We start from the raw sequence: 57,091 nt of genomic DNA, 5'->3' as shown, positions 1-57,091 counted from the left end.
AACGGCTACACCATCTTCGGTGAGTGCGGGCCCGAGGAGCTCGTCCACAAGCTGGCCGGCGTCGAGGTCAAGGGCGAACGCCCGGTCACCCCGCCGGTCATCAAGAAGGTGACGATCACCCGGCAGTGATCGCGTCGAGGCGCCCCGCGCCGAGCCGGGCTCCCGCCGCCGCGCGGCGAGGAGCCGAGCTCGAAGGGGGCGCGCTCACGGGCAGTCGTTCTCTTCGCCGGGCGTCGGCGTGGACGCCACGGTGAAGCTGATGTCGAGCCACTCGCTCGTCTCGTCGTGCCCGCTGATGCCGTTGCCCTCGGTCAAGAGCTCGCCGAACTCGATATCGCTACAGCGGACCAGGCTCGCTCCGCTGCCGGCGGCAGCGGCCGGCCGCTGGCTGCCGCGCGCGGTGTCATCGGCATAGCCGGCCTTGCCGGTCTTGTACGCCATCGCCGAGTTCCCCAGCTCCTCGCCCCAGATGACGTAATCGATGTCCTTGAGCGGGCTGCGCTCCGTGCCGTCCCACTCGAAGAGGATCACCATCTCTCCGCCGTCGGTGAGCAGCGCGCCCGATTGCGCCCCGAGGGCGCCGTTCGTCGGCGCGATCATGGGCGGCACGTCGTCCCCCCCGCAGGGGATGGGCGTCTCGTCCAGGGCGAAGTCGGCGCACCGCTGGTACTCGAGCTCGAAGCCGTCATCGCTCGCCAGCACGAGGCGTCCGCCCGCAGGAATCATGGTCCCGGGGGGGAACTGGACGAGGAAGTCCGTCCCTGCGCTGCCGGTCGGCGCCCAGGCGGTACCCGTGGTGATGGCATAATAAACGCTGTTGTCCGAAAGGTAGTAGTTGGTGAGGTCGATCTCGGTCTCGGTCGGGTTCCAGATCTCGATGAACTCGGCCGCTCCGGGTCTGACGACGATCTCCGAGATCAGCACGTGGCCGGCCGGCTCACCGGGGACCGCGCCGCCGCCGCCGTCTCCTCCGCCAGCGCCGCCGGCGCCGCCCGCGCCGCCTTCCCCACCGGCGCCGGCCTCACCGCCGCCGCCGCCTTCGCCGGAGCTGCTCGCGGTGGTGCTGGAGGAGCTCGCTCCACCTCCTCCCGTCTCGTCGTCACCGCCGCACGCCATGAGGGGGGCGAGCGCCAGAGGGGGGGCTGCGAGGAGTGCGATGGTGAGCAGGTTGCGCGTGTGCATTGTTGAGAGATACATCAGAGTGCCGGCCAACAGGCAAGTGGGATTGCAGCCTGGGGGAAACGATCCACCGCTCGTCGTGGCGTCAGGACACTGCCATCGCTGTCAAATGCATGGCGGGCGCGCGAGGAATCGATAGCATGGCGACATGCGACGGCGCTCCTCGCTCCTCCTGACACTCCTCTGCGTACCGCTCCCTGGGCTCGCTCTCGCTGTCGGTTGCGGCCAGACAGTCATCGTGGACGATCCGTCCGCAGACGGCGGGGGCGGCGGCGAGGCCGGCGCTCCGCCGGTCTCGACCGGCGGCGGGGGCGGCTCCGACGCGGGGAGGGATCCGCTCGAAGAGTACGAAGACCCCGGCTGTCCTGACACCGAGCCGCCGGTCACCGATTTCGCGTGCGATCCGTACGACCAGTCGAGCGGCTTTTGCGCCCCGGGAGAGGGGTGCTTCATCTACGTGCAGTATCCGGACGAGCCGTGCGGGCAGGAGATCTACGGCGCGTACTGCGCGCCGGCCGGTCCGGGCCGGCAGGGCGATCCGTGCAGCGGCGGCAGCCAGTGCGGCGCCGGGTTCGCCTGCGTGGTGACCGGCTCGGGCACCCAGTGCGTCGAGCTCTGCGCGCTCAGCGGCGACGTCAACTGCGATCCCGGGTTCGTGTGCGAGCCGATCGACGTCGCGGGGATGGGCGGATGTCTGTGACGAGGTACGCCATGGGTCGGCGCGCGCGCCGGAAGGCGGCGCTGGCGACGGCCCTGCTCGGGACGGCCCTTGCCGGCGGCTCGCTCTCGGGGGGGTGCGGGGCGCGGACCGGGCTGAACATCCCGCCGCCCGCGCCGGAGTGCGAGGTGGACGCCGACTGCCCCGGCATCGAGGATCTCTGCAAGCCCGTGTTCTGCCAGCTCTTCGAGGCGGGGCAGCCCGACGGCGGCGCGGCGCCCTCGCCCGAGGGCGCGGCCCCGCGGCGCGGCGGGGAGTGCGTCGCGCTGGTGCCGGTGGATTGCGACGACGGCGACCCCTGCACCAAGGACACGTGCGAGAGCGCGAGCGGGGCGTGCGTCTACGGGCCGTCGACGCTCGACATCGACGGCGACGGCTTCCGCGCGGCGCTGCCCGGCACGATCCCCGGCGAGCCGCTCTCGTGCGGCGACGACTGCGACGACGCGAGCGCCGCGGCCTTCCCTGGGGGGATCGAGATCTGCGACGGCGTCGACAACGACTGCGACGGCACGGTCGACAACGGGGCCCGCTTCGTGCCGCTCGACACCGACGCGACCCGCATCTCGGGCGAAATCGCGCCGGCCGGCGCCGGCGGGCTCGCCTGGAGCGGGACGTCGTACGCGTCGCTCTACACCGGGACCACGCAGGGCTTCAACGTGTACCGCTCGATGATCAGCGTCGACGGGCAGCCGCTCGCGCCGGGCGAGGAGGTCATCACGCCGAAGAACGGCGACGCCTCCGGCGGGCCGATCGTGTGGGTCGGCGATCGGTACGGCGCCGCGTGGCAGGACCGGCGCGACGGCGACTACGAGGTGTACTTCTCCCTGCTCGACGAGGACGGCCAGAAGGTGGAGGGCGGCGATCGGCGGCTCTCGAAGGCGCCCGGCTTCTCCGTCAACGTGACGCTCACCTGGAACGACGCGGAGTTCATCCCCGTCTGGCAGGACGAGCGCAACGGCCTCTTCGATCTGTTCGCGCAGCGCATCGACATCGACGGCAACCTGATCGGCGACAACGTCCAGCTCACGGAGGCGTCGAACGGCCTCGGCAACGAGGCGCCCTCCGCGGCGGCCGGCCAGGGCGGCATCGGGGTCGCGTGGTCCACGGGCGACGCGGCCACGCACTTCATCCAGTTCCGGACGTTCACCGCCGAGCTCGATCCGCGCTCGGAGGTCGTCACGCTGACGACCGGCGAGACCGACGCGGTCTATCCGACGGTGGTCTGGAACCGCGATCGCTACGTCATCGCGTGGTACGACAAATCGGCGAGCCTCAAGGCCATCTATGCGGCGGCGGTCTCGGAGGACGGCCAGATCCTCACGCCGCCCACGCCCATCTCCGACCCTGGGCCCTTCCGCTCCAGGTACCCCTTCCTGCGCCCGCTCGGCGATCGGCTGCTCGCGATCTACTCGGACGACCGCGACCAGAACGACGGCTACGAGCTCTACGCGGTCACGGTCAACGCGGATCTCGTGCCGATCAGCGCGGAGCAGCGGCTCACCTTCGCGCCCCGCGACAGCATCGGCCCGGTCGCGACGTTCGGGCCGGAGGGCGACGTGGGCATCCTCTTCCGCGACGATCGCGAGGGCGGCGAGCACCACGTCTTCTTCACGCGCCTCGGCTGCATCGCGGGCGACTGACGGCGGCCTCGCGGCCGAGCGCGGCGCGCCGGCCCGGCGCCCCGCTGGGCCGCGCTCAGTCCCGGGTCGGCTGGCGGCGCAGCCGGAACGGGCCGGCGCGGTGGACCTTGCCCGGGAGCGGGCGGCCGATGACCTGCTCGGCGACGTTCCCCGCCTCGATCAGCTTGTCGAGATCGACGCCGGTCCGGACGCCCATCCCGTGCAGCATGAACACGAGGTCCTCCGTCGCCATGTTGCCCGCCGCGCCCGGCGCGTAGGGGCAGCCGCCGACCCCCGCCACCGACGCGTCGAAGTCGCGCACCCCGAGCTCCAGGCCGACCAGGATGTTCGCGAGCGCCGTGCCGCGCGTGTCGTGCAGGTGCAGCGCGAACCGCTCGGGCGGCATCGCGTCGAGGAAGCGGCGGACGATGTCGTGCGTCTGCCGCGGGGTGCCGACGCCGATCGTGTCGCCGAGGGAGACCTGGTAGCAGCCGAGGTCGATGAGCCGCTCCGCGATGCGAACGACCCGGGCAGGGTCGACGTCGCCCTCGTACGGGCAGCCCCACACGGTCGAGACGTAGGCGCGCACGGCGAGGCCCGCCTCGCGCGCCGGAGGGACGATCTCCGAGAACACCGAGAGCGTGTCGTCGATCGACTTGTTGATGTTGGCGCGGTTGTGCGCCTCGCTCGAGCTCAGGAAGACGGCGATCTCGCGCAGGCCCACAGCGAGCGCGCGCTCGAGGCCGCGCGCGTTCGGGCACAGGGCGCTGAAGGTCACGCCCCGCTCGGCCGGGAGCGTCCGCGCGAGCTCCTCGGCGTCGGCGAGCTGCGGGACCCACTTCGGCGAGACGAAGCTCGTGATCTCGATCTTGCGGAGACCGGCGGCGACGAGCGCCGCGATGAGCCGCCGCTTGCCGTCGATCGGGATCATCGCCGCCTCGTTCTGGAGCCCGTCCCGCGGGCTCACCTCGAAGATCGAGACCTCGTCCGCGACGCGGGCGAAGAGCGGCGCCGAGGCGGCGGCGCGATCCGCGCTCTCGTGAGCGGCGGTGCCCTCGGCCATCGGAGGACCCTCGGCGCCGGAGCGGGGCAGCGTCAACCGCTCACCATCCGTAGCTGCCGGTTCGGCGCGGCCGGCGTGAAGGAGATCGGGTAGCTCCCGGAGAAGCACGCGTGGCAGTAGCTGTCCGCCGACGGCCGCGCGCCCGCGGATTCCCCGGCCCGCGCCTCGAGGGACCGCACGCTCTCGACGAGGCCCTCCAGCGACAGGTACCCGACGCTGTCGGCCGTCAGGTAGCTGGAGATCTCGTCCACCGAGTGGCTCGACGCGATGAGCTCCGACCGCGTCGGCGTGTCGATCCCGTAGTAGCAGGGCCAGCGCGTGGGCGGGCTCGAGATGCGGACGTGCACCTCGCGCGCGCCGGCGTCGCGGATCATCTTGACGATCTTCCGGCTCGTCGTCCCGCGGACGATCGAGTCGTCGATGACGACGACCCGCTTGCCCTCGATCACCGCCCGGTTCGGGTTGAGCTTGAGCCGGACGCCGAAGTGCCGGATCGACTGCTGCGGCTCGATGAACGTGCGGCCGACGTAGTGGCTGCGGATGAGCCCCATCTCGAAGGGGGCGCGCGCGCGGTCGGCGAAGCCGATCGCCGCCGGCACGCCCGAGTCGGGCACGGGGATCACGACGAGATCGTCGCCGGGCTCGACCGGCTGCTCGGCGGCGAGGCGCCGGCCGAACGCCTTGCGGACCTCGTAGACGCTGACGCCCTGGAGGGTCGAGTCGGGCCGGGCGAAGTAGACGTGCTCGAAGATGCAGAGCTTGCGCTGCTCCTGCGCGAAGGGGAACTCGGAGCGCACGCCGTCGGCGCTGATGATCAGCATCTCGCCCGGCGCGACGTCGCGCACCTTGCGCGCGCCGATGAGGTCGAACGCCGTCGACTCGCTCGCGACCACGTGGGCGACGCCGCTCGCGCTCGCCATCTCGCCCAGGCAGAGCGGCCGGATCGCGCGCGGATCGCGCACGGCGATGAGCTCGCGCTCGGTCAAGAAGAGCAGCGAGTAGGCGCCCTCCACCTCCATGAGCGCCTCCGCGATGCGGTCGCGCAGCGCTTCCTTCTTGCTCATCGCGATGAGGTGGACGATCGACTCGGTGTCGCTCGCGGTCTGGTAGATCGAGCCGCGCGCCTCGAGCCGATCGCGCAGGGCCTCATGGTTCGTGAGGTTGCCGTTGTGCGCGACCGCCAGCGAGCCGCGCGCGTAGTCGACGCCCAGCGGCTGCGCGTTCTTCAGGTGCGAGCCGCCCGCGGTGGAGTAGCGGACGTGGCCGATGGCGCGCTCGCCGGGCAGCGTCGCGAGATCGGACGGAGCGAAGCCGGACTGCACCCGCCCCATGGCGCGGTGACCGAAGAGGCGCTCCCCGTCGCTGCTGACGATCCCCGCTGACTCCTGCCCTCGATGCTGGAGCGCGTGCAACCCGAGGTAGGTCATGTTGGCCGCCTCGGGGTGGCCAAAGATTCCGAACACACCGCACATGCCGCCTATCTAGTACGAAAACGGTGCATGACCCACCGTCATGGCGATCTCTCGTCAATGATGAGGCGGCCGAGCGCCGGCGCAGGCGGGGGGTGGACGCTGGTGCGAGATCGGAGCGCAGGCAGGGCTCGAGGCCGCTCCGGTTGAAAGGTAAGACGGCTAACGAACATCCGGCGGGCACGGCGATGGTGCTTCGCCGGATCCCGCCGTGCCCCGCTGCTGGACAAGCGCCTCGCGCGGCGTCCAGGCGGCTCCCGTCATTTCGGGATGTTCCAGAGTTTCTCGATGATCTTGGTCTCCATGGCGTCGCCGTGACACGTGCCGCACTCCATGTCCTCCTTGTTCGCCCGGGAAACCTTGTTTTGGTACTCCTCCTCCATGAACGCCTGGAGGGCCTTCTTGTCCTTGCGGTTCAGGACGTGCTCGTTCCCGGCGTGGCAGCTGTCGCAGAAGAGGGTCCCGCCGCTCTCGCTGCGGAGCGGCGCCACGAAGTTGCGCCACATCTCGCGGGCGACCTTCATGTTCCGCGTCTCTTTCTTGAAGTCACCCTCGACGTGGCAGCCCTCGCAGGTGTCGTAGCCGAGCGCCTTCTGGAGCAGCGGCATCACCTTCTTCTTCTGCCCCGCCGGGAGCTTCTCGAGCGCGGGGATCTTCTTGAGGTTGATCCCGATCTTCTTCAGATCCGCCTCGAACTTGGTCGCCTGGAGCGGCGTCGACTTGGCGGGAGCCGCGTGCTCCTCCTGGTGCTCTTGCGCCTCCGCGTCCTTCTCCGGCTTCGCGGGCTTCGCCCCCTCGGCGTCGGCGGTCGCCTTGCCCTCGTCCGGGCTCGACTCGCCGTCGAAGTCGTTCTTGTCGGCCGCCGTCTCGGGCGGCGGCGTGCTGGAGCCACAGGCTCCTGCGAAGGCGCCCATCCAGAGCGCGAGGGCGAGCGCTGCGTGCTTCATTCTGGCTGCCATGGTCCTCCAAGGAACGTTGAGTTCGAGCCGAACGCCGCCCCCCGTGCGGCAGGCCGCGCCGCGCTGGCGCGCGCGCCCACGGTCGCCGGGCGATCTGGCCGGCACTCTACTCGAATTTGCCTGAGACGGAGAGGAACGTGAGCTTGTTGTTCGTCTCGCGGAGCCGCTGGACGAGCATCCGGACGACGTTCCAGAGGACCTCGTACGCGAGCTCCTTGTGCAGGAAGAGCAGGTCCTCGAACGCGTCCTTCGACACGGTGAGCAACCGGCAGCGCTCGTGGACGCGCGCGTCGGCGGAGCGGGGGGCCTCGTCGAGCAGCGCCATCTCGCCGAACACGGCGCCCGGGCCGAGCACCGCGAGCGCCTCCTCGCCGATCCCGGCGATCTCGCGGCTGATCCGGACCTTGCCTTCGAGCAGGATGTAGAGCTTGTCGCCCGGATCCCCGTGCTGAAAGATCTTGGTGCCGAGGGCGTGCGTCTCTTCGCTCGCGACGCGCGAGATGAGCTCCAGCGCGGCCGGGGTGAGGCCCTTGAAGAGAGGGACCTTCGAGAGCTGCTCGATCCGTTCGGGGACGATCACAAGCCGCCGACGAGGATAACCGAGGCGAAGGGCGCGGAGCGAGTTTAATGGAGCCCGCGCGGCGAGAACCTAGCGCGTGAAGTTCACCGTGAAGGGCGGCGTCGTGGCGGTGATCGGGGAGCCCGCGCGATCTTTGCCGGGGGCGTACCGCCGGCTGAGCGCGCAGATGCGCGCGGCGCGACCGAAACCGTGTCCAGGATCACTGACGATCTTGACCGACAGCGGGCTGCCATCGGGCCGCACGGTGATCATGAGGGTGACCTTCGCCTGATCGATCTGGTCGACGTCGGCCTCCGGCGGGAACGCACAGTTGCTCCAGGAGGTGCTGCCGAGCAGTCCTGGCGGGGCGGAGCGGTCCGGCCCTGCGGGGGGCGGGGGCGGGACGGGGTCGCCCGTGCCCTTGCCGCCCACGACGCCCCCGACCTTCGCGTTCGGGTTGAACGTGGGGGTCTTCGCCGTACCTGCGCCGGCCACCTGGCCGTAGCCGACGCCCTGCCCGTCGCCGCTCGCGATCCCGCGATCGGTCATGTCGAGGACCTCGTCCGGATCCGGCTCTTTCGTCAGGACCTTCGCGGCCGCGGCGGCGGCGGGGGGCGGATCGTACGGGTCGTCCTTGGGCGGCGGGGTGTTCGCCTGGGGAGGCGGCGCGACCTTGGGGACGGGCTCGGGCTCGGGCGCCGGCGGCGGCGGCTCGGGCTCCGGCGGCTTGGGCTGCTCGACCTTCGGCGGCGGGACGTCGACCTCGTAGATCGCCCAGAGGTAGTCGTGGATGCCGGCGCGCATCTCCCCGACCACGTGCCGCATGTCGCGCAGCGACCCCGAGACGATGGCCCGAGCCGAGGCCGCGCCGTGGCTCGTGACCGCCAGCGTGACCCCGAGAAAGGCGCCCACGCGCGACGCGCGGTCGCCGAGGGCGAGCACCGCGGCGAGCGGATCCGCGCCGCGCCGCCGATCGCCGGCGCGGCCCGGCGCCCGCGAGGCGAGGGCGGGCGAGGGATCTTTGGCTCCCCCGGGCTCGGCGCCGCCGCGCTCGTCTCGGCGGCGGCCGTCGTGGACCGCCCCCGCGGCGCGATCGCTCGTGACCTGGCTCATAAGGTCTCGCTCGGCGCGCTCACGGCGCGGGGCTCGGGGTTGCGGGCGCGGGGGCCGCCGGGGCAGGCGCGGCAGGGGCCCCTGGCGCCGTACCCGGGGCCGCGCCGGGCTCGGGCGCGATCGGCGTCACGCCGAACGCGATCTTGGAGACGCCGGCCTGCTTCAGCAGATCGAGCGCGCGGATCACCCGGCCGTGCGGGACCGTCGTGTCGGCGCGGATCACGGCGCGGAGCTCCGGGTTCTTCGCCTGGGCCTCGCGCGCGATCGGCAGGATGGCGTCCTCGCTCGCGAGCTTCTTGCCGTCGGCGAGCGTGTCGCCGTTCGCGTGCAGCTCGAGACCGAAGATGAGCTGCACCTCCTGCCCCTGCGCCGCCTTCGGCAGATCGAGGGGGAGCGACTGCGAGACGATGATCTTGGCCGTCACCATGAAGATGATGAGGAGGACGAGGGTGATGTCGACGAGCGGCGTGACGTTGATGCCGCTGATCATCTCGTCATCGTCGTTGCGGCTCATGCCGGCCATCAGCGCTCCTCCTCGCCCGCGCCGCCCTTCTTGTGCTCTTCCTGCCGCGACGCCCTCGCGGCCTTGCCCCGCGGCTGCTCGACGGCGGCGGCGGGCGCGGCCCCGGCGAACGCCGGATCGATCTTGAGGTGCGCGAGCAGGACGCGCGTCAGCGCCTCGGTGTTGGCGAGCGTCGACTTGATCATGCGCTGGAAGAAGTTGTTCGCGGCGACCGCCGGGATGGCGACCGCGAGGCCGACCGCGGTCGCGACGAGCGCCTCGGCGATGCTCGACATGACCGCCTGCGGCGCCATGGCCTGCGACGTCGCCTGCGCCACGGGCGTCTTCGCCGCCTGGCCGAGCGCGTCGAAGGCGCCGACGACGCCGATGACGGTGCCGAACAGCCCGATGAACGGCGCGTTGTTGCCGAGCGTGCCCAGGTAGGCGAGGCGCCGCTCCAGCTTCATGCGCTGGAGCGCCGCGGCGCCTGCCATGGCCTCCTCAGCCGCCTCGGGCCCCTGGTGCGCCACCGCGAGGCCGGCCGCGACGACCGCCGCCTCGGCCGAGGGCGAGGCGTCCATCCGCCGCCGCGCCGCCTCGATGGAATCGTCGAGGGACGTCTTGAGATCCCGCGCGAGGACGGTGAGGTCGTCGCGGAGCGACCAGAAGAACCAGGCGCGCTCCAGGATGATGGCGACCGAGACGACGCTGAGGGCGATCATCAACCACATGACCCAGGCGGCCCCGAATCCGACCATGATGCGCTGCAGCCACTCGACGAGGTTCATCTTGTTCCTTGGTGCCTTTCCGATGGGGGTGGGTGGGAGCCGCGCTTCGAAGACCAGTTACGGATCGACGGCGGGCTGCCCTTCCTCGACTTCGTCCTCCTCCGGAGGAGGGGCGCTCGCCGCCCCCGGCCTGCCGATGGAGGGCCGGGGGGCGGAGGCGTCGACGAGCCGGAAGACTCGCCCAAGGACGGTCGTCGCGTAGCCGCCCTTCGGTAGCACAAACGAGACGACGATTCCGTGCCGTACATCGGGATCGTCCGCGGCTTCTGGCGTGGTGGCTCTCTCCGCCGCGCCCCCGGCGGTCGCCTCCATGGCGGACACCTCGAGGCCGTCCACCTCCAGGCGCAGCGGGCGCCGCGTGCCTTCTCCGGCGTGGGCGAACGCGTCGAGCTTGTGAGGGTCGCCGATCGCCGCCGTGAGCACCTCGCGCTCCAGCGCGCCCGGGGCGCCCTCGGGCCAGCGCATCTTCCGGCCGAACATCGGGCCCGTCGCCGAGATCGCGAGCGCCGCGGCGCGCGCCTCGGCGTCCGCGAGCTCCGGGCCCTCGAGCGGCACGAGGAACAGCCCGCCGCTGTCGCGCTTCTTGGCGAGATCGCCGGGGAGCACGGCGCTCCAGGTGCCGTCCGCCTCGCGGCGCGCGAGCACCTCGTTGAACCAGAGCGACTGGAGCGCCGAGAAGAGCAGCCGCTGCTCGCGTTTGTCGCGGGGCCCGCGCTCCCGGCCCGAGATCCACGCGAGCGCGCGCTCGGGGTTGTCGCCGTTCCTTCCGAACCGCTGGGGCCCGAACGCGTTCGGCACGCCGGCGCGGCCGATCTCGGCGAGGCGGCGCTCGGCGAGCGGGAGCGCCGCGGGGGCGATGCCCCGGAGCGCGATCCGGAACCGGTTGCCGAGGAGGTGCCCCGGCTTGAGCTTGTTGTCGTGGCGGGCGACCGCGAGGACCTCGATCCCGGGCAGCTCGGCCTTCTCGAGCAGGGGCGCCGGATCCTGCGCGAGGGGGAGCTGGAACGATGCGGTCTGCGTGGTGATCGCGTGCCGGTCCTTCATGCCGGCGAAGCCGGCGCTGCCCGGGTCGGCCCCGAGCGCGAGCGCGATGGCCCGGACCGCGTCGGGCGTGGTGCGCCCCGTCTTGCGGAAGGTCACGAACACGTGCTCGCCGCGGCCGCTCGGCGCGTAGGCGGGGAGCTCCTCGACGACGAAGTCGGCGGGGGAGCTCCGGAGCAGGGCCGCGGGAAGATCGCCGGGCGAGCCCGCGGGCGCGGGGAGGTCGCCGCGCGAGCCCGCGGCCGTGGCGCCCGCGTCGGGCGGGGCGGTGGCTGTCATGGGAGCGGCAGCGTGACCGAAATCGCCCGCTCGTCCAGCGCCAGCAGCGCGCACACGCAGCAGCGCGCACACGCGCGCCTTCGGGCCCGCCTCCGCGAGCTGCGGCAATTTGCCCGCCGCGCCGGGGATCGGCTATGGCCGGAAGCTCGCCCCGGGTCTGGGCCTCTCCGCGATGCGACCGCCTCTCCCGCCTCACCCCCTCGCGCGCCGGCCCGTCCTGTCGCTCGCGCGCTCGCCGCTCTTCGCCGCGGGCGTCGCGGCGCTCGGCCTCGCGGTCCTCGGGCTGCCGAGCCCCCGGCCGGCCGCCGCCGCGCGCGCCGCGTGCCCCGCGGGAATGGCCTCGGTGCGCGGGACGTTTTGCATCGATCGCTTCGAGGCGAGCACCGTCGAGCTGCTCTCCGGCGGCGGAAAGCGCCGGCACTCGCCGTTCGAGCCGGTCGGCAAGCTGAAGGTGAAGGCGGTGAGCCGGCGCGGCGTGAAGCCGCAGGCGTACATCAGCCGGGATCAGGCCGAGGCCGCCTGCCAGAACGCCGGCAAGCGGCTCTGCACGGACGACGAGTGGGTCACCGCGTGCAAGGGCAAGCGCGCGACGGTGTTCCCTTACGGACGCGAGCGGGAGCGCGGCGCCTGCAACGACAGCGGCGTCTCGTCGTTCAACCGCTACTTCGGCCAGGGGGGCGAGGCCCCGCAGTCGGCGTTCACGTGGGCCAACATGAACGACGACCGCCTGAACCAGCTCCCGGGCACGCTGGCGCCCGCGGGCGCGTTCCGCCGCTGCAGGAGCAGCTTCGGCGTCAACGACATGGTGGGCAACCTGCACGAGTGGACGAGCGCGCCGCGCGGGACCTTCCGCGGCGGCTACTACCTCGACAGCGCCAAGCACGGCGACGGCTGCGAGTACAAGACCACCGCGCACTCGCCCGGGTACCACGACTACTCGACCGGCTTCCGCTGCTGCAAGTGACGCGGCGCAGGCGCGCCCGCAGGCCGCGCGCTGCGCCCCGGGCTACTTGGGTATGGGGGGGCGTCCGCCGCCGGCGCCGCCGGACATCGGCCCCTGCACCGTCGTGCACCGCTCGTCGCCGGTGTCGACCGTGGTGACGTCGTAGCAGCAGAGCTCGCCGTCGAAATCCGCCTCGCTGTCGATGGACTCGATGGAGCTCACGCAGCCTGGGTTCTCGAAGAACACGCGCGCCTCGTCGCTCGACGGGCACGCCCCTTCGAGCTCCGTCCAGTGAAAGCAGGCCCGCTTGCCGCAGCCGGCGGAGCCGGCGACGAGGAGGGCGGGGGCGACGAGCGCGACGAACAGCGGGCGGGGGCGGGCGATGCTCATGGCGATCTCCTCATGCGGCGCCCGCGCACCGGCGCGGAGGCCTCGGCGATCAGAGCTCGTGCGGCATCAGGTCGCGCGGGCTCCTGAAGTACTGCAGCGGCGAGTAGGCGAGCAGGTTCGAGACGCGGGACGTGTAGATGCAGGCGTACTCCTCGACCTGATCGCCGAAGCTGGACGTCTCGTTCGCCTCCTTGAGCAGCGAGCCCCAGTAGGGGTGGAAGCGGCGGGCGATCTCGCGCTCCAGCTTGCCGACCTCCGCGTCGACGGCCCGGAGCTGGCCGCGGATGCGCTCGACCGCGCGCTTGGTGCGGCCCCGCTCGGCCTCGTAGAACGACGTCGCGTAGTCGATCTGGACGTGCTCGCCGTTCGCCTCCGCGAGCAGCGGCGCTCCGCCCCCGTTGGTCGCGCCGTTCCTCTTCTGCTGCTCCTCTTCAATCTTGCGGGTGAGGTCCTTGTAGCGCTGCTGGTAGAAGCGCAGCTGGTCCTCGAGCTCCTCGCGGCGCCCCTCGAGCAGGGCGCTCTCCATGTGCTCGCGGCGGCAGGACTCGTGGGCGGCGACCTCCGCTTCCATCTCCTGGATGATCATCGCCGTGCGCCACGCGCTCTCCTTCTTGGAGCGGAGGATGTCGCCGTAGATGTGATCGCCGACGTAGAGGACCCGATCGCCGGAGATGTTCAGGAACTTCTCGAAGTCGTTGAGGTTGCCGCCCTCGTAGATGGCGCCGCGCTCGAGCGGCGCCGTGGCGGGGCGGGGCTCGGCGCCGTCGCGGATGAGCAGCGGGCGGCGCTCCTGGAAGAACGCCGGCTTCTGCGCGGCGACGACGATGACGTCGAAGTAGTGCCGGAAGCTCGGGTACTCGGGCATCGCGTCCCCGAGCAGGTACGTCATCATCTTCTCGGTGAACGGCCAGCGCGAGTTCGTGAGCAAGAAGAGCTTCTTGCCCGCCGAGCGGAACTTGTGGAGCGTCTGCGCCAGGTTCGGGTCCCGCTCGACGAAGCGCGGCAGGTCGGACAGGACGACGTCGAGGATGGTGCCGTCCCGGTGCGCCTCGTCGATGCACTCGCGGATGTCGGTGAACAGCCGCGCGTAGTCGAGCGCGACGCCGCGCTCCTCGAGGGCGTCGACGATGCCGGCGTAGAGCGTGGCCTCGCTCAGCGCGTAGAGCGTGTCGATCCAGTGGTAGCGGGCGGTGTTCGGCCGGATCTTGCGGTGCTGGTAGAGCGACCGGAGCTCGTCCTTCGTGAGCTCACGGAGGCCGTGGTACCCGCGCTGGACCACCTTGAACCGGTCCATCTTGAGCACGTGGCCGAAGCGCTTGTCGATCAGCAGGCCGCGGATCGGGAAGTGGATCGGATAGCGGAGGCGCCGCAGGAGCTCCTCGGGGTAGCCTCGCGCGGCGAGCTTCGTGACGGTCCCCTGGATCGAGAGGTTGTCCATCTCGGTCTGGTTGTAGATCGCCAGGGTGTAGTCCATGTCGAAGCCGACCCAGTCGATCCCCGCCAGCTTGAGGTTGCGGTTGACGAAGACGCGCCGGGTCCGTGGGATGCGCGTGGGTTCGGTCTGGGGATAGAGCCCTCCGAGGGGGAGCTCGAGCTGCTCGAAGAACACAGTGGGTCGACTATGGTATCCCACCCGGGGGGGCGTACAAAGGGCGCCACGGCGACGAACGCGCGTCTCGCTCTGCGCGGGGGGCGTCGCGTGGTCTGGCGCGGCGCCGCGCGGCGTCGAGTCGGGCCACGCACGGCGGTTGCACGGCGTGTGCCCCCGAGCGACATGCCCCCCGGTCGTCCGCCCGGCGCCGCCCGTCGGGGCGATCGCGCGAGCGCGCAGGGAGCCGTCGACCCCGAGCTGCCTTCCGCCCTCGGCGCGCGTCTTCGCGACGCGCGCGCCGCGCACCCGGGTGCGCCGCGCCGAACAACTGCGCTATGGTGCCGCCCGCCCCGTCCCGTCCTGTGCGATCGAGGAGACGGCTCCTCATCCGCCACCGACGGGCTCCTTGCCCGATGCTTTTTGCAGCGCCCCAGACGATCTCCCGCAAGCCTCCCGTCCAGCGTCCCACCTCGTGGTGGCTCACCATGCTGCGCCGCCGCGCGGAGCGGATGTACGAGGAAGAGCTCGACCTCTCCCGGCCGATCCCGTGGGAGAGCGAGGGAGAGCGCCAGGCCGCGATCGCCTTCTTCAACGCCGCGTTCCGCGCCGAGGAGTCCGGCCTCATGCAGGCGCATGCCCTGGCCGACGAGGTGAGCGGCTGGGACCCCGAGCTCGGCGAGTGCCTGCGGCTCTACGGCGACGAGGAGGGGTGGCATCGCGAGCTGCTCACGAAGTTCCTCGCGCACATCGGCGGCGAGGTCCGGCCGATGGGCCGCGTCACCGGCACCTTTTATCGCCTGTACGGCCGCGCGAGGCGGGTGGAGACGATCGTGCTCACGAACCTCATGTTCGAGACCATCGGCTCGACGACCTACCGCCTCGCGCTGCGGGAAGCCCGGTACCCGGCGGTGCGCCAGATGCTGACGATCCTGACGCGCGACGAGTCGTTCCACGTCCCGCTCAACGTCCACTTCCTGCGCGAGGCCCTGAAGCGCAGCCCGCCCTCGATGCGGATCAGGCTGCGCGCCATCTACACGACCCTCTTCGCGGCGCTGCTCGGGTCGGCGGCCGCGAGCCGCCGGCGCGCGCTCGCCTTCGACAGGATCCCTTTCCAAGTGCTCGCCAGCGCCTACGCCGAGCACCTCGGGCGGCTCTTCGTCCACGAGAGCGACCTCGACTTCGCCCCGCCGGAGCTGCTCCTGCGCCTGTTCGGGCACAGCCGGCGCGCGCTCGCGTCGTCCGAGGACCCGTCGGCCGTCAGCGTGCTCTCGGCGGAAGCGGCGGTCGATCGCGAGCGCGTCGTCGTGACGGCGCTCGGGGACGCGCGCCGCCCCCACGCGCGTCGCGAGCCGCGGGAGACGCCGCCGAGCGCCCCCGCCGTGGCGCGGGACGCGGGGCGCCGGAGCTGACGGACGCTGACATCGCGCGCTGACATTGCGCAAATGGCGTGGATGACGTGGAGATGGCGCGGAGCGCTCATCGCGGCGCGCACGGCGAGCTTCTCTCCGGGGCATTGTAAGCAGTACACTTGAAGCTCCGGCGCCGTGGGGTCCGCGTGGGGCGGGCGGCTGAGGCGTGGCGGGGCGTCGATGGCAGGCAAAGAGCAGCGCCGGAGCGGTCCAGAGAGCAGCCCCGGCACGAGGAGCAGCGAGTCCGCGGAGCGCGCGCTCGCGCCGCAGGAGCCGGCCGCGCGGCCGAGGGCGCTCGCCCATGAAGAGGGGGAGGCGAGCGCGGTCGCGCAGATGCGGCACGAGATCCGGACGCTGCTCAGCGGGATCGTCGGGTTCAGCAGCCTCTTGCTCGACAGCGAGCTCGACCCGGAGCAGCGCTCCTGGGCGCGGCGCATCCGGAGCAGCGGCGACGCGGTGCTCTCGATGGTCGACGATCTCATCTCGCTCGGCCAGCCGGACGGCCGCGGGCCGCTCGTCGATCACGCCGACTTCGATCTGCGCCGGGCGATCGAGGACGCGGCGGAGCTGCTCGGCGATCGCGCGCATGACGGCGGGACCGAGCTCGTGCTCGACGTCGACCCGGACGTGCCGGCGGCGGTGCGCGGAGACGCCGCGCGGCTGCGGCAGATCCTGCAGAACGTCGTGGCGACCGCGATCGGCGCGGCGCCCCGAGGCGAGGTGCTGGTGCGCGCCGCGCTGGACGCGGCCCGCAACGACGAGGCGAAGGGCAGGCTCGACGCCGCGCCCGAGCGATCGCGCGCGCGGGTGCGCTTCGATGTGCGCCTCACGGGCGGAGCAGGGCGCGCGGACGGCGCGGCGGCGCCGGGCGCGTCGGGCGTGCCGGCCGGGGGAGCGCGGCCTGCGCCCGGGCGGGATCTCGGCATCGCGTCCGGGTTGGCCATCGCGAAGCGCCTGGTCGTCGCGATGGGCGGCGAGCTCTGCGAGCCCGCGGACATCGATGCGCGCCGGCATGGGATCTCGTTCGCGCTGCCGTTCGAGCGGCGCGCGCGCGGCGCGGAGCGCGCGCTCATCCCGCGCATCGACCTGCCCGGGAAGCGGGTGCTCGTGGTCGACGACAGCGGCTCGGTGCGCCAGGTGGTGCGAAAGCTGATCGAGGAGCTCGGGCTCGCTTGCCGCACCTCGGGCAGCGGCGCCGCCGCGCTGGCCGCGCTGCGCGAGGCGGCGGACGCCGGCGCCGACTACGACATGGTGCTGATCGACCTCGAGCTGGCCGATCTCGACGGGCTGAGGCTGCTCCAGCACATCAAGGCGGACCCCGCGATCGCGCCCGTTCGCGTCGGCCTCATGACCTACGCCGGCAGGGAGGCGCCCAGCCGCGCCGAGGTCGACGCCGTGCTCATCAAGCCGATCCGGCGCGCGCAGCTGCACTCGAGCCTGCGGCTGCTCGCAGGGCTGCCGCCGGAGCACATGTCCGCCGGGGCGCGCGCGCACCCGCCGAGGTCGCCGCGAGCGGCGGCCTCATCGAAGCCGCCGAGGCAGGACGAGGGCGACCGCGCGCGGCGGCCTCCCGGCGCGGCGTCGCGGTCCGGCGCCTACGAGGCCGCCCACCTCGACGGCGCGCCGCCGAGCGTGGAGCTCGCTCCGCCGACCCTGGTCACGCCCTCGCCCCCGTCGACGTCGAAGCGCGGCCAGCCCGCCTCCTCACGGACGCGGGGCGGGCTCCGCGCCGTCGAGCCCGACGTCGTCACCGAGGTGATCGAGCTCTTCCTCACGGAGGCCCCGACCCGGGTGGCCTCGATGCGCGAGGCCGCGGCGCAGGGCGCGCTCGGCGAGCTCGAGCGGCTCGCCTGGGCGCTCTACGAGAGCGCCGACGCGCTCGCGGCCTTCAGCCTGAAGGAGCTCTGCGCGCGGCTCGATCGGGAGGCGCGCGCGGGGACGCTCGAGAGCGCGACGGAGGCGGTGCGGGCCATCGGCCGGGAGGTCGAGCGCGTGCAGTCGTCGCTCGCTGCGGAGCTCAAGAAGCGGGGACCTCGATGAGCCGGGTGGGGCGTCCGTTCAGGTGAAGCCGACGAGCCTCGAGCTCATCTCCCAGAGCCGCGAGGCCGCCTCGGCGTCGGTCGCCATTCCCTTGAGCGGCCTCGCCCTGGTCCGCTCGAAGAAGGTGGGGCTCCCGGTAGGCGCCGTGTCGGCCAGGATCGCGAGGAGGTTCGCGGCGGCCTGCGCCGGGGTCGCGCCCACGACGTCGATCAGCGCCTTGAGGACGCGCGATGTCCCCTCGAACAGCCCTGAGCGCACGAGGCCAGGGTAGTAGCAGAGCACCTGGGCTCCGGTGCTCGAGAGCCTCTCCGAGAGGCGGCGCGCCGCGAGCACGAGCGCGAGCTTCGACCGCGCCGAGGCGGAGAGGAACGAATAGGAGCGCTTCGACATGAGATCGTCGAAGTCGAGCCGGATGCTGTCCACCGGCGCGACCATGTTGACGACGCGCGCGCCGCGCGCGGCCTTGAGCCGGTCGAGCAGCAGGTTCGACAGCAGGAAATGCGACAGGTAGTTCACCTGGAACGTCATCTCGAGGCCGTCGGCCGACTCCGCTCGTTCACGCAGGAACACGCCCGCGTTGTTCACGAGCAGGTGAACGACCCGGCACCGGTCGGCCACCTGGCGGGCCGCCGCGCGTACGGAGGCGAGCCGGCCGAGGTCACACTCGACGAGGCTGACCTCGCCCAGCGCCTTCAGCGCGGCGAGCTTCCTCGCGCCGTCGGAGCCAGTCCGGCGGCAGAGCACGGTCACCCGGGCCCCCTGCCGCGCCAGCGCGCATGCCGTCGCGAGCCCGATCCCCGAGGTGCCCCCCGTGATCACGGCGACTTTCCCCCTCATGCTCCCCGCAGCCCCCATCCCCCGTCTCCTCGTCCTCGTCCATCTCATCGCCTGCGGTGGGCCGCTCACGACGCTCCGGGAGCTCGCCTGGACAGGCGCACGCGCTGGACGGACGTCGATGCGCCGGCGGGCGCGGTGCCTGCCGAGAACCCGAGAGAGGAAGAGTCGTCGCCCGCCCGCGACACAGGTACGACCGTGCGTTCATCACGTCAAGAAAGCTTTGCGCGATGCAGCACAGTGGCAGAGAAAACCATGTTCCATGGTTTTCCGAGGCAGGAGGCCGATCTGTCCACGTCACAGCCGTGCACGTGGACCGCGCTTGGGAAGCGCCTGGCGAGGAGCGTCAGGGGGCTGGCGTCTCCTCGAAGACGTGCAGGCCGTACTTCTCGAGACACCAGAGCACGCCGATGACCAAGCTCCGCTTGTCGTCCACGAACGACGGCTTCTTTCCCTCGAAGTAGTGGCCCACGAGCTGGAAGCCCCAGCCCGCCGTGAACATCGCGGCCGCGAGCGGGAGGCCGATGAGCGTCGCGCCCACCGGGAAGCTCGCGACGATCAGCGGTATGCCGACCTGGTGACACGCCTGGTTGCGTGGATCCTGGTGGTCTTCCTTGTACCGGCGGAGCACCTGTGTCCATTCGGCGTTGAGGTGGAGCATACGACCTCCTTACCATGCGGACGCCCCGCGCGGCGCCCCCGGCCTTCGACGAAAGCGCGCGCGGGCAGCGAAAACGCCGAAAACGCCCGTCGGCGGCGCGGACACGCGGCGAGGCGAGCGCCGCGAGCGCCGCGAGCGCCGCGAGCGCCGCGAGCGCCGCGAGCGCGAGGAGGACTGCTCGCTCCCGCGCGCCTTCGTCGAAGGCCGGGGGCGCCGCCGCTTCCCGGTTGCCGTTGGAAGGAATGAGGCGTAGTTGGGCAGTGTGAGCGGTTACAGGACCGGCCCCATGGCGACGACCGCGCCGCTGTCCATCAAGACAGGTGAGCTCCTCCAGGGCGCGCGCTCGGAGAAGCGGCGGGTGCTCCTGCTCATCTATCATCATGACGGCGTCGAGATGGCTCCGATGAACCCCGGCGTCGGCGTCGTCGTCGGCAGGGAGCCCCCGGCCGACGTTGTGATCCGGGACAGGAGCATCTCGCGGCGGCACGCGCGCTTCACGCTCGTGGGCGGCGAGGTCGTGGTCGAGGACCTCGGCTCGCGCAACGGGACGCGCATTTCAGGGCAGCGGGTCGAGAGCGGCGTGGTCAAGGCCGGGGACGAGGTGCTGCTCGGCGGCATCGTCGCGTCGGTCCACGTGCTCTCCGGGGGCGAGATGCCCCCGTTCGGCCTGGAGGGCTCCGACGCGCTCCGCTTCGCGCTCCAGGCCGAGATCGTGCGGTCCAGGTTCTTCGGCCGCAAGTTCGCGCTCGTCGTGGTCCGCTCGCTCGGCGCGCAGGCGAGCCACCTCCGCCACTGGGGGCTCCGCGTGCGCGAGGCGCTGAGGCCCGTCGATCGCGTCGCGTTCTACAGCGCCGACACCCTCGAGATCCTGCTCCCCGAGGTCACGCCCGAGCTCGCCGAGGAGCTCGCGAAGGCGATCGTCGCGCGCCGCGAGGGCGAGCCCGTGCTGGTCTCGGGGGTCGCCGTGTCCCCCGACGCCGCGACGTCCATCGACAAGCTCATCGAGGTCAGCCACGAGGCGTCGCGGAGCGCCACGCCCGCCGAGCCCGTGCGCCTCGCGCCCCCGGAGGGCGCGCTGTTCTACGTCGCGCCGAAGGTCGACAGCACCCGGCCGCCCGACGAGGCGGGCCCGCCGGGCGCGCCGCCGGAGAGCCAGTGGGAGGCCGACGGCCACCTCCTCGCGACCAAGAGCCCGCTCATGCGATCGCTCGTCGAGGTGGCGCTGCGGGCCGCGCGCTCCTCGATCCCGGTGCTCCTTCGCGGCGAGACCGGGACGGGCAAGGAGGTGCTCGCGAGGTTCATCCACGACCGCAGCCCGCGCCGCGGCGAGCCGCTCATCTGCGTGAATTGCGGGGCGATCCCGGCGCTGCTCGTCGAGAGCACCCTCTTCGGCCACGAGCGCGGCGCCTTCACCGGGGCGAGCCAGCAGCACAAGGGCGTCTTCGAGGCGGCCACCGGCGGCACGGTCCTGCTCGACGAGATCGGCGAGCTGCCCGCGGCCGCGCAGGCCGCGCTCCTGCGCGTGCTCGAGACCAAGCGGGTGACGCGCGTCGGCGCGACCAAGGAGCTGGAGGTCGATGTCCGCGTGATCGCGGCGACGCACCGCGATCTCGACGCGATGTGCGACGCGGGCACGTTCCGGCTCGATCTGCTCTACCGGCTGAACGCGATGACGCTGAGCATCCCGCCGCTCCGCGCGCGCCGCGACGACATCGCGACGCTCGCGGCGGGCTTCCTGGCGCAGGCGAACTCGGCGAACATCAGCAGGGTCCAGTCGCTCGCGCCCGAGGCGCTGGCCCTCCTGAAGTGCTACTCGTGGCCCGGCAACGTGCGTGAGCTCCGGAACGCGATCGAGCGGGCGGTGGTGATCGCGGAGGGCGAGGCGATCATGGCGCGCGATCTCCCCGAGCGCATCCGCCTGGCGGTGACCTCTCCCAGCTCGCCGCCCACGCCCTCCCGCGCCGTCGACGTCTCGCGCTCGTCCGAGCCCGGCGTCGCGCCGGCCCTCTCCCAGCGCGCGTCCGAGCCGCTGCCCTCGCGCCCGTCCGAGCCGCTGCCCTCGCGCGCGTCCGATCCGGGGCAGGCGTCGGCGCCCACGGTCGGCCTCAAGACGCGCCTGGAGCAGATCGAGGCCGAGCTCCTGCTCGAGGCGCTGCGCGCGTCGGACTGGAACCAGACGGAGGCGGCGCGTCGCCTCGAGCTGCCGCTGCGGACGCTCCAGCACAAGATCAAGGTCTACGGCATCAAGAAGCTCGGGTACGGCGTCGCTCGTTAGCCCTCGCCGGGCGGGCGTCCGGCCGCCCAACCGACCGATCGAGCGCCGGACGCGCGCCGCTCTCGTCATTTCGCCGAGCTCATTGGGAGAACCCTTCCAGCATGTAGTGCGCCTCGATCCGCTTGAGCGCGAGCACCATCGCGGCGAGCCGCATCGGCAGGCGCTTGCCCAGGACGAGCCTGGTCGAGTCGTGATCTTCCGAGCGGCGCGGCCGGTCCTCGGCGATGTCGCAGATCAGGCGGTAGTTGCTCTTGATGGCGCGCTCCAGCCGCGCGTTCACCTCGCCCTCGGTCCAGTGCTCCATGCGCTTGTTCTGGACCCACTCGTAGTAGGAGACGGTCACGCCCCCCGCGTTGCCGATGATGTCGGGGATGACGCTGATGCCGCGCTCCGCGAGCACCTTGTCGCCCTCGGTCGTTGTCGGCCGGTTGGCGCCCTCGGCCACGAGCTTCGCCTTGAGCCGCTCGGCCACCTCGCCGGTGATGGCGTCGCCGAGCGCGGCCGGGATGCAGATGTCCGCGTCCACGCTCCAGAAATCGTCCCGCGCGATCGCCTGGGCGCCGCTGTAGCCGGCGACCGACCGCCGGAGGTTCTGCGGGTTCTCGTTGACGTGGGTCATCAGCGCGCCAACGTCGATGCCGTTCGGGTCGTAGATCGCGCCGTCGGCGTCCTGCACCGCCACGCACCGCGCGCCCATCCGGCACAGGATCTCGGCGGCGGCGGAGCCGACGTTGCCGAAGCCCTGCACGATGAAGCGCGCCCCCGCGAGGGAGGCGCCGCGCTGCGCGTACCACTCCTCGATGCAGTACGCGAGCCCCTGCCCGGTCGCCTTGACGCGCCCCTCGGAGCCGCCGATGCGCACGTCCTTGCCCGTGACGACGCCGCGGTGATTGACCCGCTCGCGCTCGCCGTCGCTGTACTGGCGCAGGAGCCACGCCATCACCTCGGCGTTCGTGCCCACGTCCGGCGCGGGGATGTCCACGTTGGGCCCGACGAGCTGCTTCAGCCGGTACATGTACCGGAGCGAGATCGCCTCGAGCTCCTCCTTGCTGTGCTCGCGCGGATCCATGCGAATACCCCCCTTGGCGCCGCCGAACGGGACATCGGCGATGGCCGTCTTCCACGTCATCTCGGCGGCGAGCGCGTTGAACAGGTCGAGCGACACGGCCTTGTGGAAGCGCAGCCCGCCCTTGTAAGGCCCTCGCGCCTGGTTGTGCTGGACGCGATAGGCCTTGAAGCGCACGAACGCGCCGGGCTGGATGCGGTAAAGTCCCTGGTCGCCGAGGCGGATCGCTCCGTCCTGCACGTGGATCGAGCCGCTCCGGAGCGCCTCGGGGCGGAGGATGAGCTTGCCGTTGAAGAGCGGGGTGATCGCGGCCCGGTTCGGGATCACCGACGCAGGGAGCCGCTCGTAGGCCGTGGCCGCCTCTCCGCGGAAGGGGACGAGGCGGTCCTGGAGCTGCGTGGTGATGTAGAAGATGTGCTCGTAGTCGGGCTGCTCGAGCTCCAGCCGGATGCGGGGAGCCAGGCCGATGAGGTCCGCGGCGGTGTGAAACACCGCCATGGATTCGCCGAAGATGTTGGTCTCCGGTTCGCGCTCTAGGAGGGGGACGTCTTCCATCCCCGTATGCTGCCTCGACCGCGCGGCGGGGGTCCAACGTTTCGCGGGGTCGACGGACGGGCCGCCCGCCTCGCGGGGAGCTGATGTGACTCTCCCCGCAGGTTCGGGCGGATCCTCGTATCGATTCACCACGGCTCGCGGCGGCAGCGTGGCCGTCGCGCCCAGGGAACGACGTCAGGGAAAGCCAGGGAGACCACCTCCGCCGCAGCACCCACCGCCGCCGAAGCCACCGAGCGGCGCGCCGAAGCCGCCGGGGAAGCCGAAGCCGCCGTACGGATAGCCGCCCATGCCGAGCGGCCACCCGAATCCGCCCATGCCCCCCGGGTAGCCGCCCAGGCCTCCCGGGTAGCCGCCGAGGCCGGGGATCCCGCCCATCTGCCCGACCGGGCCGCCGGGCATCTGCCCGACCTGACCAACGGGGCCGCCGGGGCCCTGGAGCGGGCCGCCGGGGCCCTGGAGCGGGCCGCCGAGGCCGCCCTTGCTGATGTCGCCGGGGCCCTGGAGCGGGCCGCCGGGGCCCTGGAGCGGGCCGCCGAGGCCGCCCTTGATGGGGCCCTGTCCGACGCCGCCGGGGCCCTGGAGCGGGCCGCCCTTGATGGGGCCCTGGCCGATGTCACCGGGGCCCTGGAGCGGGCCGCCGAGGCCACCCTTGATGGGGCCCTGGCCGATGTCGCCGGGGCCCTGGAGCGGGCCGCCGAGGCCGCCCTTGATGGGGCCCTGGCCGATGTCGCCGGGGCCCTGGAGCGGGCCGCCGAGGCCACCCTTGATGGGGCCCTGTCCGACGCCGCCGGGGCCCTGGAGCGGGCCGCCCTTGATGGGGCCCTGGCCGATATCGGTCTTGCCCGGCACCCCGGGCGCGCCGATCAGGCCGCCGCCCCGCGTCTCCTCGTCCGTCGCTTCGTCTGCCTCCAACGCCTGCTCACTCGACGCCACGTCGACGTCAGCCTGGTCCGAGTCCGCCTCTTGCGGAGCCACCGCGTCGACTGCGCACCCGGTCATCAACACAGAAAAGAGCATCGCCGCGTGCGCCATCTTCATATCGATTGAGCGAACCATCCGTCCTCCTTCCATGCCCTGCTACGGCCCTCGGGCCCGCGCCGGCATGTTGAACGGCGTGGAGAGCAGGCTGCGTGCCTGACCGCGCGTGTGCAGAGCCTGCCGCGTCGGCGACGGCGAAAGGGCATTGTCTGAATCCGCGCCCGGTGAGCGTTCTGCCCCGTTTCGTCGCGCCGGGGAGCCGCCGCGCCCCGCGCGCGCCGACGCCGCCTCGCAGCGCCGATGTGGGAGCCTTTCGAGCGCTGGAGAAAGGCAAATGTCGACGCCCATCGCGGGGCGCCCCCCGCGCTTCGCGCGCGGCGGGACGGCATGAGACGGGGGGAGGACGACCCGACTTGCGGCTTTATCGCGCTCGGCAAGCCGCATTTCCGAAGACCTGGTCGATCCCTGCAATCAAGGGCTGCGGAGACTCGACATCTGCGCTCGTCGGCGGCGATGTTCTCATCGCTTGCGGTCATCTGGTCACGCCCTGCTCAGCCCACTTGGGCCGACAAGGGCCCTGTGCGGCGCTCCTCCTGCGGCAACGTCGTCGTCGTCGCGCGCCTGTGCCGCGCTCTGCGCTGCGCCGCGCGTCGCCACGTCGTCCGGAACGACGGCGCGGCCGCCGCCTTCAGCCGCGGACGGCGAGCGTGCGGTGCAGCGGGAGCGGCCGCCGTGGCGAGGCATCCCTGCGCCGCGCTCGGCCGGCTCGACGTGGTTGACAGAAGACGTCTGACCCACACGCTCGGCCGCGCGCGCGAGCCTCGGTGTCAGCGAGGCTCGCGCGCCCACGCCGGGAGACCCGGCGCGGCGTAGCCGTCCGCGGCGCTGCAGGGAAGGGAAAGTCGGCGCGATCACGACCCCTTTGCCTGGCAGGGGCGCATCTCCCGTTGTAGGATTCATTACGCTAAAGGAGCTCGCGCGGCGCCGCTCGGGCGCACAGGCGCACAGGCGGCGTCCTCGTCATCCTGGCGCTGGCTCACCGACGATCTCGGGCGCTCGGAGCGCCTGTTCATGGAGGCTACGCGCGGTATCCGCGCTGCTGCGGGAGCTCTGGAGAGCTGTTCGCCCGAGGAGCGGGGCCCGCGAGGCAGCGCTTTCCAAGGAGGGGATTGCATGCGCTTCTGCGCGACGCGCGCGGGTTCATCTTGCCTGGCCGCCAGCATCGCGGCCCTTCTATCGGTCGTCTCGGCGTGCAGCGACCCTTCGCAGAGCTCCGTCGCCCCGCTCGGTTGCGAGGGCGTCGCGCCGCGGGCGCCGAGCTGCGCGCCCGGGCACGTCCTCGGCCCCGCGGACGCGTGCATGCCGGTGGGCATCCAGGGGTGCGCCGAGCTGTTCGTGGAGGACGACGGGCTCTGCCATCCATCGATGGCGAAATGCCCTGCGGGGACGATCCCGAAGTTCGATGAGGGCTGTATTCCTGCAGGCATCCCGCGCTGCGCTCCGGAGCTCGCGGGCGACGACGGGCTCTGCAGGCCGGCCATGGCGAGGTGCCCGACAGGCACGTTCGCGACGCCGGAAGCGGGGTGTGTGCCGGTCGACGGCCCCGCCGGCTGCGGGCGCGGGCCGTGGGGGAACGTCGCGCGCGTGTCCGGGAACGTCTATGTGGATCCGAGCTACTCCGGCGCGGACGGCGACGGATCCGAGGCGAGGCCGGTCACGACGATCGAGGCGGCGCTCGGGCTCGTCGCCGACGGCGGGACGATCGCGCTCGCGGAGGGGACCTACGACGAGCCGGTCGTCGTCACGAAGCCGGTCGCGATCGCCGGCCGGTGCGCCTCGCGCGTGCGGATCCGCGGGGTGAGCTCGACCACGCGTCCTCCCGCGATCGTGGCCGTGCTCGACGCAGGGGAGGTGACGCTCCGGGGGATCGAGATCGGCGGAGACGGCGCCGGCGTCGTGGCGACCGGCGCGAGCGCCGTGACGCTCGAGCGCGTTCACATCAAGGACGCCATGCACGCCGGCGTCCTGTCGGGCGATGGCGCCCGCGTCTCGGTGGCGCAGAGCTGGATCGAGGGGACGCGCGACGGCGGCGCGGGGGCCGGCATCGGCGCCTTTGCGGACGCCGGCGGCGCGCTCCTCGTGAAGGAGAGCGCCTTGACGGGCAACCGCGCGGCCGGCGTGGCGGCGCTCCAGGCGGGCGCCACGGCGTCCGTGGTGGGCAGCCTCGTCGAGGGGACCGTGTCGACGGGGCGCTACCCGGCGGACGGCCAGGGGATCGTCGTGCAGGACGGCGCCGAGGCGTCGATCGAGAGCACGGCTGTCGTCGGTAACCAGGTGTCCGGGATCCTCGTGGCGGCCAGCGCGTCCGCGGCCCTCTCCGGCGTCCTCGTCGAGGGGACCAGCCCCGGGAGCTCCGACCCGCCTTACGGCGTCGGCGTGTATGCGGCGAGGCGAGCGCGCGTCGCGATCGACTCGAGCGTGGTCCTCGGCAACACGGAGATCGGCGTCGCCGTCATCGGCGAGGGCACCGCGGCGACGATGACGCGCAGCCTGGTGCAGGGCACGGTGGCGGCCCCGACCGGGTCGCTGCTCGGCGGATTCGGCGTCGCCGTCGCCCGCGGCGCGGCGATGCGCCTCCACGACAGCGCGGTCGTCCGGAACCGCGGCACCGGGGTCCACGTCGGCGACTCGTCCGCCGAGCTGATCGCCGGCGGCAACCTCATCGAAGGCACCGTCGCCGACGGCGGCTGGGGGGACGGCGCCGGGCTGACCGTGGCGGAGGGCCGAGTGACGCTCGCGTCGAATGCCATTCGCAGCAACGAGGGCACCGGTCTGCTCGTGGGATACGACGGGTCCGAGGCGACCGTGACTGGCAACCTCGTCGAGGGGCATGTCGCGCCGGACCGCCGCGCGCCGGTGGGGCAGGGGATCGTCATCCACCGGGGCGCCACCGCCGTGCTCGAGGGGAATGTCGTGAGCGGCAACCGCTCCGTCGGCGTCTTCGCCGGCACGGAGGTCCTCGGCAGCAGGGTCGAGATCATCGGGAACCTGATCGACGGCACCGCGGGCGGCGAATCCGGCGAGGACGACGACGAAGCACACAACGACAGCACGGGCATCGGCGTCGCCGCCGCGGGCTACGAGATCCGCCTCGCCTCGTCCATCGTCCGCGGGAGCCGCACGGCCGGCGTCGTGCTGTTCGCCTCCGGGGCGGAGATCTCGCAGACCGTCGTCGACGGGGTGACCGGTGATCCCCGCGCCGCCCGGGGCAGGCGGCGCGACGAGCTCGTCGCCGATGGCGTCCTCGCGCTCGCCGGCTCCACCGTCGCGCTCGATGACGTGCGGGTGGAAGGCTGTGCGCGCGCCGGCATCCTGTACGACCGGAGCTCGGGTCGCCTCTCCCGGGTTCGCGCCCTGGACAACCGCTTCGGGCTGGTCGTGCAAGGCTCGCCCGAACCTGAGCTGAAGCGGGATGATGATAATGATAAGGAGAGCGCGTTCCTCGACGACTGCACCGCAGAAGAGCTCTTCGGCAGGGAGCTCCGCGTGCCAGCGTCCGCTCCCCCGCTCCCTTGAGGCGCGCTCGCGGCCGCCCGCCTGCCCCCCCGCGCCTGCGCGCGAAACATGGATGACATCGAAGGGAGCCTTTCCTGATACGTGCTGCTCGCGGCCCACGGCGGAGAGGACCAGCCCATCAGGCGTCGAATCGCGGCCCGCACTACGGCGCTGAGCGCACCCGACGCTCCGCCCGCGCCCGCCTCCCCGAGGCGGCCTTCCCGCTCCGTTCGCCCAGGGGGTGTCCGCGCTCGCCCTGGAAGCGTGCTCACCCGTCACCGGCGCGAAGTTGGAAATTTCTGGTCTTGTAATCGCCCGCGGACGTCTGTATAGACCTGCCCCGGACGCGCGTGGACCGCGGCGCACCTGATGTGCCTGAACCGACGCAGTCCGTGACTGCTTACTTTCTTGCTGCGTCCAAAGAAAATAACAGTGTCAGTGCTTAGGCCATCATTCCTCATGAAGCGTGATGACACCACGAGCATGAGCATGAGACGGAGTTGCTGCTGCGAGACATGACGCGCCACGATATCTCCCTTGAAAACGCGCCTGAGTAAGCGGCGCGAGAACTTGACAGCGACCTCGAATCCCCGTTGACACTGCTGTGCGAAAACGGCTACAGTGCCGACGTCTGGATGCTGGTATGGCGCACTGCGTCGCGGTGTCGAATTCCGGCGAGCCGCTCTGCCGCGTGGTGGCTTCCAGGGAGATCGAGGAGTGGGAGAGGGACGGTGGGCGCTCGGGCGTAACCACGAGGGCCCCGCGAGGAGCATTCTCATGAGGAACTGGTTGTTGCCGCGTCGGACCTTCGTGTTGTCGACGTTGCTGCTTTCGGTCGGTGTCACAGCGGGGTGCGGGAAGACCGAACCGACCAAGGAGTCCACGGGCGGCGCCAGCACGGCGCCGGGCAAGCCCTCGCCGGCCGCCGACACCTTCCTGACCGTCTCGATCGAGCAGCAAGCGTCATGGGTGCGGAACTTCAATCCCCTGCTCGCACCGGGCAACGTTCGCTGGCCAACCGTCGCTGGCATCTACGAGCCGCTCCTCGTTTACAACACGATGAAGGGCGAGTTCACCCCCTGGCTCGCATCGAAGTACGAGTGGGGCAACGGGAACAAGACGCTCACCGTCACGACGCGGCCCGGCGTCAAGTGGTCCGATGGCCAGCCGTTCACCGCGAAGGACGTGGCCTTCACCTTCGGGCTCCTGAAGAAGCACGTCGCCCTCGACCTGCAAGGCGTCTGGAAGTGGCTGACCTCGGTTGAGGCCAAGAGCGACTCCACGGTCGAGTTCACGCTCACGCGGCCGTACGTCCCCGGGCTCGTCTTCCTCGGCCACCAGCCGATCGTGCCGGAGCACAAGTGGAAGGACGTGGCGGATCCGGTCACGTACACGAACGAGAACCCGGTCGCGACGGGGCCCTTCACCGAGGTGAAGACCTTCCAGAACCAGATCTACGAGCTGGGCCGGAACCCGAACTACTGGCAGCAGGGCAAGCCGGCGATCAAGGGGCTCCGCTTCCCGGCGTACCCGGGCAACGACCAGGCGAACCTGGCGCTCTTGAACGGCGAGGTCGACTGGGCCGGCAACTTCGTCCCGGAGATCGAGAAGGTCTACGTCGGCAAGGACCCGACGAATCACCACTACTGGTTCCCGCTCGTCGGCAGCACCGTGTTCGTCTACACGAACACGACGAAGAAGCCCCTCGACGACGCGCGGGTGCGCAAGGCGATCAGCATGTCGCTCGACCGCGAGCAGATCGTCAAGGTCGCGATGAACAACTACACGCGGCCGGCGGACGCGACGGCGCTGAGCGACGCGCACGAGCGCTGGCGCAGCCAGAAGACGGTCGAGGCGGGCGACTGGGTCAAGTTCAACGTGGCCAAGGCGAACCAGATCCTCGACGAGGCGGGTTATGCCAAGGGAGCGGACGGCATCCGCGTGAAGGACGGGAAGCCGCTGCGCTTCGATCTCAACGTCGTCACGGGCTGGTCCGACTGGGTGCGCGCGGCGCAGATCGTCACGCAGCAGGTGAAGCAGATCGGCGTCGAGGCCACGCTGAAGACGTACGACTTCAGCGCGTTCTTCGAGGCGCTCCAGAAGGGCACGTTCGACCTGTCGATGGGCTGGTCGAACGAGGAGCCGACCCCCTACAATTTCTACCGAGACCTCCTCGGCACCGCGACCGCGAAGCCGGTCGGCGAGACGTCGGCGCGCAACTGGCACCGCTTCGGCGCCAAGCAGGCCGACAGCCTCTTCGAGGCGTTCGAGGCCGCGACCGATCCGGCGGAGCAGAAGAAGATCATCGAGCAGCTCCAGGAGATCTTCTCCGATACGGCGCCCTCGATCCCGCTGTTCCCCGGGCCGTCCTGGGGCGAGTACAACACACGCCGCTTCACGGGGTTCCCCAGCAAGGAGAACCCGTACGCGAAGCTGTCGCCCAACAACCCGCCCGAGTACCTGCTGGTCCTCACCGAGCTCAAGCCGAAGTGAAGTTGGGCGTGACCTGATCCGGAGCGCAGGTTAAAAGAGAGAGCTTCTGTGCGTTACCTTCTGCGACAGCTGGGCTTGTACTTCATCGCGGCGTGGGCCTCGCTCACCCTGAACTTCCTTATTCCGCGCGCCATGCCGGGCGATCCAGCCTCGGCCATGTTCGTGCGCTTCCGGGGGCAGCTGCAGCCGGAGGCGATCGATGCGCTGCGGAAGGCGTTCGGGTTCACGGGTGAGCCGCTCTACAAGCAGTACTTCACCTACCTGAGCCACATCCTGGTCGGCGATTTCGGCACGTCGGTCGCGCACTTCCCCGCGAAGGTGACGGAGGTGATCGCGACGGGCCTCGGCTGGACGCTGCTCCTGTCGGGCGCCGCCGTGATCGTCAGCTTCGGCCTGGGGACGCTGCTCGGGATCATCGCGACGTGGAAGCGGGGCGGCTGGCTCGACTCGGTCATGCCGCCGGTCCTGATGTTCCTCGGCGCGTTCCCCTACTTCTGGCTCGCGATGGTGTCGCTCTACATCCTCGGGTTCGTGCTCGGGGCCTTCCCGCTGCGCCACGCCTACAGCGACACGCTCTCGCCCGACTGGAGCCTGGAGTTCATCGGGAGCGTGATCTCGCACATGATCCTGCCCGCCCTGTCGATCGTCATCGCCACCATCGGCGGCTGGATGCTCGGTATGCGCAGCGCGATGGTCACCGTGCTGTCCGAGGAGTACATCACGATGGCGCAGGCCAAGGGGCTCTCGCAGTGGCGGGTCATGTTCACCTACGCCGCGAGGAACGCGCTCCTGCCCAACGTCACCGGCTTCGGCATGGCGCTCGGCTTCGTCCTCGCCGGCTCGCTGCTCACCGAGATCGTCTTCTCGTATCCGGGGCAAGGTTATCTGCTCATCCAGGCGGTTCGAAACCAGGACTATCCGCTCATGCAGGGGATATTCCTCACCATCACGTTCGCCGTGCTGGGGGCGAACTTCCTGGTCGACGTGATCTACGTGTTTCTTGATCCCCGCGCCCGCGGGCGCTGACGGCTGGGTCCAGGAGAAGCGATGGCTGCGCAACAAGGCAACAGCGGGGGCGGCGGCTCCCGTGCGGCGGGATGGCTCCGCCTGCTCCTCTCGAATCGCAAGGCGATGGCGGGCACGCTCATTGTGCTCTTCTTCCTGCTCCTCTCGCTGCTCGGTCCCTCGATCGTGGGCCAAGATCCGCACGCGTTCGTGGGCATGCCGCACGAGGCTCCCTCCGCCGAGCACCTGTTCGGCACGAACGGTCAGGGGCAGGACGTGCTCGCGCAGACGATCGTCGGCGCGCGGACCTCGCTGGCCGTCGGCTTCGCCACGGGCTTCGCCGTGATCGCGATCGGCGCGGCGATCGGCATGGCCGGGGGCTACTTCGGCGGCTGGATCGACAGCGTGCTCTCGCTGCTCACGAACGTGTTCCTGATCATCCCTGGCCTGCCGATGGCCGTGGTCATCGCGGCCTACCTGCCGGCCGGGCCGCTGACGATCCTGTTCGTCCTCGTCCTCACGGGCTGGGCGTGGAACGCGCGTGTGCTCCGCTCGCAGGTGCTCGCGCTGCGCGACAAGGACTTCGTGTCCGCGGCCCTCGTGAGCGGCGAGAGCAGCGCGCGCATCATCTTCGTGGAGATCCTGCCGAACATGACGTCGCTCCTCATGTCCGGCTTCATCGGCGCGACGGTTTACGCCATCGGCGCCCAGGTCGGCCTCGAGTTCCTCGGTCTCGGCGACCTGAGCGCCGTCACCTGGGGGACGAACCTCTACTGGGCGAGCAACAACGCCGCGCTCCTCACGGGCGCCTGGTGGACCATCGTGCCCACCGGCGTGTGCGTCGCGCTCGTCGGGTTCGCGCTCACGCTCATCAATTACGCGATCGACGAGATCTCGAATCCGCGGCTCCGCGCGGAGGGAGCCTGGTCGCGTCTCCTCAGGAGCCGCAAGGTCACGGCGGGTCCGTCTACGCCGGTGGTGAGGACTCATGGCGCCTAGTCCGCTTCTCTCGGTTCAGGATCTCCGGGTCGAGTTCATCACCCCGACGGGTCCGGTGTGCGCGGTCGACAACGTCTCCTTCGACATTGCCCCCGGCGAGGTGCTCGGCCTCGCGGGCGAGTCGGGGAGCGGCAAGTCGACGGTGGCGATGGCCATCATGCGGCTGCTCCGTCCGCCGGCGGTCATCACGGGCGGGCACGTGTACTTCGCCGGGCAGGACGTCCTGGCGATGAACGAGGAGCAGCTCCGCGCCTTCCGCTGGCGGAAGATGGCGCTGGTGTTCCAGAGCGCGATGACCGCGCTCAACCCGGTGCTGACGATCGGCGAGCAGATCGCGGATCCGATCATCGCGCACGACGGCGTGACGCCCGCTCAGGCGATGGAGCGCGCGGCCGCGCTGCTCAAGCTCGTGAACATCGACTCGTCGCGCCTGAACAGCTACCCGCACCAGCTGTCGGGCGGCATGCGCCAGCGCGTGGTGATCGCGATCGCGATGGCGCTCAAGCCGCCGTTCCTCATCATGGATGAGCCCACGACGGCGCTCGACGTGGTCGTGCAGAAGGAGATCCTGCAGCAGATCGCCGAGCTCAAGGAGCGCCTCGGCTTCTCGATCCTCTTCATCACCCACGACCTCTCCCTCATCGCCGAGTTCTCGACGCGCATCGCCATCCTCTACGCGGGCAAGCTCGCGGAGACCGCCCGCGCCAAGGACCTCTTCAGCGATCCGAAGCACCCGTACACGCAGGGGCTGCTCGGGTCGTTCCCCTCGGTCCGGGGGCCGCGCCGCAAGCTGCAGGGCATCCCGGGGTCGCCGCCCGACATGCGCAACCCGCCGCCCGGCTGCCGCTTCCACCCCCGGTGTCCGCAGGCCTTCGCGACCTGCCAGAACGAGCTGCCCGTCCTTCGTGAAATCGCGCCCGAGCACCGCGGCGCCTGCCACCTCTACTGACGATGACGATGACGCAACCTTCTGTCTCGCCTGTCCTCGACGTGGTGCGCCTGGGGAAGTACTTCCCTGTCGGCGGCGGGCTGCGAGCGCAGCAGCTCCGGGCGCTGCACGACGCATCGTTCTCGCTGGCAGAGCGTGAGGTCATCGCGCTGGTCGGCGAGTCGGGCAGCGGCAAGAGCACGATCGCACGGCTCCTCGCGCGGCTGATGCCCCCGAGCAGCGGGCAGATCATGTTCAAGGGTCGCGACGTGTTGAAGGAGGAGCCGACACGCGCCTCGCTCGCCTACCGCGGGCAGGTGCAGATGATCTTCCAGGACCCGTTCGGCTCGCTCAACCCGGTGCACACCATCGGCTACCACCTCGAGCGGCCGCTCCTGCTCCACAACAAGGCGCCCACCCCGGCGATCCTCCGGGAGAAGGTGCACGCGCTCCTCAAGACGGTCGATCTGAACCCCCCCGCGGAGGTCGCGCTCAAGTACCCGTACCAGCTGTCGGGCGGTCAGCGGCAGCGCGTGGCGATCGCCCGTGCCCTCGCGGTGGATCCCAGCGTGATCCTCGCGGACGAGCCGATCTCGATGCTCGACGTCTCGATCCGCATGGGCGTCCTGAACTTGATGGAGAAGCTCAAGGAGGAGCGCGGCATCTCGTACCTCTACATCACGCACGACATCGCGAGCGCGCGCTACGTCGCGGATCGCACGATGGTGATGTACGCGGGCCACATCGTGGAGGGCGCGCCGAGCGAGGAGCTGATGCAGCAGCCGGCGCACCCGTACACGAAGCTCCTGCTCTCGGCGGTTCCGGATCCGAACGGCTCGATCCGCGGCGAGCTCCCGGCCCGCTCCGGGGCGCCGAAGCTCATCAACCCGCCGCCGGGCTGCCCCTTCGCAGACCGCTGCCCGAGCGTGATGAACACGTGCCGGGAGCAGACGCCGGGGGCCGTCGACGTCGGGTCGGGGCACTGGGTCCGCTGCCACCTCTACGCGCCCGGCTCCGTCATCGCGCCCTCCGCGCTCTACGATCGCAAGGTGCCCGCCTCCGTCGAGGCCGGCTCTCTCTAAGGAGAACCACGAACCGACATGCCGTCTCTGAGATTTCCCGACAATTTCGTCTGGGGGACCGCGACGTCCTCCTATCAGATCGAGGGGGCTACGAACGAGGACGGCCGCAGCGAGTCCATCTGGGATCGCTTCGCGAAGACGCCCGGTCAGATCGTCGACGGGACCAACGGCGACATCGCGTGCGACCACTACCACCGGTGGCCTGAGGACATCGCGCTGATGAAGAGCCTGGGCATGATGGCCTACAGGTTCTCGATCGCGTGGCCGCGCATCCTCCCGAACGGCCGGGGCGCGGTGAACCAGAAGGGGCTCGACTTCTACAGCCGGCTCGTGGACGGCCTCCTCGCGGCTGGGATCGAGCCGTACGCGACGCTCTTCCACTGGGACCTGCCGCAGGTGCTCCAGGACCAGGTCGGCGGCTGGCAGCACCGCTCGACGGCGGAGGCGTTCGTGGAGTTCACCGACGTCATCTCGCGGAAGCTCGGCGATCGCGTGAAGAAGTGGATCACGCACAACGAGCCGTGGTGCACGGCGTTCCTCAGCTACGAGAAGGGGATCCACGCGCCGGGCGGGCGCGATTTCAAGAAGGCCCTGACGGTGAGCCATCACCTCTTGCTCTCCCACGGCCTCGCTGTGCCCGTGCTGCGCCAGAACTGCCCCGGCGCCGAGGTGGGCATCACGCTGAACATGAACTACGCGATGCCCGCGTCGCCGAGCGCCGCCGACTACGACGCGTGCCGCCACTACGACGGGTATTTCAACCGCTGGTTCCTCGATCCGCTGTACGGCCGGCGTTACCCGGCGGACATGATCGAGGACTACATCGCGCTGGGCTACCTCCCGCCGGAGGGGCTGACCGTGTGCAAGCCGGGCGATCTCGACATCATCGCCACGCAGTGCGACTTCCTCGGCCTCAACTACTACTCGCGGGCGGTCCTGCGGAGCAGCAAGGTGCCCGAGGAGCAGAACCTGCCGAGGACGGTGCACGTCGCGCCCCTCTCCGAGCAGACGGAGATGCACTGGGAGGTCTACCCGGAAGGGCTGCGGCGGCTGCTCCTCCGGCTGCACGTGGAGTACGGCGTGCCGAAGCTCTACGTGACCGAGAACGGCGCGGCCTACTCGACCGAGCCCGACAAGGACGGCCGCATCCCGGACACGCGGCGGCTGGAGTTCCTGCGCGATCACTTCGTCGCCGCGCGGCGCGCGATGGACGCGGGGGCGCCGCTCGCGGGGTACTTCGTGTGGTCGCTGATGGACAACTACGAGTGGGATCGCGGCTATTCGCAGCGGTTCGGCATCGTCTGGGTGGACTACGAGACGCAGCGGCGCATCCCGAAGGACAGCGCGCTCTGGTACAAGGGCGTCATCGCCGCCAACGCGGTCGACGACGGCTCCTCGCAGGCGACCTGACCGGCGGCGCGCCGCGGCTCACGCGGCGCACCGCGGCCCCTGAAGCGGGGAGCAGGTTCGTGTGATACGGGCTCAGCCGCTAGGCAGGCGTACGCCGCAGCGAGCCGAACGACGCGGATGAGCCCGTAGCGCACGAAGATGCGCCCCGCTCCAGCCATCTCACGTCACGCGGAGCACCTCGTCCAGGGAGGTGCTCCCCTCCTTCACCTTGGCGAGCCCGGCCTCGCGGAGCGGCACGAGCCCTACCTTGCGCGCGGCGTCCCGGTACGCGCGCTTTCCCGCCCGCGCCTTCACGAGATCCCGCAGGTCGTCGTCGAGCTCCAGCATCTCGAAGAGCCCCATGCGCCCTCGGTAGCCCGTCATGTGGCACGTCTGGCACCCGACGGCGCGCTTCAGCTCGGCGCCCTCCTCGATGAGGACCTTGTCCTCCTCGCCCGTCACGGCGGTCTCGAGCTCGTATGTCTCCGCGCACTCCTCGCAGAGCCGGCGCACGAGCCGCTGCGCGATCACGGCGAGCAGGGCGTTCGCCACGATCCACGACTCCGCGCCGAGGTCCACGAGGCGCGCGACCGTGTCGACAGCGTCGGAGGTGTGCAGCGTCGACAGCACGAGGTGCCCGGTGAGGCTCGCCTGCAGCGCGATCTGCGCCGTCTCGGGATCGCGCATCTCGCCCACCATGATCACGTCCGGGTCCTGCCGCAGGATCGCGCGCAGGCCCGTCGCGAACGTGAAGCCCTGCCTCGGGTTGGTCTGCCCCTGCGTGATGTCGGCGAACTCGACCTCGATCGGATCTTCCAGCGTGACGATGCTCAGCTCGCTCGTCTTCATGACCTTGATCAGCGAGTAGAGCGTCGAGGTCTTGCCGGATCCGGTCGGCCCGCACACGACGATCAGCCCCGAGGGCCGGTCGGCGAGGCGCTCGAGCCGCGGCAGGTCCCCCTCGGAGAGCCCGAGCTTGTCGAGCGCGATGAGCTGGTGGCTCAGCAGCACGCGCAGCACGAGCGTCTCGCCGTGGATCGCGGGGAACGTCGAGGCGCGCAGGTGGATGAGCGGGTGGCCGTGGAGCTCCAGGCTGAACTGGCCGTCCTGCGGCAGGCGCCGCTCGGTCATGTCCATCCGCGCGAGCACCTTCACGCGCGAGGTGAGCGACGGCGCGATCTCGATCGGGATCTGCCCCTGCGCCACCATCACGCCGTCGACGCGGTAACGCACGCGGATGCCGTCGCGCTTCGGCTCGACGTGGATGTCGCTCGCGCCCATCGAGACCGCGCGGCGGACCAGGTGATCGAGCACCTTGACCGCGTCGAGCTCCTCGGACGCCGTGGGGGGGCGGCTCTGGCTCATCGCGCGCCCCCCTTGCCGACGACGTCGATCGTGCGGAGCGAGACCATCTTGAGCTCATCCGAGGGGGGGAACGTCGCCCAGACGCTGACGCCGTAGAGCCCGGGCCGCCCGCGGTCGTCCAGCGGGACCTGGATGTCGAATCGATTGCCGGTCACCTGGAGAGGAATAGGCGTCTTGAAGCCCTTCGGGAAGAACGTCGCGTAGGGCGGCGGGATCGGGTACCCGCCCATCTTGAGCAGCTTCTCCGGCTTGATCGGCTTCCCCGCCTCGACCCGCGAGATCCCGACGCCCGCGATCTTCGCCGGCGCGGCGAGCTCGCCGCCCACCCGGATCCGCTCGCCGATCTTCGCCCGCCTGGGCAGCGGCTGGTACGTCCCGTAGTCGTCGACGAACTCCTGCGCCACGCAGGCGATGTCGAACCCCTTCGCCTTGGCCAGCCCGACCCCGAGCGACGTGTGCGACGCTGTGAGCACGTTGCGCCTGTGCCCGTCGGCCGGGGGCCTCTCGTTCATGAAGGCCTGGTGCACGCGCTCGAGGCTCTCCGCGGAGAAGCGCGGATCCGGATCGAGCTCGCGGGGGATCGCGTCGGCGAAGCAGCCGGCGTTCTCCATCGGGAACCCGTCGCCGCCCGCGGCCGTGTAGCGCTCCTCCGGGACCGAGCCGTCGCTGCCCCAGTGGCCGGTGAAGCCGATCCGGACCATGTCCTCGGCGTGCCGCCGCCCCGCGCGCGCCGCTGTCTCGTCCCACCGGACGGGCGGCAGCTTGTGCGCCGCGCGATCGCGGTTCACGAGGCCGAGCACGTACCGCCCTGCCTCCGCGCGGGTCATCTGCTGGCCCGGCGCGGGCGGGGCCTGGGCGCCCTGGGCCTCGCCGCTGGCCTCCACGCCGGCGGCCTTGCCCTCCGAGGGTCGCGCGCTCTCCTCCGTCGCGCCTCCTCTGGCATTGCCCCCGGAGGGCCCCTCCGCCGGCTCCTTCGCGGCGCTCGCGCCGCACCCGAGCGCGTGGGCGCTCGCGGCGACGAGCCCGAGCCAGAGCGCTCCGGACCGGCGTCTTCGCTGACCATCCATCGCTCCTGTCCTGCTTCTCCCTGTCACTCCGATGATCGCGCGCATCGTTGCGACCGTAGCGCCTCGATGCCGCGCACGCACCCGGGAGCGCCGACGCCTCCGGGCGCACGGCGGCGTGTACGGCGGCGAGGTCGAGGTGGTAAGCGATGCGCTACGTGAGCACGTCGTCATCGTCGCAGGGCGCCGTCGCCGCGCACCCGCCCGGGGCCTCCGCGATCGTCCTCGCCGCGGAGCGCGAGGGGCGCGCGGCGCACCCGACCGCGGGCGTCCTGTGGATGCTCCTGGCCCAGTCGCTCTTCGCCGCGATGAACGTCCTCGCGCGGCTCTCTTCGGAGCACGCGCCGTGGCCCGAGGTGGCGGCGTCGCGCACGATGGTGGGCGCGGCCACCGCGCTCGGCGTCGCGCTCGTCCGCCGGGCGCCGCTCACCATGGGTCGGGGCGACCGGCGGCTCGCGTGGGCGCGCTCGCTCTGCGGCACCGGGGCGATGCTCTGCGGCTTCTACACGCTCGGCACGCCGCAGATCGCGCTCGGCGACGCGGTCACGCTCGGCGCGACGAGCCCGATCTTCGTCGCGATCCTCGCGCCGCGGCTGCTCGGCGAGCGGACGAGCCCGCGCCTCTGGCTCGCGACCCTGCTCGCCTTCGCGGGCGTCGGGCTGGTCGCCGCGCCGAGGCTCGCGATCGCGGGCCAGATCGCGCTCATCGCCACGCTCGGCGCCGTCTTCTCCGCGTTCGCGATGATCTGGCTGCGCAGGATCGGCGCCGGCGGGGAGCGCGCGAGCCCCGAGGCGATCGCGCTGCACTTCTCGCTCGTGGCGAGCGCCGCGATGATCGCGCTGTCGATCCCGGTCTGGCGGACGCCCGACGCGCTCGGCGCCCTCCTGCTGATCGGGACGGGGCTCGCCGGCGGCCTCGCGCAGCTCGCGATGACGCGCGCCTACGCGCTCGACAGCGCGGCGCGCATCGGCGCGATCGGTTACCTCGGGGTCGTCCTGTCGCACGTGCTCGCCGCCGCCTGGCTCGGCGAGAGCCCGTCGGCGGACCAGCTGCTCGGGACGGCGCTCGTGATGGCGGCCGGCCTGTGGCTCGCTTCCCAGGCGCTGCGCGACGCGCGGCGGCCGGCGCGTTGACCGGCCTCCACGCCGCGTGGGATAGCGGAGCTCCGCTCAAGGAGGATCTGCATGAAAGCGTTCGCTCTCCAGGGTTCGTTCGGTCTCGACGCGCTCCGCCCGATCGATCTTCCGGATCCTGAGCCGGGGCCTGGGCAGGTCGTCCTGCAGATGAGGGCGGCGTCGCTCAACTTCCGCGACCTGCTCGTGGCGAAGGGGCTCTACAACCCGAAGTTCTCGCTGCCGCTGATCCCGCTCTCCGATGGGGTCGGCGAGGTCGTCGCAGTGGGGGACGGGGTGACGCGGGTGAAGGTCGGCGATCGCGTGAGCCCGACCTTCCACCAGCGCTGGATCGACGGGGAGCTCTCCGCGGACAAGGCGCGGGCGGCGCTCGGCGGCGAGCTGCCGGGCGTGGCCGCGGAGCGGGTGCTGCTCGATGCGGAGGGGGTCGTCAAGGTCCCGCAGCACCTCACGGACGAGGAGGCCGCGTCGCTGCCGTGCGCCGCGGTGACCGCATGGAACGCGCTCTTCGCGGCGAGCCACCTCAAGGCGGGCGACACGGTCCTCGTCCAGGGCACGGGCGGCGTCTCGATCTTCGCGCTGCAGTTCGCCCGGCTCGCGGGCGCCCGCGTCATCGTCACCTCGAGCAGCGACGAGAAGCTCGAGCGCGCCAGGTCGCTCGGGGCGTCGGAGACCATCAACTACCGCACGAACCCCGACTGGGACGCGCCCGCGCGCTCGTTCACCGGCGGCGCCGGCGTGGATCATGTGATCGAGGTGGGCGGCGCGGGCACGCTCGCCCGCTCGCTCCGCGCGGTCCGGTTCGGCGGCCGCGTGAGCCTCATCGGCGTGCTCACGGGCGGCGCTCTGGGGGATGTCGGGCTGTTCCCCATCCTGATGAAGCAGATCACCGCGCAGGGCATCTTCGTCGGGTCGCGGGCGATGTTCGAGGACATGAACCGCGCGATCGCGGCGAGCGGGCTCCGGCCTGTCGTCGACCGCGTGGTCCCCTTCGCCGAGGTGCGCCAGGCGATCGAGTCCATGGCGAGCGGCTCACACTTCGGGAAGATCGCGATCCGGTTCTGAGGGAGCCGACCGCGACGGGCTGCGCCCCTCCGGCGCCGCGGCGATCCCTCCGGCGCCGCGGCCTCCCCTCCGGCGCGCCGGCATCCCCCGGAAGTGGCCTCGTCGGCCCAAGTCGTTTACGAGTCGTCTACGAACGGATTCCGCGGCCGGCCACTCGCCTGCGCCGCGCGAGAGGTGGTGGACGATGCGGCTCGATCTGGAGCTCGAGGTCCTGTGTGGTCAGCTCATCGTGGGCGGCTTCGACGGCGTGGAGCCGCCGGCCCGGTACCTGAAGGCCCTCGCCGAGGGGCGGCGGGGCGGCGCGATCCTGTTCCGGCGCAACGTCCCTGACGCGGCCGCCACGGCGCGGCTCTGCCAGGCGCTCGCCGCGGCGGGCGGCCCTGATCGGCCTCCCTTCATTGGCATCGACCAGGAGGGGGGCCGCGTCACCCGCTTGCCCGCGCCGTTCCTGACGCTGCCGTCGATGCGCTCCCTCGGCGAGCTCGCGGACCTCCCGCTGCTGCGCCGCGCGGCGCGCGCCGTCGCGTCCGAGCTCCGGGCGGTCGGCATCAACCTGAACTTCGCCCCGGTGCTCGACGTCGACTCGAACCCGGCGAACCCGATCATCGGCGATCGCGCGTTCGGCCGCGATCCCGGCGCGGTCGCGCGGAGCGCCGTCGCGTTCCTGGAGGGGCTCCAGGAGGAGGGCGTGCTCGCCTGCGGCAAGCACTTCCCCGGGCACGGCGATACCGCGCTCGACAGCCACCTCGCGCTCCCGACCATCGCCCACGGGCGCGGCCGCCTCGACGAGATCGAGCTGCCGCCGTTCCGCGCCGCCTGCGGCGCCGGGGTCGCGTCGCTCATGACGGCGCACATCGTCGTCGAGGCGCTCGATCCCGGCGTCCCGGCGACGCTGTCGCGCGCCATCTGCACCGACCTCCTGCGCGGCGAGATCGGCTTCGAGGGGGTGCTCTTCTCGGACGATCTCGAGATGGCCGCGATCGCTGCGCACCACGCCGTCGAGGAGGCCGCCGCCGCGGCCGTCTGGGCGGGCTGCGACGCGCTGCTCGTCTGCCACAGCGAGGACCTGCAGGATCGCGTGCACGAGGCGCTCGTGCGCAAGGCCGAGCGCGAGCCGCGCTTCCGCGAGCGCTGCGCCGAGGCGGCCGCGCGCTGCCTGGGCCTGCGCCGGCGGTGCCCGCCGCGGCCGGCCTCCTCGCCCGCGGCGTTCGCCGAGCTCGTCGGCGGGCCCGCGTCCCGGGCGGTGCTCGAGGACGTCGAGCGGGCGCGCCGCGCGCGCGTCACTGAGGCGGCGACGTGACGGCGCCGCCGGGTGGCGCGCGAGCGGAGGCCGCGCAGCACCCCGAGCGCCCGTTCGCCATCACGGCGCGCCGGCTGGTCACCTGCGACCCGTCCCGCGCCTCGGCCGGCGATCCCCTCGGCGTGATCGAGGACGCCGCGATCGTGGTGCGAGGCGGCGCCATCGACGCCGTCGGACCGCGGCAGGAGATCCTGCGGCCCGAGGCCGGCGTGCCGATCGCGATCGAGGCCGCGGGGGTCGTCACGCCCGGGCTCGTCGACTGCCACACGCACGCGCCCTGGATCGGCTCGCGGGACGCCGAGTACGCGATCCGCATGGCCGGCGGCGACTACGAGGCGATCGCCGCGGCCGGCGGCGGCATCGTCGCCAGCATGCGCGCGGCGCGCGCCGCGGCCGCCGGCGAGCTCGCGGACACGCTCCGGGCCCGCCTCCGCCGGATGGCCGCGCTCGGCGTGACCGCCGTCGAGGCCAAGAGCGGCTACGGCCTCGACGAGGCGACGGAGCGCAAGCAGCTCGAGGCGATCGCCGAGGCGGGGAGGGACGCGCGGCTGCCCCGCGTCGTTCCGACGTACCTCGCGCTGCACGCGTTGCCCCCGGAGGCCGGCGGCGACCGCGCGGCCTACGCGGCGACCGTCGCGCGCTCCTGGCTCCCTGCGATCGCCGCGGCCGGCCTCGCGCGCTACGTCGACGCCTACATCGACCGGGGCGCGTTCTCGGTGGACGAGGCGCGGCCGGTCCTCGAGCGGGCGCGCGCGCTGGGGCTCGGCGTGCGCGTGCACGTCGGGCAGTTCGCGGACGTGGGCGGCGCCGAGCTCGCCGCCGCGCTCGGCGCCGCGTCGGCCGACCACCTCGAGCACGTCGCGCCGGCCGGCATCGCGGCGCTCGCCCAGGCGGGCGTCGCCGCCGCGCTGCTGCCCGTCGCGAGCTTCACGCTGCGGCAGGAGCCGCCGCCCGTCGCCGCGCTCCGGGCCGCCGGCGTCCCGCTGATCGTGGGCAGCGACGCGAACCCCGGCACGGCGCCGACCGAGAGCCTGCCGCTCGCGCTCGCGCTCGCGGTGCGGCTCTACGGGCTCACGGTCGCCGAGGCGATCCTGGGCGCGACGCGCGAGGCGGCGGTCGCGCTCGGCCTCGGCGGCGTGTGCGGCGCCGTCCGTCCGGGGCTGCGCGCGGATCTCGCCGTGTGGGACCTGCCCCACGAGAACGCGATCGTGCAGCCCTGGGGCGCGCCGCGCGCGCGGGCCGTGCTGCGCGACGGCGACATCATCGCGGCGGGGCGCTGAGGCAGACAGCAAGTCAAGCCTGGACGCGCGTGCACCCTGCGCGTATGCCGCGCCCATGACTGAGACGCAGAGCCCTGTCGCTGTCCCGAGCCGCGCGGACAGCTCGTTCGATCCGGTCCCGCTCCTGGCCGAGGAGCTGAGCCTCCCGCGCCAGGGGGTCTCGGCGGTGGCCAAGCTGCTCGCCGAGGGGGCGACGGTCCCGTTCATCGCCCGCTACCGCAAGGAAGCGACCGGCGGGCTCGACGAGGTGCAGATCCGCGCCATCGAGGAGCGCCGCGCCTACCTCATCGAGCTCGAGGAGCGCCGCGCCACGGTGCTCACGGAGATCCAGAAGCAGGGCAAGCTCACCGACGCGCTCGCCTCGAAGATCCGCGCCTGCCACACGAAGGCAGAGCTCGAGGACCTCTACCTCCCCTTCAAGCCGAAGCGCCGCACGCGGGCCATCATCGCGAAGGAGCGGGGCCTCGAGCCGCTCGCGGATCGCATGTGGTCGCAGCCGGGGGACGGCAGCCCCGAGGAGGAGGCCCGCGCGTTCGTCAGCGCCGAGAAGGAGGTCCCCGACGCGGCGGCCGCCCTCGCCGGCGCGCGCGACATCTGCGCCGAGCGCATCGCCGAGCACGCCGACGTGCGCAAGCTCGTCCGCGAGGCCTACGCGAAGGAAGGCGTCATCAAGGTCCAGAAGAACGAGGAGCACGCGGCCAAGCAGACGAAGTTCGACATGTACGGGAGCTTCGAGGAGCCCGTCGCGAACATCCCGTCGCACCGCTACCTCGCGATCCGCCGCGGCGAGGCCGAGGGCGTGCTCCGCGCCTCGATCGAGCTCGCGCCCGAGCCGCTCGTCCCGCCGATCCACGCCGCGGTGGGGCTGAAGCCGAAATCGCCGTGGGCCGGCGAGCTCACGAAGGCCGCGGACGACGCCGTGAAGCGGCTCCTGCTCCCGGCGGTCCAGAGCGACGTGCGCGTCGACCTCAAGATGCAGGCCGATCGCGCCGCGGTCGAGGTCTTCGCCCAGAACCTCCGCGAGCTCCTCCTCGCCGCGCCCTTCGGCACGAAGGCGGTGCTCGGCATCGACCCCGGCCAGCGCACCGGCTGCAAGTGCGCCGTCGTCGACGAGACGGGCAAGCTCCTCGAGCACACGACGATCTACCTGGTCGGGAGCGGCGACTCGCTCGAGCGCGCGCGCCAGGACCTGCGCCGCATCTGCCGCAAGTACCCTCTCCGCGCAGTCGCCGTGGGCAACGGCACGCACGGCCGCGAGACCGAGGCGTTCGTGAAGGACGTGCTCGCGTCGGAGGCGCTGACGGAGCTGTTCTGCGTCCCGGTGAGCGAGGCTGGCGCGAGCGTCTACTCGGCGAGCGACGTCGCGCGCGAGGAGTTCCCCGAGCTCGATCTCACGGTGCGCGGCGCGATCAGCATCGCCCGCAGGCTGCAGGACCCGCTCGCGGAGCTCGTGAAGGTCGACCCGAAGAGCATCGGCGTCGGCCAGTACCAGCACGACGTCTACCAGGGGCTGCTCGCGCGGAAGCTCGACGAGGTGGTCGAGAGCTGCGTGAACCGGGTCGGCGTCGAGCTCAACACCGCGAGCGCCCCGCTGCTCGCCCGCGTCGCCGGCATCGGCCCGAGCCTCGCGAAGAAGATCGTCGCGCACCGCGACCTGAACGGCGCGTTCAAGAGCCGCAAGGCGCTGCTCGACGTGCCCGGCGTCGGCCCGCGGACGTTCGAGCAGGCGGCGGGCTTCGTGCGGGTCCGGGGCGGGGAGCACCCGCTCGACGCGAGCGCCGTGCACCCGGAGCGCTACGGCCTCGTCGAGCGCATCGCGGCGGACCTCGGCGTGCCGGTCGGGTCGCTCATCGGCGACACGGCGGCGATCGCGCGGATCGATCCGAAGAAGTACGAGGCCGGCGACGTCGGCTCGTTCACGCTGAACGACATCCTGAGCGAGCTGAAGAAGCCGGGCCGCGACCCGCGCGCGACCTTCGAGCCGCCGAAGTTCCGCGACGACGTGCGGACCATGGAGGATCTCAAGCCGGGCATGGAGCTCGAGGGCGTGGTGACCAACGTCACGGCGTTCGGCGCCTTCGTCGACATCGGCGTCCACCAGGACGGCCTCGTGCACGTCTCGCAGCTGGCGGACAGGTTCGTGAAGGACCCGAACGAGGTCGCGAAGGTGGGCGACAAGATCAAGGTGCGCGTGCTCGAGGTCGACCTCGTGCGCAAGCGCATCTCGCTCACCGCGAAGAAGGGCGGCGCTCCCGCCGGCGCGCGTCCCCAGGCGGGCGGCCCGTCCGCCGGCGGCGACGCGCGCGGCCGCAACGATCGCGGCGACGGCCGCAGGCCGGCCCAGGGGCAGGGGCAGCAAGGGAAGGGGCAGGGGAGCTCGTCGGGCGGTTTCCGCAACAACCCGTTCGCGGACCTCTTGAGGAAGTAGGCGGCGCGCGCCTGCCTGGCCCCGGGCCAGGCGGGCGGCGCGGCCGCGAAGCGGACGCTGGGGTTCGGGGCGGAGCCCCGAGGAAACAAAACTAGAGCCGCCGGCGCGAAGCCGCCGCGAAGCGGCGCCGAAGTCCGGTCATCACTGACCGGACTTCGGGCGGGCGGCGCTAGAACCCGTGATCGGCGAAGAAGCGCTCGATCCGGAGCGAGACGAGCTCGGGGAACTCGACCGCGGTGGTGTGGGTCCCGCCGCGGACCACGAGGATCTCCGCCATCGGGATGCGGCGTGCCATCGACTGCGCCAGCGCCCGCGGGGTGAACGCGTCGCGGTCGCCGGTGATGAGCAGCGTCGGGACGTCGATCTGCTCGAGCACGTGCTCGGCGTCGTGGGCGTCGAGCGCGCGCAGGTTGCTGAAGAGCGCGTCCGTATCGAGCCGGCCGAACGGCTGCACGAGCTCGGTGAACGCCTCGCTGTCGAGCGTCTTGCCGAGCAGCCCCATTCGCTTCAGCCAGTGCACCGCGTCCGGCGGGGCCATGGCGCTGCCCGTCACCCGGGCCGCCAGCGTGTGAGCGCGCGCCGCGAGCGCCACGAACGGTGGGAACAGCCGTCCGAGCCCAGGCAGCGGCCCCATCGTCCCCAGCGGCCGGCGGTAGGTGCCGTTCAGCAGGACCAGGTTCGCTGCGAACCCCGGGAGCCTGTGGAACGCCTCCAGCGCCACCTGGACGCCCACGCTCCACCCCATCAGCGAGCCGTGCCGGATCCCTTCGACGGCGAGGATCGCCTCCAGGTCGCGGACGTGGTTCGCGACCGCATAGGCCTCCGGAACGTCCGGCGAAGGGCGCTTCGACGCGTACATCCCGCGGTAGTCCCACGTGATGAACCGGTACTGGTCGGAGAGGTACTCGACCTGCGCCCGCCAGGCGAGGTACGGCCCGCCCAGCCCGTTGACCAGGACCACCGTCTTCGCCCCCTCGAACGGCGGCGGCGTCACGCGGTAGGTGATGTCGGTTCCATCGAAGCTCGTGACCCGCCGGGTCTCCATCCGGAGCGACGGCCGGCGCGAGGGCGGTCCCCGCCGGCCCCCGCTGGAGGCAGGAGGGGGCGGCGCCTGCCACCCGCCGCTGGAAGGCGGGGGTGCCGCCTGCCGCCCGTCGCCAAAGGATGCCGCGGGCGGCGCCTGCGGTCTGTTGCCGGTGGATGAAGCTGGCGGCGCCTGCGGTCCGCTGCCGGAAGGAGAGCGGAGCCGCGGCGGCCGACCCCCGCCGAACTTGAACGAGACCATGAGCCCCCTGCTTCCTACCCGGTCCCTTCGCGGAGGGCCAGGTTGCCGGCGGTCGCCTGCGTGATGGGGCAGGATGGGGACCGGGAGCGACGGTACAGACCCGGCGAGGGCGCAGCTGCGGGCCGGCGGGGGCTGCCGTGGGGCCGGGTGGCCCGTGTGGCCTGGCGATCGCCTGTCGAAACACATCCTGCGCTGCGATCGCCATCGCGTTGACATTCCAGGCAGCGCGCCGCTAACGTGCCCGGCGGGTTGTCCGCTCGCCCGGCGCTCCCGTCGTGTTGCTGATCTTTCCCTCCCCGCTCCCATGTCGGTCTGCTGGAGGCCGGCCCGTGTCGTCTTCTGCTGCCGCTCGCACAGCGGCAGCTCCGGTTCGGGCCGTGGTGGGTCGATTCCCTCGGGCGGGCTGGAGTTTTCAGCGCGAAGTGGTGCAGCGATCCCGTCCTCGAGGAGCCGATGGCTGAAGAAAAGAAGAAGAGCAAAATCGATCTGAAGGCTCGGCTTGGCAAAACGGCGATAGGCGGGGCGCCGGGAGCGGCCGTCCCCCTTCCCGTGCCTGGCTCGCAGCCCGGATCGGGGCCGCCTCCCGACATGAACGCGGGCCCGATCGGCGTGCCCTCGCCGCATCCGAGCGCGCGGCCGCCGATGCCCTCCGTGGGGGGCATCGCGCCTCCGCCCGGGATCTCGCCAGGCATCCCGTTGCCTCCGTTCGCGCCGGCGCCGCGTCCTGTGATCCAGACGCCCCCCCCCAAGCCGACGGCGGCCGCGCAGACCATCAAGGTCGAGGTCGGCGAGGAGGTCGAGCAGGAGCGCCGGAAGGCCTCGAAGAAGACGGCGCTCTACGCCGGCCTCGCGGCGGTCGTCGGCATCGCCGTGGGCTTCGCCATCGGCGGCGCGAAGGAGCGCGGCGATCGCGGCAAGCTCGCGGTCGAGGGCGCCGCGGCGCTCGAGAAGGACGTGAAGGCCGCGAACGAGAAGATGGCGGCGCTGAAGGAGAAGCTCGAGGCGGGCCGGACGGCGCTCGAGGGGAAGAAGTTCCCCGCGGAGCTCGTGAACGAGCTGGGCGGCATCAACGTCCCGTTCGATGCCACCAACCTGGAGGGCAAGCAGATCGGCAGCCTCCCGGGGCGGGTGATGCGCCAGCTCCTCACCTACACCACGGCGGTCCAGGATCTGAACAAGACCAAGGACAGCCTCAAGAACGTCCTCTCCGCCGCGCAGGCTCCCGTCGAGAAATCGTGGAAGGAGCAGGAGGAGCCGGTCGTGAACTTCTCGGTGGTCTTCCGCCGGGACGGCGACAAGACGGTGGCCGAGCTCGTTCCCAACAAGGCGCCGTTCCCGTTCGGCAAGGACTGGCCGGCGAAGTACACGGTGAGCCGCCTCGAGCGCACGCAGCAGGGCTTGAAGCCCGCCGAGAAGGAGGCCACCCGCTGGACGAAGGGCGACATCGCCGGCGGCGATCTGCAGGCCCTCCCGGTCGATCCTCAGTCCGTTGCAGGCCTCACGAGCGAGCAGATGGTCTTCAGGCTCGCCAGCGCGATGGCGGACATCCGCAAGACGCTCGACGGCAACAAGGACAACCCCGTCGAAGAGACGCCCGGCCTCATCAAAGAGGGCGACGATCTCGCGAACGAGCTCCACAAAATCTCCCTCGCCCGCTGAGCGGCACGCGCCCGCTGCGGATACGGGCCCATCTCGGCGTTTTCGGTGCTCAGCGCACCGGAGTGCGCTTGCGCGCCGAAAACGCCGATCTGGGCCCGTCTCCTGTGCGGGCGCGCGCTGCTCGGCCGCGGCAGATCTGAAGCAGCGCGCGGCGCGGGAGGTGGCCGTGCGGATGACGGTAGGCCCGGAGCGAGGGGGGGCGTCGCGCGGGACGGCGCGGGGATGGGCCGATGTCTGAGCCCAAATGACCAAGCTCCTCCGGCGAAGCCGGAGGAGCTTGGTCATTTGGGCGAGTTCGGCGGGGCCCCGCGCCGTCCCGCGCGACGCCCCCCCTCGCTCCGGGCCGGGCAGCTCGGCAATACCTCCCGCGCGGCCCGCCGCTTCAGGCGGCGCCGCCGGCGCCCATGGCGCGGGGGCGGACGATCTCGACCTTGCCGATGTGGCGCTCGTCGCTGTCTCGCACGATGAAGCGCAGGCCGAACTTGCTCACGGCCGTGCCCACCTCGGGCACCTTGCCGACGTGCTGCGTGATCATCCCGCCGAGGGAATCGTACTTTCCCTCCCGGTCGAGCTCGGCGCCCAGGTAGGCCGAGAGATCGCTCATCGACACGGCCGCGTCGGCGACCAGGCGGCCGTCGCCCAGATCCTGGATGGCGGCACCGTCGTCCGTCTCGTCGTGCTCGTCCCGGATGTCTCCGACGATCTCCTCGAGCACGTCCTCCAGGGTGACAATCCCCGACATCCCGCCAAACTCGTCGACCACGATCGCGAGGTGCTGTCTCCGGCTCTTCATCTCCCGGAGCAGAGAGGAGAGAGGCTGCGACTCGGCGACGAAATTCGCAGGGCTCCGCGTGATCTCCCGGAGCGTCGTGTTCTTGAGCCGGCGCTCCTCGAGGACCTTGAACAGGTCCTTCGCGTAGAGGAGACCAGCGATGTTGTCGGTCTGATCCTTGTAGACCGGATACCGCGAGTGCCCGCTCTCGGTGACGATCTCCAGCACCTTCTCCAGCGGAGTGGAGATCTCGATGGCCTCGACCTTGGATCGCGGCACCATCACGTCCCGCGCCGTGAGATCGGCGAACTCGAGCACATTCCGGATCATCTCCGCCGGCTCCCGCCCGAAGAGACCAGAGCGCTCGACCTCATCGACGAGGATCTCGACCTCCGCCTCGGCAACCCTCGGGTCCGACGGCTGCTCACCATCCCGCGGCCCCAGCCTGGAGCCGATCCAGCCGAGCGGTATGGCGAGCGGCAGCATGGCGATTTCGAGAGGGCGCAAGAAGCGGACCGCCATCGATGCGGCCCGATCGGCGTGCTTGCGGCCCAGCGTGGAGCTGACCTCGTAAAGGGCTCCGCTGACGACGATGGTGGTCGCCAGCCCGAGATAGAGCGCCGCGCCAGGGACAACCCGCCGGAAGAAGAGGTCGAAGCAGGCGGCCGTCAGGCTGGTCGATACGACCCAGCCGAGCAGGTAGCGGGAACGGAGCTTGGCGTCTTCTCGACGAATCCGCTCGTAGGCGGACTTCGTGGGGCCCGTCGCCTGCTCAATCAGGGCGCCGAGCCTCGTCGCGCTCAACGTCGTCAGTGCGGTGTCGGCACCGACGAACAGCGAGCCAAGTACAGCGGAGAGAACTGCAGCGCCGAGCGCTGGCAATGGAACGAAATCGGGACTCAAACAGAGGCTCCTAACGGACGAATCGTAACGGAACAGGCGAGGGGAGCGCAACCGGACCGGGACGCGAAATCTCAGGAGATGACGGAACCACGCGTTCTTGCCGCTCTCGCCCGAAGGCGGACTCCCCAGCTCGACCGATCCTGCCGAGCGCTTCCAGTGACATGCGCCGTAGATCTGCCGAAGTCCAGGGAATTGCCGTGTCCTGTGGGTTTCTCTTATCTAGCAGCATTCCCACGCATGTCTGGCGCTCCAGAAAAGCCGCGCAGGACGGAAAATCGAGTCGGTGATGGCGCTGGAAGGCCATCAGCGGCGTTCTCATCGGCGACCTCGGCAGCGCCGAGCGCCACGACAACTCCGTCCGGATCGAGCCATACGGCGGCGCCAGAGTGCGCAGGAGCTAGCGAGAAGTCGGATTCCGTGAGCGCTTGTCCCATGCGCGCGCGCCGGGCGCCGTTCTCGGTCAGGCGGGCGACCGGGAGGCTCGTGGCGGCTGCGTCGGCGAGCGGGCGCAGCGACGCGCGCAGCGCCTCGGCGCCGGCATCGAGGGACACGGCCTGCTCCACGGTGAAGCTGCCGCTCGCCGTGCGGCGGAGCGCGGACAGGTGCGCGGGGACGTCGAGGTGTGCGCCCAGATCGCGCGCCAGCGAGCGCACGTAATAGCCCTTGCTCACCCCGAGCTCGAGATCGAGGGTGGCGGACGCAGCGCCCGCGGCCGGCGCAGCATCCGCGGCCGGCGCGGCGCCCGCGGCCGGCGCGCCGGGCCCGCCGCGCGAGGCGCCGGTCACCTCGAGCGACCGGACCTCGACGGCCCGCTCCGCCAGGTCCACCGCCTGTCCGGCGCGCGCCAGGGCGTAGCTGCGCTGCCCGGCGACCTTGATGGCCGAGTAGGCCGGCGGCGCCTGCTCCCGCCGCGCCCGCTCCGCGTCGACCGCGGCGGCGATGCGCGGCGCCGCGCGCGCGAGCGCCTCACCGCCGGGAGGCCCGCCGGCCCCCGCAAGGGCGCCGAGCTCCGCGTCGAGCCACGGCGGCAGGGGCTGCGCCGCGGTGATCTCCCCCTCCGCGTCGAGGGTGTCCGTCCCCACGCCGAGGACGACGCGCGCCCTGTAGCGCTTGTCCTGCGCGGTCAGGTACGGGGCGAGCTTGGTGGCCTCGCCGACGAGCACCACGAGGACGCCGGACGCCATCGGATCGAGCGTCCCCGCGTGCCCGATGCGCTTCACGCCGAAGGCGCGGCGCAGGCGGGCCACGACGTCGTGGCTCGTCGGCCCGCGCGGCTTGTCGATCACCAGCACCCCCTCCGGCCGCGCGCCCCTGCTCATCGCTCGCTCGGGCTCGGCGGGCGGATCCCCTTCGGTCGTGTTCTCGGGCATGGGGGGAGGATTCGCCTCGGCAGATCGCTTCATCCGAACCAGATCGACTTCCGGGTGGCCAGGGTCTCGTCGATGAGCCCCTGGATCGTGGCGCGCACGCGCTCCGCGAGGCGCCGCACAAGGATCTGATCGTCCGCCGCCTCCGGGCCGTACGCGTCGAACCGCACGGGATCGGCCAGGCGGATCTTCCACTTGGTGGGCGCCGGCACGAGGCCCAGCGGCCCGAGCGCAGGGAACGTCGGGGTGATGGGCAGGTACGGGATGCCGAGCGCGCGCGTGAGGTGCTCGACCCGATAGAACAGCGGGTTCGTCTCCTCGGCCCCCACGATGGCGCACGGGATGAGCGGGGTGCGCGTGCGCAGGCAGAGCCGGATGAAGCCGCCGCGACCGAACCGCTGGAGCTGGTACCGCTCCTTGTAGAGCTTCCCGCTGCCCTTGACGCCCTCCGGGAAGACAGCGATGAGCCGCTCGCCCGCGAGCAGCCGCTCGGCGTTCTCCTGGCAGGCCCGCACGGCCCCGAGCCGGTTCATGATCGTGCCGGCGAACGGCAGGTAGTACACGAAATCGTCGGCCAGCCAGCGGAGCTCCCGCCGCGCCGGGTGCTCCCGCCGCACCGCGGCCCGCAGCATGAGCCCGTCATAGGGGATGGGCCCGCCCGAGTGGTTGGACACGACGAGGCACCGCCCCTCGGCGGGGATGCGCTCGATGCCCTCGAGCTCGATCCTGAAGTAGTACCTGTGCAGGAAGTCGAAGAGCGACCTGTACCGGGCCTCGTACTTGGGATCGAAGCCGAACTCGTCGACCTCCTCCGAGCGGCGGCGCAGGCCGGCGCGGCCCCACTGCCGCAGGTAGAAATCGGTCGACAGGACGTCGCGCGCCGTCCCGGGCTCGGAGAGCGGCGGCTCGCTGGCGAAGCCGGCCGACGCCGCGGGCGCTCCGCCCTGGCGCGGGCTCCGCTCGGTCTCGGGCTCACCTCCCGCCGCGCAGCTCGCGTCGGGCGACGGGCCCCCGGCGAGCATCCGCTTGAGCCGCGCCTCGAGCTCCCTGATCTGGCGCTGGAGCTCCTCGGTCGTCACCGGCACGACCGGGGCGTGCCCCTCGGACGACTGCGTCTTCCGCCCGTCCGAGGGCTCCGTCGGGCCGATCGGCGCCAGGTACCGGGCCTCGTCGTCCTCGATGTCGGCGCTCGGCACGACCTGCCTGGGCCCCGTCCTGTCGGGGCGCCCGCGCGTCGACGGCGATCCGTTCCCTGCTTCCTCGAGCTCTCGATCGTGCTCCGTGCCCATCGCTCACCCCCCGAACCGCATCACGCAGGCGTCTCTTGCAGGAGGCGCACGTCCCGCAGCCGCTGCGCGCTTGTGTAATCGAGCAACGCCTCGCGCGTCGTGTAGACCGGCCGGAACCCCATGACCTGCGCCGCCTTCTCGCCGTCCGCCACGCAGAGATAGCGCAGGTACCGCAGGAAGCCGGGCGGGGCGATCGCCGCGTGCGCCGCCCAGAGCGCGGAGACGAGCGGCCCGGCGGCGCTGTGCAGCACGGGGACCGCCGTCCGGCCCGCGAGGCGCACGATCGTGGACAGCGGCAGCACGCCGTCGCCCACGATGTTGAAGGTCCCGGGAAAATCGCTGTCGATGGCCAGCTTGAAGGCGGCGATGGCGTCGACCTCGTGGACGAACTGCCACAGCGGATCGAAGCCGAGCATCGTCATGACCAGGCGCCGCGCCAGGAACCGGGTGACGTAGTTCTGGACCGTCGGGCCGAGGATCGGCGCGGTCCGCAGGATGGTGACCGTCGTGCCCTTGGCCTTCGCGCCGAAGGCGTTGAGCTCCCGCTCGGCGGCCATCTTGTCCGCGAAGAAGCGCTCGTCCGGGTCCGCCCGGAGCGGGTGCTTCTCCGTGAGGAAATTGGGGTTGGTCGGGTGCGCGCCGTAGAGGATCGTCTGGCTCCAGAGGATCAGCTTGCGCAGGCTCGCCTGGCGCGCCCCGTGGAGCAGGTGCATCGTGCCGACCGACTCGAGCTCGTGGGCCCAGGCCGTCGCCGGCGTGGGCGACGACAGGAAGCAGAGGTGGACGAGCGTGTCCACCTGCTCGGCCGCGAGCACCTCGGCGACGCGCTCCTCCGACGCGGGCTCCGTCAGGTCGACCGTGTGCATGCGCAGCTTGGAGCCGCCCGTGTCCGGCCGCTTGATGTCGATGGCCACCACGCGCGCGATGCGCGGGTCCTCCTCGAGGATCCCGATCAGGTTGCGCCCGAGGAAGGAGGCGGCGCCGGTGAGCGCGATGACCCGGCCCCTCGGGCTGGACGGCGCGCGCCGGCTGGTCGGCGAGGACTCAGCCGCTGCGGACGCCGGGGGCTCGCTCCCGCCGGTCGTGGCCGCGCCTGCGGAGGAGGCAGGCTCCGCGTGATCTGCGCCGGCGGCGGAGCTCCGCTCGGCGGCGTCGTGGGCCGCGGCTTCAGGGTGCTCGGACGTGGGAGCCATGCGCGGGGCGCGACACTACCTGGTCGGCCGGCGCGCGCAAGCGAAGCGCGACCCTGGCCGGGGCCCGCCGCGGCGCTGTCACAACACCCGGCGCAGGACCGGATACGGCTCGAACGTGTGCACCTCGGCGAATCCGTTCCGCGTGAACGCGGAGACAGGGCCGGTCCACAGCTCCTCGTCGCTCACCGGCTCCTTCGGGCGGCGGGGCAGGGCCTCGAGGGCGCGCGCGCCCCAGGCGGGCGCGAGCTCCACCGCGCCCGCGACGAGCGCGGTCGCGACGCCTCGCCGCCGGTGGTCCGGGTGCACGACGGCGCAGCCGATCAGGAAGACGCCGGCGCGATCGCCCGCGAAGCACGGGAGCCCGCGGTACAGGCGGCGCTCGTACGCCTTCGCCACGGCCGCCGCGGGCGCGACCTTGAGCCACCCGACGACGTGCGGCGCCTCCGGCGCGAGCGCCACGACGCCGCGCGCCTCGTCGCTGCCCGAGGCGAGCGCCTCGGCGAACTCCCGGCGGTTCTCGCCCTGGCCGTCCGAGCACCGCGCGAGCCACTCGTTGTTGGTGCCGCCGAAGTGGTAGTACCGGCAGTAGCAGGGCGTGCCGGCGGCCTCGAAGAGCGCCTCGAGCCCCGGGAGGTGCTCGGGGCCGGCCGCCGCCACGGTGATCGCGGAGCTCATCGGCGCGCCCCGCTCGTCACGCGTTCGACACGCACGCGCGCAGCCCGCGCACCGGGGAGATCTGCTCCCACGCGTAGGCCGCCTGGCAGAGCCGCGCCTCCTCCAGCGCGGGGCCGATGAGCTGCAGGCCGACGGGCAGCGGAGGCCCGCCGTCCGGCGCCTGCGCGGTCGCGCACGGGACGCTGATCGCGGGCAGCCCCGCCATGCTGGCGGGCAGCGTGTAGATGTCGGCCAGGTACATCGACAGCGGATCGTCCACCCGCTCCCCCAGCCGGAACGCGACCGTGGGCGAGACCGGCGCCGCGATGAGATCGACCTCGCGGAAGGCCTCGTCGAAATCGCGCCGGATCAGCGTCCTGACCTTCTGCGCGCGCAGGTAATACGCGTCGTAGTAGCCCGCGGACAGCACGTACGTGCCGAGCAGGATCCGGCGCTTCACCTCCCGGCCGAACCCCTCGCCGCGCGTCCGGCCGTAGAGGCCCTGGAGGTCCGCCTTCCCCCCGCGGTCGCCCTCCACGCGCAGCCCGAAGCGCACGCCGTCGAAGCGCGCCAGGTTGGACGACGCCTCGGCCGTCGCGACGATGTAGTAGGCCGCCACGGCGTACCGCGTGTGCGGCAGGTGCACGGGCTTGATCTCGCAGCCGAGCCCGCGCAGGCCCTCGATGGCCTCCCGCACCTTCGCCTCGACCCGCGCGTCGATGCCCTTCGCGAAGTACTCCTCGGGCACCCCGATGCGCAGCCCCGCGACGTCGCGGCCGCACGCGGCCTCGTACGCCCCCACCGGGGCGTCGAGGCTCGTCGCGTCGCGCGGATCGCGGCCCGAGATCACCTCGAGCAGGCGCGCCGCGCCCTTCACGTCCTGCGCGAACGGCCCGATCTGGTCGAGGCTCGAGGCGAACGCGATGAGGCCGTAACGGGAGACGCGGCCGTACGTCGGCTTGATGCCGACGACGCCGGTGAGGCTCGCCGGCTGGCGGATGGATCCCCCTGTGTCGGACCCGAGCGAGCCGGGCGTCATCCCCGCCGCCACCGCGACCGCGCTGCCGCCGGACGAGCCGCCGGGGATGCGCGACGGGTCCCACGGGTTCTTCACCGGCCCGAAGGCGCTGTTCTCGTTCGACGAGCCCATCGCGAACTCGTCCATGTTGCACTTGCCCGGCAGGATCGCGCCGGCCTCGCGCAGGCGGGCGACGACCGTCGCGTCGAACTGCGGGCGGAACCCGCGCGCCGGGTCGGGCGCCTTGGACGCGCCGTCCCCGCCCGCTGCCCGCGTGAGGATCTTCGAGCCGGCGGTCGTCGGCGTGCCCTCGGTGCAGAGCGCGTCCTTGAGCCCGATCGGCACGCCGGCGAGCGGGCCGAGCGCCTCTCCGCGCGCGCGCCGCGCGTCGAGCGCGCGCGCCGCCGCGACGGCCTGCTCCCCCTGCACGGTGAGGAAGGCGCCCAGCGCGCCGTCGCGCTGCTCGATGCGCGAGAGCGCGGCCCTGGCCACCTCCTCGGCGCTCACCTCGCCGCGCTGCACGAGCGCCGCGAGCTCCGGGATGGATCGATCGAGGATCGCTGTGTCCATCGGCGTCACCCCTCGTCCACGAACGCCGGAACGGCGAACCCGTCGTCCTCGACCCGCGGCGCCTCCCGCAGGGCCACCTCGCGCGGCAGGCTCGGCGCCTCCTCGTCGGCGCGGAGCGGCAGCCGCTCGATCTGCACGTGCGCCGTCGGCGGCACCGCCGAGACGTCGAGCTCCTCGAGCTGCCGGACATAGCTGAGGATGTTGCCGAGATCACCTGTGAGGCGCTCGATCTCCTCGGCGGAGAGGTCGAGGTGGGCGAGGCGCGCTATCGTCAGCGCCTCGTCGCGGTGGAGAGGGGGCGAGTCAGCGTTCGACATGGGCGCGCCCGATGTAGCACCGCCGGTTCGGCGGACGCTAGCGCCGCGCGCCCCCGAACCTGGCCGCGGTACAAAAACGGTGATAACGGCTGCCGCGCGCGCGTCCGGTCGTTCTCGGCCGCCCGGGCAAGAGCCCCGCCCCTCCGCGCGTTGTTCGCGAATGCAGTCCCCGAAAACGCCCTTCCTGAGCCGCGAGCGCATCGGCATCCTCGTCCTGTGCGCGTCCGCGGCCGTGGCGATGTCGTCCGCCGTCGGCCGAGGCGCCCGCGACCGCTCGACCGCGCTCGCCGCGGAGCTCGCGGAGCGGGGCGTCGCCGCGGCGGCGGGCGACGTGGTGTGGGTGGATCCGCCGCGCGGCGGCCTCCACCCGTTCGGCGTCGACGCGCGCGCGGTCGCGCGCGGCGTGCGCGCCGGCGGCGAGCGCGGGGAGCCCACCGACCTGTACCTCGTCGACGCGAGGCTCTCGCCGGAGGGTGTCCTGCTCGACGTCTCGGCGATCCACAACCTCACCGAGACGAGCGGCGCGGACGAGTCGAAGCCCGTGCTCCGCGGCGAGGCCCTCGCCTACGTCTCGCGCCCGCTGATCGAGGCCGCGTCGCCCACGGTGCACGTGCTCGATCTGGACGGGCAAGAGCTCTCGGGCGGCGCGGACTGGTCCCTCGTCGAGCGGCTCCAGCAGGCTGTCACGAGCTGGCAGGCGACAGGCCGGCTGCGCGGGATCGGCCGGCGGACCTTCGTGATCGACGTCGCCGAGGAGCCGCGCCCCGAGGAGCCGGGCGCCGAAGAGCCGCGCGCCGAGGAGCCGCGCGCGGAGGAGCCGCGGAGCCGCCGCGGCCCGGACGCGGGGGACGTCGCCGTCGCCCTGGAGGACGACAGCGCGGTCGTCGTCCGCGCGGGCGGCCGCGAGGCGCGCCTGCCGGTGCGCGGCGCGGACGACGCGGCGCTGC

46 protein-coding genes (2 of these 46 cut by a window edge) are annotated in these 57,091 nt (G+C 72.0%); 21 read left to right on the top strand and 25 right to left on the bottom strand.

Annotation, left to right across the window (positions count from 1 at the left end):
* Positions 1-129, top strand: the final stretch of a protein-coding gene (locus WMF19_RS24655; RefSeq protein WP_437901368.1) for a peptidylprolyl isomerase. Its footprint begins 660 nt before the window's first position; only the last 129 of its 789 coding nucleotides appear in the window; the start codon falls outside the window, past its left edge; the stop codon is at positions 127-129.
* 75 nt (positions 130-204) lie between these two features.
* Here WMF19_RS24655 and WMF19_RS24650 read toward each other — a convergent pair whose 3' ends face one another.
* Positions 205-1,182: a lamin tail domain-containing protein gene (locus WMF19_RS24650; RefSeq protein ID WP_437901367.1), complete on the bottom strand. Its 978-nt coding sequence runs from the start codon at positions 1,180-1,182 to the stop codon at positions 205-207.
* A 235-nt stretch (positions 1,183-1,417) separates the two neighbouring features.
* Between WMF19_RS24650 and WMF19_RS24645 the strand changes: the two genes are divergently transcribed.
* Complete coding sequence (locus tag WMF19_RS24645) at positions 1,418-1,879, top strand: hypothetical protein (protein WP_437901366.1); 462 nt, start codon at positions 1,418-1,420, stop codon at positions 1,877-1,879.
* 11 nt (positions 1,880-1,890) lie between these two features.
* Positions 1,891-3,537: a putative metal-binding motif-containing protein gene (locus tag WMF19_RS24640; protein ID WP_437901365.1), complete on the top strand. Its 1,647-nt coding sequence runs from the start codon at positions 1,891-1,893 to the stop codon at positions 3,535-3,537.
* A gap of 55 nt (positions 3,538-3,592) precedes the next feature.
* Here WMF19_RS24640 and WMF19_RS24635 read toward each other — a convergent pair whose 3' ends face one another.
* From WMF19_RS24635 to truD, 8 genes are all read right to left on the bottom strand, one after another.
* Positions 3,593-4,579, bottom strand: coding sequence for a hydroxymethylglutaryl-CoA lyase (locus WMF19_RS24635; RefSeq protein WP_272093153.1), 987 nt, complete (start codon positions 4,577-4,579; stop codon positions 3,593-3,595).
* A 32-nt stretch (positions 4,580-4,611) separates the two neighbouring features.
* Positions 4,612-6,051: an amidophosphoribosyltransferase gene (gene purF, locus WMF19_RS24630; RefSeq protein WP_437901364.1), complete on the bottom strand. Its 1,440-nt coding sequence runs from the start codon at positions 6,049-6,051 to the stop codon at positions 4,612-4,614.
* Positions 6,052-6,308: 257 nt separating this feature from the next.
* Positions 6,309-7,007, bottom strand: coding sequence for a hypothetical protein (locus WMF19_RS24625; RefSeq protein ID WP_437901363.1), 699 nt, complete (start codon positions 7,005-7,007; stop codon positions 6,309-6,311).
* Positions 7,008-7,113: 106 nt separating this feature from the next.
* Positions 7,114-7,587 carry a cyclic nucleotide-binding domain-containing protein gene (locus WMF19_RS24620; RefSeq protein WP_012236950.1) on the bottom strand — a complete coding sequence of 158 codons (474 nt, stop codon included), beginning with the start codon at positions 7,585-7,587 and terminating at the stop codon, positions 7,114-7,116.
* Between the two features lie 69 nt (positions 7,588-7,656).
* Positions 7,657-8,679, bottom strand: a complete 1,023-nt coding sequence (locus WMF19_RS24615) for an energy transducer TonB (RefSeq protein ID WP_437901362.1) — start codon at positions 8,677-8,679, stop codon at positions 7,657-7,659.
* Between the two features lie 19 nt (positions 8,680-8,698).
* Complete coding sequence (locus WMF19_RS24610; RefSeq protein ID WP_272093147.1) at positions 8,699-9,202, bottom strand: ExbD/TolR family protein; 504 nt, start codon at positions 9,200-9,202, stop codon at positions 8,699-8,701.
* Complete coding sequence (locus WMF19_RS24605; RefSeq protein WP_437330966.1) at positions 9,202-9,969, bottom strand: MotA/TolQ/ExbB proton channel family protein; 768 nt, start codon at positions 9,967-9,969, stop codon at positions 9,202-9,204. The genes WMF19_RS24610 and WMF19_RS24605 overlap by 1 nt, the downstream gene beginning before the upstream one ends.
* A 57-nt stretch (positions 9,970-10,026) precedes the next feature.
* Positions 10,027-11,289: a tRNA pseudouridine(13) synthase TruD gene (truD, locus tag WMF19_RS24600; protein WP_437901361.1), complete on the bottom strand. Its 1,263-nt coding sequence runs from the start codon at positions 11,287-11,289 to the stop codon at positions 10,027-10,029.
* 172 nt (positions 11,290-11,461) lie between these two features.
* Here truD and WMF19_RS24595 point away from each other — a divergent pair, with 172 nt between their 5' ends.
* Entirely contained in the window at positions 11,462-12,253 is a 792-nt protein-coding gene (locus tag WMF19_RS24595; protein ID WP_437901360.1) for an SUMF1/EgtB/PvdO family nonheme iron enzyme, read from the top strand.
* Between the two features lie 42 nt (positions 12,254-12,295).
* Here WMF19_RS24595 and WMF19_RS24590 read toward each other — a convergent pair whose 3' ends face one another.
* A complete protein-coding gene (locus WMF19_RS24590; protein ID WP_437901359.1) occupies positions 12,296-12,622 on the bottom strand; it encodes a hypothetical protein in 327 nt (108 codons plus the stop codon).
* A gap of 49 nt (positions 12,623-12,671) precedes the next feature.
* Positions 12,672-14,231, bottom strand: coding sequence for an HAD-IG family 5'-nucleotidase (locus WMF19_RS24585; RefSeq protein ID WP_437330962.1), 1,560 nt, complete (start codon positions 14,229-14,231; stop codon positions 12,672-12,674).
* 467 nt (positions 14,232-14,698) lie between these two features.
* Between WMF19_RS24585 and WMF19_RS24580 the strand changes: the two genes are divergently transcribed.
* Positions 14,699-15,622 (top strand): ferritin-like domain-containing protein, encoded by a 924-nt coding sequence (locus WMF19_RS24580; protein ID WP_437901358.1) that lies wholly within the window; start codon positions 14,699-14,701, stop codon positions 15,620-15,622.
* A gap of 180 nt (positions 15,623-15,802) precedes the next feature.
* A complete protein-coding gene (locus tag WMF19_RS24575) occupies positions 15,803-17,662 on the top strand; it encodes a response regulator (RefSeq protein ID WP_437901357.1) in 1,860 nt (619 codons plus the stop codon).
* An 18-nt stretch (positions 17,663-17,680) separates the two neighbouring features.
* Here WMF19_RS24575 and WMF19_RS24570 read toward each other — a convergent pair whose 3' ends face one another.
* Together WMF19_RS24570 and WMF19_RS24565 are read right to left on the bottom strand one after the other, a co-directional pair.
* A complete protein-coding gene (locus tag WMF19_RS24570; protein ID WP_437901356.1) occupies positions 17,681-18,499 on the bottom strand; it encodes an SDR family NAD(P)-dependent oxidoreductase in 819 nt (272 codons plus the stop codon).
* A gap of 343 nt (positions 18,500-18,842) precedes the next feature.
* Positions 18,843-19,157, bottom strand: coding sequence for an Mpo1-like protein (locus tag WMF19_RS24565; RefSeq protein ID WP_437901355.1), 315 nt, complete (start codon positions 19,155-19,157; stop codon positions 18,843-18,845).
* Between the two features lie 286 nt (positions 19,158-19,443).
* Between WMF19_RS24565 and WMF19_RS24560 the strand changes: the two genes are divergently transcribed.
* Complete coding sequence (locus tag WMF19_RS24560) at positions 19,444-21,432, top strand: sigma 54-interacting transcriptional regulator (RefSeq protein ID WP_437901354.1); 1,989 nt, start codon at positions 19,444-19,446, stop codon at positions 21,430-21,432.
* Between the two features lie 79 nt (positions 21,433-21,511).
* Here WMF19_RS24560 and WMF19_RS24555 read toward each other — a convergent pair whose 3' ends face one another.
* Positions 21,512-23,053 carry a Glu/Leu/Phe/Val family dehydrogenase gene (locus tag WMF19_RS24555; protein WP_437901353.1) on the bottom strand — a complete coding sequence of 514 codons (1,542 nt, stop codon included), beginning with the start codon at positions 23,051-23,053 and terminating at the stop codon, positions 21,512-21,514.
* A gap of 174 nt (positions 23,054-23,227) precedes the next feature.
* Entirely contained in the window at positions 23,228-24,109 is an 882-nt protein-coding gene (locus tag WMF19_RS24550; RefSeq protein ID WP_437901352.1) for a hypothetical protein, read from the bottom strand.
* Positions 24,110-25,204: 1,095 nt separating this feature from the next.
* Between WMF19_RS24550 and WMF19_RS24545 the strand changes: the two genes are divergently transcribed.
* From WMF19_RS24545 to WMF19_RS24515, 7 genes are all read left to right on the top strand, one after another.
* Positions 25,205-27,607, top strand: coding sequence for a right-handed parallel beta-helix repeat-containing protein (locus WMF19_RS24545; RefSeq protein ID WP_437901351.1), 2,403 nt, complete (start codon positions 25,205-25,207; stop codon positions 27,605-27,607).
* Positions 27,608-28,363: 756 nt separating this feature from the next.
* Positions 28,364-30,079 carry an ABC transporter substrate-binding protein gene (locus tag WMF19_RS24540; RefSeq protein WP_437901350.1) on the top strand — a complete coding sequence of 572 codons (1,716 nt, stop codon included), beginning with the start codon at positions 28,364-28,366 and terminating at the stop codon, positions 30,077-30,079.
* Positions 30,080-30,127: 48 nt separating this feature from the next.
* Entirely contained in the window at positions 30,128-31,105 is a 978-nt protein-coding gene (locus WMF19_RS24535; protein WP_272093122.1) for an ABC transporter permease, read from the top strand.
* Positions 31,106-31,126: 21 nt separating this feature from the next.
* Complete coding sequence (locus WMF19_RS24530) at positions 31,127-32,083, top strand: ABC transporter permease (RefSeq protein WP_437330952.1); 957 nt, start codon at positions 31,127-31,129, stop codon at positions 32,081-32,083.
* A complete protein-coding gene (locus WMF19_RS24525; RefSeq protein ID WP_437330951.1) occupies positions 32,073-33,032 on the top strand; it encodes an ABC transporter ATP-binding protein in 960 nt (319 codons plus the stop codon). The genes WMF19_RS24530 and WMF19_RS24525 overlap by 11 nt, the downstream gene beginning before the upstream one ends.
* Positions 33,033-33,034: 2 nt before the next feature.
* Positions 33,035-34,093, top strand: coding sequence for an ABC transporter ATP-binding protein (locus WMF19_RS24520; RefSeq protein WP_437901349.1), 1,059 nt, complete (start codon positions 33,035-33,037; stop codon positions 34,091-34,093).
* A gap of 18 nt (positions 34,094-34,111) precedes the next feature.
* Positions 34,112-35,503, top strand: coding sequence for a GH1 family beta-glucosidase (locus tag WMF19_RS24515; protein ID WP_437901348.1), 1,392 nt, complete (start codon positions 34,112-34,114; stop codon positions 35,501-35,503).
* 159 nt (positions 35,504-35,662) lie between these two features.
* Here WMF19_RS24515 and WMF19_RS24510 read toward each other — a convergent pair whose 3' ends face one another.
* Positions 35,663-36,847, bottom strand: a complete 1,185-nt coding sequence (locus tag WMF19_RS24510) for a GspE/PulE family protein (protein ID WP_437330948.1) — start codon at positions 36,845-36,847, stop codon at positions 35,663-35,665.
* Complete coding sequence (locus WMF19_RS24505; RefSeq protein WP_437901347.1) at positions 36,844-37,914, bottom strand: CAP domain-containing protein; 1,071 nt, start codon at positions 37,912-37,914, stop codon at positions 36,844-36,846. The genes WMF19_RS24510 and WMF19_RS24505 overlap by 4 nt, the downstream gene beginning before the upstream one ends.
* 146 nt (positions 37,915-38,060) lie before the next feature.
* On the opposite strand from WMF19_RS24505, the gene WMF19_RS24500 reads away from it, so the two are divergent.
* The 5 genes from WMF19_RS24500 (at position 38,061) to WMF19_RS24480 (ending at position 45,117) form a co-directional block, all read left to right on the top strand.
* On the top strand, positions 38,061-39,044 hold the full coding sequence (locus WMF19_RS24500; RefSeq protein WP_437330946.1) for a DMT family transporter: 984 nt from the start codon (positions 38,061-38,063) through the stop codon (positions 39,042-39,044).
* Between the two features lie 51 nt (positions 39,045-39,095).
* On the top strand, positions 39,096-40,109 hold the full coding sequence (locus tag WMF19_RS24495) for a zinc-dependent alcohol dehydrogenase family protein (protein ID WP_437330945.1): 1,014 nt from the start codon (positions 39,096-39,098) through the stop codon (positions 40,107-40,109).
* 184 nt (positions 40,110-40,293) lie between these two features.
* The gene (gene nagZ, locus WMF19_RS24490) at positions 40,294-41,409 is read left to right on the top strand and encodes a beta-N-acetylhexosaminidase (RefSeq protein ID WP_437901346.1); all 1,116 of its coding nucleotides are present in this window, start codon (positions 40,294-40,296) and stop codon (positions 41,407-41,409) included.
* Positions 41,406-42,689 carry an imidazolonepropionase gene (hutI, locus tag WMF19_RS24485; RefSeq protein WP_437901345.1) on the top strand — a complete coding sequence of 428 codons (1,284 nt, stop codon included), beginning with the start codon at positions 41,406-41,408 and terminating at the stop codon, positions 42,687-42,689. Before nagZ ends, hutI begins: the two co-directional genes overlap by 4 nt.
* Before the next feature lie 55 nt (positions 42,690-42,744).
* On the top strand, positions 42,745-45,117 hold the full coding sequence (locus WMF19_RS24480) for a Tex family protein (protein WP_437901344.1): 2,373 nt from the start codon (positions 42,745-42,747) through the stop codon (positions 45,115-45,117).
* 169 nt (positions 45,118-45,286) lie between these two features.
* Here the strand turns inward: WMF19_RS24480 and WMF19_RS24475 are convergent, their stop codons facing one another.
* Positions 45,287-46,162 (bottom strand): alpha/beta fold hydrolase, encoded by an 876-nt coding sequence (locus WMF19_RS24475; protein ID WP_437901343.1) that lies wholly within the window; start codon positions 46,160-46,162, stop codon positions 45,287-45,289.
* A 693-nt stretch (positions 46,163-46,855) separates the two neighbouring features.
* On the opposite strand from WMF19_RS24475, the gene WMF19_RS24470 reads away from it, so the two are divergent.
* Positions 46,856-48,061, top strand: coding sequence for a formin (locus WMF19_RS24470; protein ID WP_437901342.1), 1,206 nt, complete (start codon positions 46,856-46,858; stop codon positions 48,059-48,061).
* A gap of 382 nt (positions 48,062-48,443) precedes the next feature.
* Here the strand turns inward: WMF19_RS24470 and WMF19_RS24465 are convergent, their stop codons facing one another.
* The 7 genes from WMF19_RS24465 to gatC all read right to left on the bottom strand — a co-directional run bounded on the left by WMF19_RS24465 (position 48,444) and on the right by gatC (position 56,144).
* On the bottom strand, positions 48,444-49,736 hold the full coding sequence (locus WMF19_RS24465; protein ID WP_437901341.1) for a hemolysin family protein: 1,293 nt from the start codon (positions 49,734-49,736) through the stop codon (positions 48,444-48,446).
* A gap of 215 nt (positions 49,737-49,951) precedes the next feature.
* Positions 49,952-51,139, bottom strand: coding sequence for a tRNA pseudouridine synthase B (locus WMF19_RS24460; RefSeq protein ID WP_437901340.1), 1,188 nt, complete (start codon positions 51,137-51,139; stop codon positions 49,952-49,954).
* A complete protein-coding gene (locus WMF19_RS24455; RefSeq protein ID WP_437901339.1) occupies positions 51,136-52,392 on the bottom strand; it encodes a lysophospholipid acyltransferase family protein in 1,257 nt (418 codons plus the stop codon). Before WMF19_RS24455 ends, WMF19_RS24460 begins: the two co-directional genes overlap by 4 nt.
* Before the next feature lie 20 nt (positions 52,393-52,412).
* On the bottom strand, positions 52,413-53,585 hold the full coding sequence (locus WMF19_RS24450) for an NAD-dependent epimerase/dehydratase family protein (RefSeq protein WP_437901338.1): 1,173 nt from the start codon (positions 53,583-53,585) through the stop codon (positions 52,413-52,415).
* Between the two features lie 78 nt (positions 53,586-53,663).
* Positions 53,664-54,260, bottom strand: coding sequence for a GNAT family N-acetyltransferase (locus WMF19_RS24445; protein ID WP_437901337.1), 597 nt, complete (start codon positions 54,258-54,260; stop codon positions 53,664-53,666).
* A 16-nt stretch (positions 54,261-54,276) separates the two neighbouring features.
* The gene (gene gatA / locus WMF19_RS24440; protein ID WP_437901336.1) at positions 54,277-55,827 is read right to left on the bottom strand and encodes an Asp-tRNA(Asn)/Glu-tRNA(Gln) amidotransferase subunit GatA; all 1,551 of its coding nucleotides are present in this window, start codon (positions 55,825-55,827) and stop codon (positions 54,277-54,279) included.
* A 5-nt stretch (positions 55,828-55,832) separates the two neighbouring features.
* Entirely contained in the window at positions 55,833-56,144 is a 312-nt protein-coding gene (gene gatC / locus WMF19_RS24435) for an Asp-tRNA(Asn)/Glu-tRNA(Gln) amidotransferase subunit GatC (protein WP_437901335.1), read from the bottom strand.
* 160 nt (positions 56,145-56,304) lie between these two features.
* Between gatC and WMF19_RS24430 the strand changes: the two genes are divergently transcribed.
* Positions 56,305-57,091: the 5' end (the start) of a hypothetical protein gene (locus tag WMF19_RS24430; RefSeq protein WP_437901334.1), read on the top strand. 2,018 nt of this gene lie beyond the right edge of the window; the window shows 787 of its 2,805 coding nt (coding positions 1-787); its start codon is at positions 56,305-56,307; its stop codon lies off the right edge, out of view.

Origin of the sequence: Sorangium sp. So ce124, assembly GCF_051525235.1 — a bacterium.
In the GTDB taxonomy this organism is placed as follows: Bacteria; Myxococcota_A; Polyangia; order Polyangiales; family Polyangiaceae; genus Sorangium; species Sorangium atrum.
This window is presented reverse-complemented; position numbering and strand designations above follow the sequence as displayed.

Coding starts and splice junctions, on each gene's coding strand:
- WMF19_RS24650 (WP_437901367.1), bottom strand. CDS start 1,182: ATGCACACGCGCAACCTGCTCACCATCGCACTCCTCGCAGCCCCCCCT.
- WMF19_RS24640 (WP_437901365.1), top strand. CDS start 1,891: ATGGGTCGGCGCGCGCGCCGGAAGGCGGCGCTGGCGACGGCCCTGCTC.
- WMF19_RS24635 (WP_272093153.1), bottom strand. CDS start 4,579: ATGGCCGAGGGCACCGCCGCTCACGAGAGCGCGGATCGCGCCGCCGCC.
- purF (WP_437901364.1), bottom strand. CDS start 6,051: ATGTGCGGTGTGTTCGGAATCTTTGGCCACCCCGAGGCGGCCAACATG.
- WMF19_RS24625 (WP_437901363.1), bottom strand. CDS start 7,007: ATGGCAGCCAGAATGAAGCACGCAGCGCTCGCCCTCGCGCTCTGGATG.
- WMF19_RS24615 (WP_437901362.1), bottom strand. CDS start 8,679: ATGAGCCAGGTCACGAGCGATCGCGCCGCGGGGGCGGTCCACGACGGC.
- WMF19_RS24610 (WP_272093147.1), bottom strand. CDS start 9,202: ATGGCCGGCATGAGCCGCAACGACGATGACGAGATGATCAGCGGCATC.
- WMF19_RS24605 (WP_437330966.1), bottom strand. CDS start 9,969: ATGAACCTCGTCGAGTGGCTGCAGCGCATCATGGTCGGATTCGGGGCC.
- truD (WP_437901361.1), bottom strand. CDS start 11,289: ATGACAGCCACCGCCCCGCCCGACGCGGGCGCCACGGCCGCGGGCTCG.
- WMF19_RS24595 (WP_437901360.1), top strand. CDS start 11,462: ATGCGACCGCCTCTCCCGCCTCACCCCCTCGCGCGCCGGCCCGTCCTG.
- WMF19_RS24590 (WP_437901359.1), bottom strand. CDS start 12,622: ATGAGCATCGCCCGCCCCCGCCCGCTGTTCGTCGCGCTCGTCGCCCCC.
- WMF19_RS24580 (WP_437901358.1), top strand. CDS start 14,699: ATGCTGCGCCGCCGCGCGGAGCGGATGTACGAGGAAGAGCTCGACCTC.
- WMF19_RS24575 (WP_437901357.1), top strand. CDS start 15,803: ATGGCAGGCAAAGAGCAGCGCCGGAGCGGTCCAGAGAGCAGCCCCGGC.
- WMF19_RS24570 (WP_437901356.1), bottom strand. CDS start 18,499: ATGAGGGGGAAAGTCGCCGTGATCACGGGGGGCACCTCGGGGATCGGG.
- WMF19_RS24565 (WP_437901355.1), bottom strand. CDS start 19,157: ATGCTCCACCTCAACGCCGAATGGACACAGGTGCTCCGCCGGTACAAG.
- WMF19_RS24560 (WP_437901354.1), top strand. CDS start 19,444: ATGGCGACGACCGCGCCGCTGTCCATCAAGACAGGTGAGCTCCTCCAG.
- WMF19_RS24555 (WP_437901353.1), bottom strand. CDS start 23,053: ATGGAAGACGTCCCCCTCCTAGAGCGCGAACCGGAGACCAACATCTTC.
- WMF19_RS24550 (WP_437901352.1), bottom strand. CDS start 24,109: ATGGTTCGCTCAATCGATATGAAGATGGCGCACGCGGCGATGCTCTTT.
- WMF19_RS24545 (WP_437901351.1), top strand. CDS start 25,205: ATGCGCTTCTGCGCGACGCGCGCGGGTTCATCTTGCCTGGCCGCCAGC.
- WMF19_RS24540 (WP_437901350.1), top strand. CDS start 28,364: ATGAGGAACTGGTTGTTGCCGCGTCGGACCTTCGTGTTGTCGACGTTG.
- WMF19_RS24530 (WP_437330952.1), top strand. CDS start 31,127: ATGGCTGCGCAACAAGGCAACAGCGGGGGCGGCGGCTCCCGTGCGGCG.
- WMF19_RS24525 (WP_437330951.1), top strand. CDS start 32,073: ATGGCGCCTAGTCCGCTTCTCTCGGTTCAGGATCTCCGGGTCGAGTTC.
- WMF19_RS24520 (WP_437901349.1), top strand. CDS start 33,035: ATGACGATGACGCAACCTTCTGTCTCGCCTGTCCTCGACGTGGTGCGC.
- WMF19_RS24515 (WP_437901348.1), top strand. CDS start 34,112: ATGCCGTCTCTGAGATTTCCCGACAATTTCGTCTGGGGGACCGCGACG.
- WMF19_RS24510 (WP_437330948.1), bottom strand. CDS start 36,847: ATGAGCCAGAGCCGCCCCCCCACGGCGTCCGAGGAGCTCGACGCGGTC.
- WMF19_RS24505 (WP_437901347.1), bottom strand. CDS start 37,914: ATGGATGGTCAGCGAAGACGCCGGTCCGGAGCGCTCTGGCTCGGGCTC.
- WMF19_RS24500 (WP_437330946.1), top strand. CDS start 38,061: ATGCGCTACGTGAGCACGTCGTCATCGTCGCAGGGCGCCGTCGCCGCG.
- WMF19_RS24495 (WP_437330945.1), top strand. CDS start 39,096: ATGAAAGCGTTCGCTCTCCAGGGTTCGTTCGGTCTCGACGCGCTCCGC.
- nagZ (WP_437901346.1), top strand. CDS start 40,294: ATGCGGCTCGATCTGGAGCTCGAGGTCCTGTGTGGTCAGCTCATCGTG.
- WMF19_RS24480 (WP_437901344.1), top strand. CDS start 42,745: ATGACTGAGACGCAGAGCCCTGTCGCTGTCCCGAGCCGCGCGGACAGC.
- WMF19_RS24475 (WP_437901343.1), bottom strand. CDS start 46,162: ATGGAGACCCGGCGGGTCACGAGCTTCGATGGAACCGACATCACCTAC.
- WMF19_RS24470 (WP_437901342.1), top strand. CDS start 46,856: ATGGCTGAAGAAAAGAAGAAGAGCAAAATCGATCTGAAGGCTCGGCTT.
- WMF19_RS24460 (WP_437901340.1), bottom strand. CDS start 51,139: ATGAAGCGATCTGCCGAGGCGAATCCTCCCCCCATGCCCGAGAACACG.
- WMF19_RS24455 (WP_437901339.1), bottom strand. CDS start 52,392: ATGGGCACGGAGCACGATCGAGAGCTCGAGGAAGCAGGGAACGGATCG.
- WMF19_RS24450 (WP_437901338.1), bottom strand. CDS start 53,585: ATGGCTCCCACGTCCGAGCACCCTGAAGCCGCGGCCCACGACGCCGCC.
- WMF19_RS24445 (WP_437901337.1), bottom strand. CDS start 54,260: ATGAGCTCCGCGATCACCGTGGCGGCGGCCGGCCCCGAGCACCTCCCG.
- gatA (WP_437901336.1), bottom strand. CDS start 55,827: ATGGACACAGCGATCCTCGATCGATCCATCCCGGAGCTCGCGGCGCTC.
- gatC (WP_437901335.1), bottom strand. CDS start 56,144: ATGTCGAACGCTGACTCGCCCCCTCTCCACCGCGACGAGGCGCTGACG.